Annotated in this window: 55 protein-coding genes, 1 pseudogene and 1 riboswitch (2 of these 57 only partly in view); of the genes and pseudogenes, 26 read left to right on the top strand and 30 right to left on the bottom strand. The window is 34.9% G+C overall.

Annotation, left to right across the window (positions count from 1 at the left end; genetic code table 11):
• On the top strand, window positions 1-2227 hold the 3' portion of the coding sequence (locus tag AAC069_RS13230; RefSeq protein ID WP_339920934.1) for a TonB-dependent receptor plug domain-containing protein. 242 nt of this gene lie to the left of the window's left edge; 2227 of the gene's 2469 nt are visible here — the last part of the coding sequence; its start codon lies off the left edge, out of view; the stop codon is at window positions 2225-2227.
• A 115-nt stretch (window positions 2228-2342) separates the two neighbouring features.
• Window positions 2343-3059 carry a hypothetical protein gene (locus AAC069_RS13225; protein ID WP_339920932.1) on the top strand — a complete coding sequence of 239 codons (717 nt, stop codon included), beginning with the start codon at window positions 2343-2345 and terminating at the stop codon, window positions 3057-3059.
• A 15-nt stretch (window positions 3060-3074) separates the two neighbouring features.
• On the opposite strand, the gene AAC069_RS13220 is transcribed toward AAC069_RS13225, so the two are convergent.
• The 5 genes from AAC069_RS13220 to AAC069_RS13200 form a co-directional block, all read right to left on the bottom strand.
• Complete coding sequence (locus AAC069_RS13220) at window positions 3075-3776, bottom strand: hypothetical protein (RefSeq protein ID WP_339920931.1); 702 nt, start codon at window positions 3774-3776, stop codon at window positions 3075-3077.
• A 79-nt stretch (window positions 3777-3855) separates the two neighbouring features.
• Window positions 3856-5685, bottom strand: coding sequence for an ABC transporter transmembrane domain-containing protein (locus tag AAC069_RS13215; RefSeq protein ID WP_339920930.1), 1830 nt, complete (start codon window positions 5683-5685; stop codon window positions 3856-3858).
• Entirely contained in the window at window positions 5685-7412 is a 1728-nt protein-coding gene (locus AAC069_RS13210) for a phospho-sugar mutase (RefSeq protein ID WP_339920929.1), read from the bottom strand. Before AAC069_RS13210 ends, AAC069_RS13215 begins: the two co-directional genes overlap by 1 nt.
• 117 nt (window positions 7413-7529) lie before the next feature.
• On the bottom strand, window positions 7530-8486 hold the full coding sequence (locus AAC069_RS13205) for a glycosyltransferase family 2 protein (protein WP_339920928.1): 957 nt from the start codon (window positions 8484-8486) through the stop codon (window positions 7530-7532).
• Window positions 8487-8489: 3 nt separating this feature from the next.
• On the bottom strand, window positions 8490-9032 hold the full coding sequence (locus AAC069_RS13200) for a DUF4199 domain-containing protein (RefSeq protein ID WP_339920927.1): 543 nt from the start codon (window positions 9030-9032) through the stop codon (window positions 8490-8492).
• Window positions 9033-9263: 231 nt separating this feature from the next.
• On the opposite strand from AAC069_RS13200, the gene AAC069_RS13195 reads away from it, so the two are divergent.
• From AAC069_RS13195 to AAC069_RS13180, 4 genes are all read left to right on the top strand, one after another.
• Complete coding sequence (locus AAC069_RS13195; RefSeq protein WP_074723506.1) at window positions 9264-9515, top strand: type B 50S ribosomal protein L31; 252 nt, start codon at window positions 9264-9266, stop codon at window positions 9513-9515.
• Between the two features lie 151 nt (window positions 9516-9666).
• Window positions 9667-10842, top strand: coding sequence for a GlmU family protein (locus AAC069_RS13190; protein ID WP_339920926.1), 1176 nt, complete (start codon window positions 9667-9669; stop codon window positions 10840-10842).
• A 308-nt stretch (window positions 10843-11150) separates the two neighbouring features.
• Window positions 11151-12614 carry an alanine/glycine:cation symporter family protein gene (locus tag AAC069_RS13185; RefSeq protein WP_339920925.1) on the top strand — a complete coding sequence of 488 codons (1464 nt, stop codon included), beginning with the start codon at window positions 11151-11153 and terminating at the stop codon, window positions 12612-12614.
• 169 nt (window positions 12615-12783) lie between these two features.
• On the top strand, window positions 12784-14418 hold the full coding sequence (locus tag AAC069_RS13180; protein WP_339920924.1) for an ABC-F family ATP-binding cassette domain-containing protein: 1635 nt from the start codon (window positions 12784-12786) through the stop codon (window positions 14416-14418).
• Window positions 14419-14533: 115 nt separating this feature from the next.
• On the opposite strand, the gene AAC069_RS13175 is transcribed toward AAC069_RS13180, so the two are convergent.
• Window positions 14534-14818, bottom strand: a complete 285-nt coding sequence (locus AAC069_RS13175) for an N-acetyltransferase (protein WP_091092755.1) — start codon at window positions 14816-14818, stop codon at window positions 14534-14536.
• A 767-nt stretch (window positions 14819-15585) separates the two neighbouring features.
• Between AAC069_RS13175 and AAC069_RS13170 the strand changes: the two genes are divergently transcribed.
• Window positions 15586-16260: an alpha/beta hydrolase gene (locus AAC069_RS13170; protein ID WP_339920923.1), complete on the top strand. Its 675-nt coding sequence runs from the start codon at window positions 15586-15588 to the stop codon at window positions 16258-16260.
• Between the two features lie 37 nt (window positions 16261-16297).
• The gene (locus AAC069_RS13165; RefSeq protein WP_339920922.1) at window positions 16298-17197 is read left to right on the top strand and encodes a lytic transglycosylase domain-containing protein; all 900 of its coding nucleotides are present in this window, start codon (window positions 16298-16300) and stop codon (window positions 17195-17197) included.
• Window positions 17198-17388: 191 nt separating this feature from the next.
• Here the strand turns inward: AAC069_RS13165 and AAC069_RS13160 are convergent, their stop codons facing one another.
• Entirely contained in the window at window positions 17389-17904 is a 516-nt protein-coding gene (locus tag AAC069_RS13160) for a DUF2892 domain-containing protein (protein WP_339920921.1), read from the bottom strand.
• A gap of 164 nt (window positions 17905-18068) precedes the next feature.
• Here AAC069_RS13160 and rpmH point away from each other — a divergent pair, with 164 nt between their 5' ends.
• The 4 genes from rpmH to AAC069_RS13140 all read left to right on the top strand — a co-directional run bounded on the left by rpmH (window position 18069) and on the right by AAC069_RS13140 (window position 23425).
• Complete coding sequence (gene rpmH / locus AAC069_RS13155; RefSeq protein ID WP_074723512.1) at window positions 18069-18230, top strand: 50S ribosomal protein L34; 162 nt, start codon at window positions 18069-18071, stop codon at window positions 18228-18230.
• Window positions 18231-18419: 189 nt separating this feature from the next.
• Window positions 18420-21272, top strand: a complete 2853-nt coding sequence (gene carB / locus AAC069_RS13150) for a carbamoyl-phosphate synthase large subunit (RefSeq protein ID WP_339920920.1) — start codon at window positions 18420-18422, stop codon at window positions 21270-21272.
• A 690-nt stretch (window positions 21273-21962) separates the two neighbouring features.
• Window positions 21963-22496 (top strand): hypothetical protein, encoded by a 534-nt coding sequence (locus AAC069_RS13145; RefSeq protein WP_339920919.1) that lies wholly within the window; start codon window positions 21963-21965, stop codon window positions 22494-22496.
• A complete protein-coding gene (locus tag AAC069_RS13140; protein WP_339920918.1) occupies window positions 22496-23425 on the top strand; it encodes a hypothetical protein in 930 nt (309 codons plus the stop codon). The genes AAC069_RS13145 and AAC069_RS13140 overlap by 1 nt, the downstream gene beginning before the upstream one ends.
• 72 nt (window positions 23426-23497) lie before the next feature.
• Here the strand turns inward: AAC069_RS13140 and AAC069_RS13135 are convergent, their stop codons facing one another.
• From AAC069_RS13135 to AAC069_RS13105, 7 genes are all read right to left on the bottom strand, one after another.
• A complete protein-coding gene (locus AAC069_RS13135) occupies window positions 23498-23938 on the bottom strand; it encodes a GNAT family N-acetyltransferase (RefSeq protein WP_339920917.1) in 441 nt (146 codons plus the stop codon).
• A gap of 37 nt (window positions 23939-23975) precedes the next feature.
• Window positions 23976-24830, bottom strand: coding sequence for a hypothetical protein (locus AAC069_RS13130; RefSeq protein ID WP_339920916.1), 855 nt, complete (start codon window positions 24828-24830; stop codon window positions 23976-23978).
• Window positions 24831-24893: 63 nt separating this feature from the next.
• Window positions 24894-25793, bottom strand: a complete 900-nt coding sequence (locus tag AAC069_RS13125; RefSeq protein ID WP_339920915.1) for a DUF808 domain-containing protein — start codon at window positions 25791-25793, stop codon at window positions 24894-24896.
• 6 nt (window positions 25794-25799) lie between these two features.
• Entirely contained in the window at window positions 25800-26690 is an 891-nt protein-coding gene (locus AAC069_RS13120) for a dienelactone hydrolase family protein (RefSeq protein WP_339920913.1), read from the bottom strand.
• Between the two features lie 37 nt (window positions 26691-26727).
• The gene (locus AAC069_RS13115) at window positions 26728-27411 is read right to left on the bottom strand and encodes a nitroreductase family protein (RefSeq protein WP_339920912.1); all 684 of its coding nucleotides are present in this window, start codon (window positions 27409-27411) and stop codon (window positions 26728-26730) included.
• 133 nt (window positions 27412-27544) lie between these two features.
• A complete protein-coding gene (locus tag AAC069_RS13110; RefSeq protein WP_339920911.1) occupies window positions 27545-28060 on the bottom strand; it encodes a dienelactone hydrolase family protein in 516 nt (171 codons plus the stop codon).
• A gap of 176 nt (window positions 28061-28236) precedes the next feature.
• Window positions 28237-28872: a phosphoribosyltransferase family protein gene (locus AAC069_RS13105; protein ID WP_339920910.1), complete on the bottom strand. Its 636-nt coding sequence runs from the start codon at window positions 28870-28872 to the stop codon at window positions 28237-28239.
• 246 nt (window positions 28873-29118) lie between these two features.
• On the opposite strand from AAC069_RS13105, the gene AAC069_RS13100 reads away from it, so the two are divergent.
• From AAC069_RS13100 to AAC069_RS13070, 7 genes are all read left to right on the top strand, one after another.
• Entirely contained in the window at window positions 29119-30084 is a 966-nt protein-coding gene (locus tag AAC069_RS13100) for an ion channel (protein WP_339920909.1), read from the top strand.
• A 67-nt stretch (window positions 30085-30151) separates the two neighbouring features.
• Window positions 30152-31048: a MerR family transcriptional regulator gene (locus AAC069_RS13095; protein ID WP_339920908.1), complete on the top strand. Its 897-nt coding sequence runs from the start codon at window positions 30152-30154 to the stop codon at window positions 31046-31048.
• A 35-nt stretch (window positions 31049-31083) separates the two neighbouring features.
• Window positions 31084-32553: a phytoene desaturase family protein gene (gene crtI / locus AAC069_RS13090; RefSeq protein WP_339920907.1), complete on the top strand. Its 1470-nt coding sequence runs from the start codon at window positions 31084-31086 to the stop codon at window positions 32551-32553.
• Window positions 32554-32555: 2 nt separating this feature from the next.
• Window positions 32556-33395: a phytoene/squalene synthase family protein gene (locus tag AAC069_RS13085; protein ID WP_339920906.1), complete on the top strand. Its 840-nt coding sequence runs from the start codon at window positions 32556-32558 to the stop codon at window positions 33393-33395.
• Between the two features lie 50 nt (window positions 33396-33445).
• Window positions 33446-33886 carry a carotene hydroxylase gene (locus tag AAC069_RS13080; RefSeq protein WP_339920905.1) on the top strand — a complete coding sequence of 147 codons (441 nt, stop codon included), beginning with the start codon at window positions 33446-33448 and terminating at the stop codon, window positions 33884-33886.
• A gap of 175 nt (window positions 33887-34061) precedes the next feature.
• Window positions 34062-34523: an SRPBCC family protein gene (locus AAC069_RS13075; RefSeq protein WP_339920904.1), complete on the top strand. Its 462-nt coding sequence runs from the start codon at window positions 34062-34064 to the stop codon at window positions 34521-34523.
• A complete protein-coding gene (locus AAC069_RS13070; RefSeq protein WP_339920903.1) occupies window positions 34523-35818 on the top strand; it encodes a deoxyribodipyrimidine photo-lyase in 1296 nt (431 codons plus the stop codon). Before AAC069_RS13075 ends, AAC069_RS13070 begins: the two co-directional genes overlap by 1 nt.
• Window positions 35819-35899: 81 nt before the next feature.
• Here AAC069_RS13070 and AAC069_RS13065 read toward each other — a convergent pair whose 3' ends face one another.
• Genes AAC069_RS13065 through AAC069_RS13040 form a run of 6 tightly spaced genes read right to left on the bottom strand, consistent with a single transcriptional unit; the run spans window position 35900 to window position 40929 of the window.
• On the bottom strand, window positions 35900-37318 hold the full coding sequence (locus AAC069_RS13065; RefSeq protein WP_339920902.1) for an SDR family oxidoreductase: 1419 nt from the start codon (window positions 37316-37318) through the stop codon (window positions 35900-35902).
• 23 nt (window positions 37319-37341) lie between these two features.
• On the bottom strand, window positions 37342-37956 hold the full coding sequence (gene folE / locus AAC069_RS13060) for a GTP cyclohydrolase I FolE (RefSeq protein WP_339920901.1): 615 nt from the start codon (window positions 37954-37956) through the stop codon (window positions 37342-37344).
• Between the two features lie 29 nt (window positions 37957-37985).
• Entirely contained in the window at window positions 37986-38669 is a 684-nt protein-coding gene (locus AAC069_RS13055; protein WP_339920900.1) for an SDR family oxidoreductase, read from the bottom strand.
• Between the two features lie 18 nt (window positions 38670-38687).
• Window positions 38688-38969 carry a TIGR03643 family protein gene (locus AAC069_RS13050; RefSeq protein WP_339920899.1) on the bottom strand — a complete coding sequence of 94 codons (282 nt, stop codon included), beginning with the start codon at window positions 38967-38969 and terminating at the stop codon, window positions 38688-38690.
• A gap of 2 nt (window positions 38970-38971) precedes the next feature.
• Window positions 38972-40270, bottom strand: coding sequence for an AarF/UbiB family protein (locus AAC069_RS13045; protein WP_339920898.1), 1299 nt, complete (start codon window positions 40268-40270; stop codon window positions 38972-38974).
• Window positions 40270-40929 (bottom strand): TetR family transcriptional regulator C-terminal domain-containing protein, encoded by a 660-nt coding sequence (locus AAC069_RS13040; protein WP_339920897.1) that lies wholly within the window; start codon window positions 40927-40929, stop codon window positions 40270-40272. The genes AAC069_RS13045 and AAC069_RS13040 overlap by 1 nt, the downstream gene beginning before the upstream one ends.
• Window positions 40930-41050: 121 nt before the next feature.
• On the opposite strand from AAC069_RS13040, the gene AAC069_RS13035 reads away from it, so the two are divergent.
• Entirely contained in the window at window positions 41051-41965 is a 915-nt protein-coding gene (locus tag AAC069_RS13035) for a TIGR01777 family oxidoreductase (RefSeq protein WP_339920896.1), read from the top strand.
• A 243-nt stretch (window positions 41966-42208) separates the two neighbouring features.
• Here AAC069_RS13035 and AAC069_RS13030 read toward each other — a convergent pair whose 3' ends face one another.
• From AAC069_RS13030 to AAC069_RS13010, 5 genes and pseudogenes are all read right to left on the bottom strand, one after another.
• Window positions 42209-42745 (bottom strand): YceI family protein, encoded by a 537-nt coding sequence (locus AAC069_RS13030; RefSeq protein ID WP_339920895.1) that lies wholly within the window; start codon window positions 42743-42745, stop codon window positions 42209-42211.
• Window positions 42746-42907: 162 nt separating this feature from the next.
• Window positions 42908-43456, bottom strand: a complete 549-nt coding sequence (locus AAC069_RS13025) for an acyl-CoA thioesterase (protein WP_339920894.1) — start codon at window positions 43454-43456, stop codon at window positions 42908-42910.
• 2 nt (window positions 43457-43458) lie between these two features.
• Window positions 43459-43824, bottom strand: a pseudogene (locus AAC069_RS13020) (6-phosphogluconate dehydrogenase).
• A 1-nt stretch (window position 43825) separates the two neighbouring features.
• Window positions 43826-45196 carry a DNA recombination protein RmuC gene (rmuC, locus tag AAC069_RS13015; protein WP_339920893.1) on the bottom strand — a complete coding sequence of 457 codons (1371 nt, stop codon included), beginning with the start codon at window positions 45194-45196 and terminating at the stop codon, window positions 43826-43828.
• Window positions 45197-45327: 131 nt separating this feature from the next.
• Window positions 45328-45705, bottom strand: a complete 378-nt coding sequence (locus AAC069_RS13010) for a hypothetical protein (RefSeq protein WP_339920892.1) — start codon at window positions 45703-45705, stop codon at window positions 45328-45330.
• Window positions 45706-45873: 168 nt separating this feature from the next.
• Between AAC069_RS13010 and AAC069_RS13005 the strand changes: the two genes are divergently transcribed.
• The 3 genes from AAC069_RS13005 to AAC069_RS12995 all read left to right on the top strand — a co-directional run bounded on the left by AAC069_RS13005 (window position 45874) and on the right by AAC069_RS12995 (window position 48675).
• Window positions 45874-46440: a pseudouridine synthase gene (locus AAC069_RS13005; protein WP_339920891.1), complete on the top strand. Its 567-nt coding sequence runs from the start codon at window positions 45874-45876 to the stop codon at window positions 46438-46440.
• 61 nt (window positions 46441-46501) lie between these two features.
• Complete coding sequence (locus AAC069_RS13000; RefSeq protein WP_339920890.1) at window positions 46502-46954, top strand: tRNA (cytidine(34)-2'-O)-methyltransferase; 453 nt, start codon at window positions 46502-46504, stop codon at window positions 46952-46954.
• Between the two features lie 113 nt (window positions 46955-47067).
• On the top strand, window positions 47068-48675 hold the full coding sequence (locus AAC069_RS12995; RefSeq protein ID WP_339920889.1) for a class I SAM-dependent methyltransferase: 1608 nt from the start codon (window positions 47068-47070) through the stop codon (window positions 48673-48675).
• 40 nt (window positions 48676-48715) lie between these two features.
• Here AAC069_RS12995 and AAC069_RS12990 read toward each other — a convergent pair whose 3' ends face one another.
• The 4 genes from AAC069_RS12990 to AAC069_RS12975 form a co-directional block, all read right to left on the bottom strand.
• Entirely contained in the window at window positions 48716-49567 is an 852-nt protein-coding gene (locus AAC069_RS12990; RefSeq protein WP_339920888.1) for a hypothetical protein, read from the bottom strand.
• A 184-nt stretch (window positions 49568-49751) separates the two neighbouring features.
• Window positions 49752-50537 (bottom strand): ABC transporter ATP-binding protein, encoded by a 786-nt coding sequence (locus tag AAC069_RS12985; RefSeq protein WP_339920887.1) that lies wholly within the window; start codon window positions 50535-50537, stop codon window positions 49752-49754.
• Between the two features lie 28 nt (window positions 50538-50565).
• On the bottom strand, window positions 50566-51546 hold the full coding sequence (locus tag AAC069_RS12980; protein WP_339920964.1) for an iron ABC transporter permease: 981 nt from the start codon (window positions 51544-51546) through the stop codon (window positions 50566-50568).
• A gap of 52 nt (window positions 51547-51598) precedes the next feature.
• Window positions 51599-52735, bottom strand: coding sequence for an ABC transporter substrate-binding protein (locus tag AAC069_RS12975; RefSeq protein WP_339920886.1), 1137 nt, complete (start codon window positions 52733-52735; stop codon window positions 51599-51601).
• 111 nt (window positions 52736-52846) lie between these two features.
• Here AAC069_RS12975 and AAC069_RS12970 point away from each other — a divergent pair, with 111 nt between their 5' ends.
• The 3 genes from AAC069_RS12970 to AAC069_RS12960 all read left to right on the top strand — a co-directional run bounded on the left by AAC069_RS12970 (window position 52847) and on the right by AAC069_RS12960 (window position 56204).
• On the top strand, window positions 52847-52972 hold the full coding sequence (locus AAC069_RS12970; RefSeq protein ID WP_339920885.1) for a hypothetical protein: 126 nt from the start codon (window positions 52847-52849) through the stop codon (window positions 52970-52972).
• A gap of 92 nt (window positions 52973-53064) precedes the next feature.
• Window positions 53065-53269, top strand: a riboswitch (cobalamin riboswitch).
• A gap of 30 nt (window positions 53270-53299) precedes the next feature.
• Window positions 53300-55126: a TonB-dependent receptor gene (locus AAC069_RS12965; protein WP_339920884.1), complete on the top strand. Its 1827-nt coding sequence runs from the start codon at window positions 53300-53302 to the stop codon at window positions 55124-55126.
• A gap of 4 nt (window positions 55127-55130) precedes the next feature.
• Entirely contained in the window at window positions 55131-56204 is a 1074-nt protein-coding gene (locus AAC069_RS12960; protein ID WP_339920883.1) for a DUF5074 domain-containing protein, read from the top strand.
• A 79-nt stretch (window positions 56205-56283) separates the two neighbouring features.
• Here AAC069_RS12960 and AAC069_RS12955 read toward each other — a convergent pair whose 3' ends face one another.
• Window positions 56284-57671: the 3' portion of a S41 family peptidase gene (locus AAC069_RS12955; RefSeq protein WP_339920882.1), read on the bottom strand. It continues 58 nt past the right edge of the window; 1388 of the gene's 1446 nt are visible here — the last part of the coding sequence; its start codon lies beyond the right edge, outside the window; its stop codon occupies window positions 56284-56286.

Here is a 57671-nt window from a genome sequence, read left to right as displayed (position 1 = left end):
GGTTTATCTTACCTTAAAAACAGTTGAGGACTACGAGTTCAACTTGGTTATGAATGATCGGGAAGAACAAATGGGTGAAATTATAGTCACTACAAACAATAAAAAGCAAGTTCAGGGAATTACCACTATCGAACCTGAGGTTATTCGAAAAATTCCCGGAGCCAATGCCGGTATCGAAAATATTTTAAAAACACTTCCTGGAGTTAATTCGAATAATGAATTAAGTACGCAATATGCTGTTCGAGGCGGAAATTACGATGAGAACTTGGTTTATGTAAATGAAATCGAAATTTATCGTCCTTTTCTAATCCGCTCGGGACAACAGGAAGGGCTCAGTTTTACTAATACGGATTTGGTTCAAAACGTAGAGTTTTCGGCAGGTGGTTTTCAAGCAAAATTTGGAGATAAATTGTCTTCGGTTTTAGATATTACGTATCGAAAGCCTACAAAATTTGGTGCTACACTTGAAGCGAGTTTTCTTGGCGGAAGCCTGTCAGTAGATGCAATTTCAAAAAATAAAAAGTGGACAGCAATTACTGGATTTCGCTATAGAAACAACAGTCTTTTAGTCAATAGCCAGGATACGCAAACTAATTTTACTCCTGCCTTTGTCGACGTACAAACGAATGTCAATTATCAGGCTTCAGCAAAATGGCAATGGAGTTTTCTAGGGAACATCTCTCAAAATAAATACCAATACCAGCCATTAACAAGAGAAACCAAATTTGGAACTTTAGATAACCCGATGGCGCTTACTGTGTATTATGAAGGTTTAGAAAAGGACAAATACGATACTTATTTTGGTGCTTTTAAAACAACATTCAAAGCAACGGATACTTCTACATTAAAATTCATTGGTTCTGTTTTTCATACTTTAGAACAAGAGCATTTTGATATTTTTGCCCAATATCGTTTAGGCGAAGTGGATGCGAATATTGGATCAGAAACCTATGGCGACGTAGCTTTTACCCGAGGCATTGGTAGCCAACTTAATCATGCGCGAAATGATTTGGATGCGTTAATCGTAAATGCCGAAATAAAGGGGTTTCATGACTGGAGGAAAAACCAATTAGAATGGGGAGTTAAATATACCCGTGAATCAATTCGGGATAGAGTAGTGGAGTGGGAAGTAATTGATTCTGCTGGTTTTTCTATAAACCCACCAATTTTTGATTTACCTAGAAATGACCAGCCTTACTCTCCATACACTGGGCCATTAGTTCCGTACCAAAATGTACGAGCCACCAATTTTAATGCGATCAATAGGTTTTCGGGTTACGGGCAATGGAGTAGAAAAGATAAGATAGGCAGTAGTGAAGTTTGGTACAATGCTGGAGTCCGAATCCATAATTGGGAAGTTACAGGCGGGAATGTGAATGGGTCTGCTCAAACTACCTTTAGTCCTAGAGCACAATTTGCTATAAAACCAGATTGGGAAAAGGATATGGTTTTCAGAGTTTCAGGAGGCGTGTACCATCAGCCGCCGTTCTATAGAGAACTTAGAGATGCTGAAGGCGTGGTTCAGCCTAACGTAAGAGCACAACAATCCATTCATTTTGTACTAAGCAACGATTATAGTTTTAAAATGTGGGAACGCCCTTTTAAACTGGTTTCAGAGTTGTATTATAAGTCACTGACGGATGTAAATACCTATACAATTGATAATGTTAGGATTCGTTATGCGGCTTCTAATGTGGCCAAAGGTTATGCACAGGGACTTGATTTTAGGTTGAATGGAGAATTTGTTCCCGGAACAGAATCTTGGTTTAGTTTTGGCTATCTAAAAACAGAAGAAAACAGCGAGAATAGGGGTTATATCGCTAGGCCTACTGATCAGAGATTGAAATTTGGACTTTTGTTCCAGGATTACATGCCTAATATTCCAAGTGTGAAAATATATTTGAATTTGGTTTACAATACTGGATTGCCGGGAGGTTCCCCTTCTTATGCTGATCCTTATTTGTATCAAAATAGATTAAATGATTATCGTAGGGTAGATGTTGGGTTTTCAAAAGTGCTCTTGGATAATACTGTAGGAAAACCAAAAACAAATTGGTTAGGAAATTTTAAAGAGCTTGCCATAGGATTAGAAATCTTTAATCTATTTAATAATCAAAATGCGATTACGAATACCTGGGTGCGTGATGTTTATTCTAAAAGCGAATATGCAATTCCCAATTATATGACGACGCGTGTTTTTAATGTTAAGTTAAGTGCTAGATTATAGAGTAGGATGAATAGTCATTAGGATAACCATTCGCTTTATCATATAAAATAGTTATAAATATCAGAACCGTTTTTAAAATTCATTACATTTGGATTTATTTTAATATTACATCATTATGAAAAAATTACATATAGCATTATTGAGTATCACCATTTTGCTTTTAGCAAGTTGTAAGCAAGAAAAGGAAAAACCTAAAGTAATTTATGATGCTACCAATAAAGGAATCTCTAAAGTGGATTCTACTCAGGTAGCCATTTCTGATTTACCTATTCAAATGGAAGGGACTGATTATTTGATTCATCCTGTAGGAGACCTGAGAGTTTATGAAAGAGGAACGAAAGCAAGGTATGGCTCTTCGAGTGTAATTGATTTGAGTTTTACGATTTCTAATTATGGAGAAAATGAGATTACGGGTTATTTGCAAAACTTAAAATTTCAAAAGACCGATTCTGATTCGATACGACCATTAACTAATAAACCGGCTTTAATACAAACGGCCACTTATTTGAAGTCTGTTTCTGATAGAGCCAAAAAACAAATTATGGTGTACACTATGTTTGATACAGATACCAACAGGGATGGGAAATTAGATAGCAGTGATATTAAATGTCTATACTTAAGTGATATTAGCGGCAAACGATTTACAAAAGTGTCAGAGGATTTTCAGGAATTGATTGATTGGAATTTAATAGATTCTAAAAGTCGTTTGTATTTTAGAACGGTTGAAGACACTAATAAAAATGGACAGTTTGACAAGAATGATGTGGTGCAGTACAATTACATTGATCTGTCAAGTAATGAATGGAAAGTAATTAATTACGAGCCAATTTAAAATAGGGGTAAAACACTAAATCAGTATATCGCTCTCTAAATCTGATTTTTCAATAGTAAAATCAAAGCCAAGTTGTTTTACTAAATTGATGACAAGGTCTTTATACCAGTTTTCTGATTTTGGATGGATGTAAATTTTTTCAATCAATTGATCTATGTTCACATTAATTTTAAGTCCATCATTAAGTGAAATGTTGTTGTCGGATACATCAGATAGGATTCGGACTTCACGCTCGTACTGAAAGCTTTTTCGTTTGAATAAAAAAGGGAAAAACATATCGTCAAAAGGGATGTATTCTTTCTTATAATCAATATAATTCACCTCGCCAATATACTGTTTGTAATTGTTTTCAGGAGCTAGTGCGTTTTGCAGTCGACCAATTGTGGATTGTATGGCTAGTCCTTCACTGTTTTGGGTGAATATTTGCCACATAGCAAAGGATTCATATTCATTGATATGCCAACTGCTAATGGCTACCTTTTCACGGTGTATTTTGTAAAATTTTAAAAAATCAGGATTGTCAATCGATAATTTTCTGATTTCTTCAAAAGTAGGTTCGCTAAAAGTACCTTCGTATTGATCCTCAAATTTATCTGAACGTGACATGAAAAGTTTCTGAGACATTAACAGATCCAAAAATTTAGACAAATCCAAATACTTCCAGACGATAGTATCAGGGTCTTCGGGGAGTTTTATATTTTGGTTGTTGAGATACATTCTTTTTGTTTTAAGATTTTAAAACGGAATAATTCATTTTTTTTTCGATGGATAAACCTTTATCAAAAATTTGCAGTCATTATTCAAATGACTGCAAATTTACTAATTTATTATACATTCCGTTTAATGCGATTAATTCGTCATGATTTCCTTGCTCTACAATTTTTCCTTTTTGCATCACGATGATAGTGTCTGCTTTTTGAATGGTTGAAAGACGGTGTGCTATCACAATTGATGTTCTGTTTTGCATCATGTTTTCCAAAGCTACTTGTACAAATTTTTCACTCTCTGTATCCAATGCTGATGTAGCCTCATCCAAAATCATAATTGGAGGGTTTTTCAATACGGCACGAGCGATAGAAAGTCTTTGTTTTTGACCGCCAGAAAGTTTATTACCACTGTCTCCAATGTTAGTGTGAATACCTTTTGGCAACTCATTTACAAATTCATAAGCATTCGCTATTTTCAGCGCCTCAATAATTTCATCGTCAGTAGCATCCAGTTTTCCTATTGAAATGTTCGCTTTTATAGTGTCATTAAATAAGATGCTATCTTGCGTAACCAGTCCCATTAATCCACGAAGCGACTGCAAGTTCATGTCTTGTATGTTAGTTCCGTCAATAGTTATAGTTCCTTCGTTGACGTCATAAAAACGAGTCAATAGATTAGCAATGGTACTTTTTCCGCTTCCGGATTGCCCTACCAGTGCTACGGTTTGTCCTTTTTTAACTTGAAGGGAAAAGTCTTTCAATACGTTCTCATCTTCGTATTTGAAATTGATATTTGAAATTGTGATATCAGACTCAAAAGTATTTTTTACAATAGCATTTTCTTTAGATGTAATTTCGTTTTCCACTTCTAGAACTTCAAAGACACGCTCTGCAGCCGCTAATCCATTTTTCACGGAATACGATGCTTTAGAAATCGCTTTTGCCGGGGTAAGAATGTTAAAAGCCAATGTCAGATAAACAATAAAAGCAGATCCATCTAAGGTTTTTTCGATAAGAACTAAATTACCACCATAGAAAAGTAAAACGGCTATGGTTGTTACTCCCAGAAATTCACTCAATGGAGTTGCTAAATTATTCTTACTTCCTATGCTATTCGTTAAATTTAATAAGCGCGTTACTGAATCATCGAATCTATTTTTGAAATTAGGTTCGGCATTATAGCTTTTGATTACTTTTAATCCCCCTAAAGTTTCGTCGACAATAGAAATCAGGAACCCACTTTCTTTTTGCGCTTCTAGTGATTGTGCTCTAAGATTTTTGGCTAGTTTTGAAATAATCCATCCCGAAATAGGCATAAAAATTAAAACAAATAAAGTCAGTTTTGTACTTATGATAAACATCGTTGCTAATGCAAAAATAATAGTAAGCGGTTCTTTTACAACAAGTTCTAAAATTGAAAAAAATGAATTCTGTACTTCGTTGACATCGCCAAGCATACGCGCCATAATATCTCCTTTTCTTTTTTCAGAATAGTAAGAGATAGGCAATTCTATGATTTTATTATACATTGACTTTCTTAAATCTCTTAAAACACCGTTCTTGAGGTGCATAATATGATGTGATGCCAAATAGTTGAATAAGTTTTTAAGTAAAAATGTAGTAATTACCATCAAAACTACAAATAACAAGGCAACTTGAATGCTGTTGTCTTTTGTTAGTGACGATATTTGAAAATACATATAATCTGTACCAAACTGTTTTATGTCTCCTATTCCCGTGTATACAGGCTTAGTAAGTACTGCTTTTGTTTTACCAAAAAGTACTTCAAGCACAGGAAGAAGGGTAAGCATAGAAATAGTACTAAACAATGCGTATAAAACATTGTAGACTACATTCCAGATGATATGTGACTTATATGGTTTTGTATAAGGAAGTAATTTTAATAAACTTTTATCCATTATTTCAATTGCATTGCAGTAATAATATTTTTAATTTTTTGATCTAAAACAGCTTCTACTTCCTTAAAGTCTGCAACATCATCTAATATCGTATTGACACTGATGTAGAATTTTATTTTTGGTTCCGTTCCACTTGGTCTTGCACAAATTTTAGATCCGTCTTCTGTATAATAGATTAGTACATTCGATTTTGGAATGTCCATTGCGCTTTCTGAACCGTCTAATAAGTTCTTAGCTACAGATGATTGATAATCTTCGACTATAATTACTCTTTGTCCGTTGATTTCTTTTAATGGATTTTCGCGCAAGTCAATCATCATTTGATTTATTTCTTGCAATCCTTCCATTCCTTTTTTAGTAATAGAGACTAAGAATTCTTTGTAAAATCCATTTTCTACATACAGTTGTAGTAACTCTTTGTAAACGGTGCTTCCTTTCGCTTTTGCTTGCGCGGCTACTTCACATATTAATAGGGTAGCGGCAACGGCATCTTTATCGCGCACTGCATCACCTACCATATATCCAAAACTTTCTTCACCACCACCAATGAATTCCTGCTCTGGGAAATCTTTGATCATTTTGGCGATCCATTTGAATCCGGTTAAACCAACTTTACATTCTACATCGTAGTTTGTAGCTAGTTCCATCATCATCGGAGTGGAAACAATCGTTGATCCAACAAATTGGTTTCCATTTATTTTACCTACGTTTTTCCATTTTTCTAATAAAAAAGCAGTCATTAAAATCATGGTTTGATTTCCGTTTAATAAAGTCATTTGACCTTCATTATTTCGAACAGCAATACCTAAACGGTCACAATCAGGATCAGTACCAATAACGATATCAGCATTAGTTTTATCAGCTAAAGCTAACGCCATTGTCAAAGCTTCTGGCTCTTCTGGATTTGGAGATTTTACAGTTGGAAAATCACCGTTTGGAACAGCTTGTTCGGGAACAATATGAACGTTAGTATATCCTGCTTGCGATAAAGTGTCTGGCACTAAAGTTATTGAAGTTCCATGTAATGAAGTAAAAACGACATTTAAGTTCTCTTTCGCTGCAGCGGGAGTGTTAAAACTTGCATTTTCAATAGATGATTTTATGAAAGCAGCATCGACTTCTGCACCTATATAATGAATCAAATTTTCATTAGCTTCAAACTTAATTTGATTGAAGTTCAACTTTTCGATACCATCTATAATAGCTTCGTCTTCTGGAGGAACGATTTGTCCGCCATCTTCCCAGTATACTTTGTATCCGTTATATTCAGGAGGATTATGTGATGCTGTAAGTACAATTCCACATTGACATCCTAAATGTTTAACGGCAAATGATAATTCTGGTGTAGGTCTTAATTCTGAAAATAAAAATACCTCTATACCATTAGCAGAGAAAACATCGGCAACCACTTTTGCTAAAGTATCACTATTGTGACGACAGTCATAAGCGATAGCAGCTTTCAAAGGCTGATTAGGAAAAGCTTTGTGTAGGTAATCAGAAAGTCCTTGCGTACTTTTTCCAAGGGTATATTTATTGATTCTATTGTTTCCTACGCCCATTACGCCACGCATTCCACCAGTTCCAAACTCAAGGTCTTTGTAGAAACTTTCTTCTAGTTCTTTTGGAGAACTAGCTATTAATTCTTTTACTGCTAGCTGTGTTGCTGCGTCAAATGTTGGTGTTAACCATTCGTTCACCGCATTTAAAATGTTTTGTTTAATTTCCATTTCTATATATTTTTAAGTTTTAGTTCAAATTTAGGAGCTAATCCTGCTATCCGTTACAATCTTTTATGCTGAACCCCAGCATAAAAGGATTTCCACTTCTATCAGGGCTAGGGCAAATTATAAATTAACCTCGCTCGAAATTTTATAACGTTCTTCGTTGCTTTTTGTACGTAAAATTATTTCGCCAAGAAATCCTGCCAAAAATAATTGAGTACCTAATACCATTGTGGTTAAGGCAATGAAAAACCAAGGGTTGTCAGTTACTAAGTTATAGCGCATATTAGTGTACATATGATATAATTTTGAAACTCCAATGTACCCCGCCAGTAAAAACCCAATGATGAACATTAGCGATCCCATGGCTCCAAATAAATGCATTGGTCTTTTTCCAAATCGTGAAAGAAACCAAATCGTAATTAGATCTAGGAATCCATTGATGAAACGTTCCATTCCAAATTTGGTTTCCCCATATTTTCTAGCTTGGTGTTGCACTACTTTTTCTCCGATTTTTCCAAAACCAGCATTTTTTGCCAAAACAGGAATGTATCGGTGCATTTCACCCGAAACTTCAATGTTTTTTACCACTATGTTTTTATAGGCTTTTAGCCCACAATTGAAATCATTCAGTTCTACACCAGACGTTTTTCTGGCTGCCCAATTGAATAATTTTGAAGGTAGGTTTTTAGCAACCACAGAATCGTAGCGCTTCTTTTTCCAACCGGAAACTAAATCAAAATTTTGGGAGGTAATCATATTGTATAGACCCGGAATTTCTTCAGGACTATCTTGTAAATCGGCATCCATTGTTATGATGACATCGCCTTTGGCTTTAGCAAAACCAGCATGTAAAGCTTGAGATTTACCAAAGTTTTTCATGAAACGAATTCCTTTTACATTTGGGTTTTCGGCCGCAAATTCTTCGATAATCGACCAGGATCTGTCGGTGCTTCCATCATCTAGAAAGATGATTTCATAGGAATAATTGTTCGACTGCATCACTTTAATAATCCAAGTATAAAGCTCTTTAAGTGATTCTTCCTCGTTAAGAAGGGGTATAAGTATGGATAAATTCATTAATTACAGGCTTTGAGGATTTTCGTTTTTTACAATTGCGCCAACAATTAGCGAATAGATTAATCCCATAAAAGAATACATAGCAATTGTAGCAGGCAAAGCGATTAAGGGGTTCATGAATTTTTTCATCATTTCAATTCCCATTTCCATATCTTTACTTGTGATGTTAGGATTTTGTTTCAGCATATCATCTTTAGAAATGGAAATCATCTCATTTATAAATTCTGGAAATATAAAGTTAAAGACAATATTAAAGACACCATATACTAAAGCCGCTATAAAGGTGATAGAAACTCCTGTTTTTAGACATTCACCAAAAGAGACAAAGCCATTATTTAGATTTTTCTTGTAGTTAGTGCATCCTAAATAGATGAATAGAATAGGTAATACTAAGTAGTTACCGATGTTGACAACTAGTCCAGCACTGGTTCCAACCAAGGATCGCATTCCTATTATGTACATAATAACGAATTCCAGAACCATTATAACACCAAACAATACACCATATACTAGTCCAGACTTAGCTGGGGATACACTTTTTTCCATAGAGACTTTATTTATTAATCCACAAATATAACAATTCCCAATATATTGGGCTACAAAAAACAGTTTTTACGATTTAATAAAAAAAATGAAACAAAGATTTGTTTATTGAAAAATAATTGTAAATTTGCACACTCAAAATAATAGTGTAAAACAAAAAGTTATAATGAGTTTACACCTTTTCTGTCGAAAGAAAAGCTTCAAAACAAGTTATAACCAAACAAATAAAAAAAGATGAAAAAAGGTACGCACCCAGAAAATTACAGATTAGTTGCATTTAAAGACATGTCGAATGAAGACGTTTTTATCACTAAATCTGCTGCGGATACAAGAGAAACAATTACAGTTGATGGTGTTGAATACCCAGTTGTAAAATTAGAGATCTCTAGAACGTCTCACCCTTTTTACACAGGAAAAAACAAACTTATCGATACTGCAGGACGTATTGACAAGTTCAAAACTAAATACGCTAAACACGTTAAATAATTTTAACTTGTTTTTAAATACACTAAAGCCTTCCTTATCGGAAGGCTTTTTTATTTTTATCTATTTGAAAACTTTGTAACTTTGCGCTTTATTTAAAAACAAATTAATGTACGGTCAAGTCGAGACTTGATTCTTCACAAATAAACATTTTATGAATTACATACTTTTTGACGGACCCGCCCGAAATGCCTTATTGCCTTTTACTTTTACGCGGCCAGTAGCTGATATTCTTATTGGGATTATGACGATTCGTCAAAAATGGGAGATGCATTTGGGTTCTACGACCACTACATTAACGGAGGAATATTTATCAGATAAATATCCTATGGTTGAGTTAGAAGAGAATGTGATGATTAATGCTTCTTTTCTTCCTAATGCTGTTCTAGCTGAAATGATTAGTAATCTTGAGGCTAATCAGGTTATTTTTAGAGGAGAAGATGTTGTTGCGTTTTATACTGATGAAAATCAGGAGGAAGTGAATTTTGATTCCTATGAAATTATTGAGTACAATGAGGACTGCATTACGGTGATGCATACTTGGGATATTTTCTCAAAAAATGATGCTGCTATACGGGAAGATTTTGAATTTTTAACTGCGGATAGAAAATCAAAGCCAATTCCGAAAAGTGTCAATGTACTTGGACATGAAAATATCTTCATCGAAGAAGGTGCTAAGTTAGAGTTTGTGACTTTAAACGCTACTTCAGGGCCTATTTATATAGGGAAAGATACTGAAATTATGGAGGGTTCTGTAATTCGTGGGCCGTTTGCATTGTGTGAAGGCGCTGTGGTTAAAATGGCAGCTAAAATATATGGCGCAACTACTGTAGGTCCTCATTCCAGAATAGGTGGAGAGGTAAATAATTCGGTCATTTCAGCTTATTCTAATAAAGGACATGATGGGTTTTTAGGAAATTCGGTACTTGGCGAATGGTGTAACATTGGCGCAGACAGTAATAACTCTAACCTGAAAAACAATTACGAAGAAGTGAAATTGTGGAGTTATGAAACTGAAGGTTTTGCTAAAACAGGACTGCAGTTTTGTGGTTTGATGATGGGAGATCACAGTAAGTGTGGAATTAATACCATGTTCAATACAGGAACTGTAATAGGGGTTAGTGCGAATATTTTTGGCAGTGGCTTTCCACGTAATTTTGTTCCGAGTTTTTCTTGGGGTGGTGCTTCTGGTTTTTCTACATACATTACTAAAAAAGCATTTGAAACGGCAAGAATCGTAATGAGTCGCAGGAATGTAGATTTTGATGAGAAAGAAGCTGCTATTTTAGAGCATGTTTTTGAGGAAAGTAAAAAATGGAGAAAAGAGTAATTACTTTGATAGATTGAAAAATATTGTAAATGCTTCATTATCTTGTAATGAAGCATTTTTTTGTTGTGGTTACGGTTGGTTTTTGATAATTGTTTTAATATTGTAAATAATTACTGTTAAAAAACAGGTTTTTGTTTAAAAACGACTCTTTTTATTAGCTCTTGATTTTTAGTTAAATAATCAGTTTTTGTGATTTTATATAGCTGTTCGTTAGTTTTTTTTACTGATATGTTATAGTTTTATAAAAAAAAAGTCGCAAAACGTTGGTTTTGCTATTTTTTTGATAATTATTAATGTAAAATATATTTATGGAAGAGATTATTGGAGTATTAAATGATATTGTTTGGAGTAATGCTTTAATCGTTTTGTGTTTAGGAACGGGGCTTTATTTTTCTATACGAACACGTTTTTTGCAAGTGCGTCATATCAAAGAGATGTTCCGATTGTTATTTGATGGTAAAAGTTCTGAGTCTGGAGTTTCTTCTTTTCAGGCATTATCAATGTCTCTAGCAGGTAGAGTGGGTACAGGTAATATTGCAGGGGTCGCTACGGCGATTGCTTTTGGAGGACCTGGAGCTTTATTCTGGATGTGGATGGTTGCTTTTTTAGGGGCAAGCACCGCTTTCGTAGAAGCAACTTTGGCACAAATATATAAAGAGAAACATTTAGGTGAATTCCGTGGTGGACCTGCTTTTTATATTGAAAGAGGATTAGGTGTAAAATGGTTTGGTATCTTGTTTGCGATAGTTTCTATTATATCAGCAGGTGTATTGCTACCAGGAGTTCAAGCTAATTCTGTTGCAGACGGAATACAGAATGCATTCGAAATTGAGACTTGGAAATCAGGAGTAGTGGTAGCGTTAATATTTGGTGCTATTGTATTTGGAGGTGTAAAAAGAATCGCCAAATTTACTGAATTCGTTGTTCCTATAATGGCTATAGGTTACATTTTGATAGTATTAGTGATTATTGCGATTGATATCGATCAACTTCCAGGGGTTATTGCCTTAGTTTTTAAAAGTGCTTTTAATATGGAAGCTGGTTTTGGAGCTGTTTTTGGATTAGCGATTCAGTGGGGTGTAAAAAGAGGGATTTATTCGAATGAAGCAGGTCAGGGTACAGCACCACATATTGCAGCTGCAGCGAATGTTTCGCATCCTACCAAACAAGGTTTAGTACAATCATTCTCGGTTTATATCGATACTTTATTAGTTTGCTCGGCTACTGGATTTATGTTGCTGATTACTGGTAAATACAATGTTCAAAATCCTGTGTTAGGAGCCGATGGTGCTACGCAGTTTTTATATCAGGGAGCAGAAAATGTTTCTGCTGGTCCTGGCTTTACACAAAGTGCGATGGATAGTGTTTTTCCTGGTTTTGGTTCTTACTTTGTTGCGATTGCATTATTTTTCTTCGCATTTACAACGATTTTGGCTTATTACTATATTGCAGAAACAAACATCGCTTATTTGACAAGGAATTTGAATTCTCCTATTTACAGTCATTTGCTTAAAGTATTGATGATGGTAGTTATTATGTATGGTTCTATTAATCAGGCAAAATTAGCTTGGAATATCGGAGATTTAGGAGTAGGATTAATGGCTTGGTTTAATATTATAGCTATTATTCTGCTGCAAAAGCCGGCATTGTTGGCCTTGAAGGATTACGAAAAACAACGAAAGGCGGGCAAAGACCCTGTATTTAATCCAGAGGATATTGGTGTTTCAAATGCCCATATATGGAATACGATAAATAAAAATAAAGAAGAGTAGTTTATATTTTGCTACTGCCTTTAAAAGCTTCTAGAGATCAGATTTTATTCTGTTTCTAGAAGCTTTTATTTTATTGCAAACAAACTACTTAATTAATCTATCTTTGCACTTTTTAAAACAAATCGGTTTTCAATTTAACGAATAACCGAATCTACAAATTTACAATTCAATGATTACAGTTAACGATATTTCAGTACAGTTTGGTGGAACCACCCTTTTTAGCGACGTCTCTTTTGCTATTAATGAAAATGATAAGATTGCCTTAATGGGTAAAAATGGAGCGGGTAAATCAACGCTTCTTAAGATTATTGCTGGGCAAAGCAAACCGTCAACAGGGAATATTTCTGCGCCAAAAGAGGCTGTAGTGGCTTATTTGCCTCAGCATTTGTTGACTACTGACGGAGCTACTGTTATGGAGGAAACTTCTAAAGCATTTGGTGAAATTTTCGGTATGAAAGCGGAGATAGATGAGATTAATGAGCAATTGACGATTCGTACGGATTATGAAAGTGATGCTTATATGAAGTTGATTGAGCGCGTTTCTGATTTAAGCGAGAAGTTTTATGCCATTGAAGAAGTAAATTATGAAGCTGAAGTAGAGAAAATACTAATTGGTTTGGGTTTTGTTCGTGAGGACTTTACAAGACAAACTTCTGAATTTTCAGGAGGTTGGAGAATGCGAATTGAGTTGGCTAAAATTCTTTTGCAAAAACCAGATTTGATTTTATTGGATGAGCCGACGAATCACATGGATATTGAAAGTATTCAATGGTTAGAAGACTTCTTGATTAATTCGGCGAAAGCAGTTGTTGTAATTTCGCATGATAGAGCCTTTGTTGATAATATTACAAATCGTACTATAGAAGTTACTATGGGACGTATTTATGATTATAAAGCCAAATACTCTCATTATTTAGAATTGCGTAAAGACAGACGTATTCATCAGCAAAAAGCATATGATGAACAACAACGTATGATTTCAGATAATAGAACTTTTATTGATCGTTTTAAAGGAACGTTTTCTAAAACTGATGCTGTTCAGTCACGTGTTAAGATGTTAGAAAAGTTGGTTATAGTACAGGTGGATGAAGTAGATACGTCTGCATTGAAATTAAAGTTTCCTGCAGCCGTTCGTTCGGGACAATATCCTGTAATTGTAAAAGACTTGTCAAAAGCATATGGAGATCATGTGGTTTTCAAGGATGCTAATATTGTTATTGAAAGAGGTGAGAAAGTAGCTTTTGTTGGAAAAAATGGTGAAGGTAAATCGACTATGATTAAAGCCATCATGAAAGAAATTGGTATTGATGCAGGAAGTCTTGAGATTGGTCATAATGCGCAAATTGGTTATTTTGCTCAAAATCAAGCCTCTTTATTAAATGAGAACGCTACTATTTTTGAAACTATTGATGATATTGCAGTAGGAGATGTTAGAACTAAAATAAAGGATATTTTAGGAGCTTTCATGTTTCACGGAGATGATGTGACTAAAAAAGTAAAAGTCCTTTCAGGAGGAGAGAAAACACGTTTAGCAATGATTAAATTATTGTTGGAACCGGTTAACTTGTTGATTCTGGATGAACCTTCAAATCACTTGGATATGAAGACTAAAGACATCATTAAAGATGCGCTACGTGATTTTGATGGGACTTTGATCTTGGTTTCTCACGACAGGGATTTCCTTGACGGACTAGCGACAAAGGTTTTTGAATTTGGAAATAAAAGAGTAGTAGAGCATTTTGAAGATATTACGGGATTCTTGGCAAATAAGAAAATGGAGAGCATGAGAGAAATAGAAAAATAATTTTTTATATAATTATAAAAAAGGCATAAGTTAATTCTTGTGCCTTTTTGTGTTATACTAGACATTAGTAAAAAAAAAAGCGGCTGAACATACTAAATGTTACAGCCGCTTTTTTTTAAAGTCTAATTCCTGGGGGAAGTAGTTCTTTGTAAATAGGGTTTTTTTTAAAAAAAACCACGATTTTTGGAAGTATGGGAACTACTTTTAATTTTCGTTCAATGGCAATGGCCATTATTTCAGATAGTAACTGAGAAACAAACTCTTCGTTGTCAAATTCGTCTGGAGTATTTATTTTTGTCAAAAATATCTTTTTTTCTTGAAAAGAATATTCAACTGAAACTAACCCTTCCTCTACTGTAGTTTCAAATTGTCTTGCGAAAGTATTGTCTTTGATTTCCATGATAATAGATTGTTCCATATTGTTTTTTTTAATTATTTGTGACCGGACTAATATTCGCCCAATTTTATTATTGAAGATTCATTGGTGTTTTTGCCAATAGTAGTATTTTAATTTTAGTGTTGGTTTTATTTCAAATTAAATATATCCATGATTATCTATTGCTATTATAATACGCTTGTACCATTTGTTCACTACAACTAAGAAAACAGATAATCGCCCTTCTTCAGGAAGTCAACATTGTGTGTTAGGGTTGTGTTATTTTCGAAAATTTGCAGATAAATAAAAGGGTTTTGTTAGTGAACCTATATTATGTTTCTAGTATTTTTTTTAGTGAGGCAACCTTTACAAAGGTATTGAATTGATTATCAGTATCAAATCATTTTAACGTCTATGTTGGAGGCGCTCTTCTCTTTGTCAGTAAACAATAGTCGTTGCAAGGTTGTTGCACGTTATTTTTTTTTATACAGCTACAGTTTCGTTTAGGTATTCATGGAATGGATGGTCTATCTCTGTTCAATTTCATCTTCGGTTGTGAAGTGTCGGTGTTTTAATCCATACTCGAGCCAAAGGACAATAATTTTCGACGGGAAAGTAGAAAATGACTCTATAGCTGCTGCGACCACAGTTTTAGATTTGTAAAGTGGAACAGTCATAATTTAATGCTAATATAAAGGTAGATTCGAAGTTGGTTTCAATAAAAAAATTAATTTTATAAGAAATTTGTAATAATTAGATGGCAATCTGTTGTAAAATATCGAAGCACAATTATGAGTAAAATACCAGTTTATTTTATGCCTGGATTAGCGGCCAGTGCTGCTATTTTTGAGAGAATACAACTTCCGGAAGCTGATTTTGAAATACATCTTCTAGAGTGGGAGATTCCGTTGGTTAAGGAATCTTTGGACGATTATGCCAAGAGAATTGCTCTGAAAATCAAAAAGGAAAATCCTGTTTTGATTGGCGTTTCATTTGGAGGTATTTTGGTTCAAGAAATGGCAAAACATATCGATGCGAGAAAGGTAATTATCATCTCGAGTGTAAAAAGTAATTTGGAATTCCCCCGAAGAATGAAAATTGCTAAGACTACCAAAGCTTACAAACTCATTCCGATGAGTTTGATATTGAATTTGGAGAATTTAGCCAAGTTTTCCTTTGGTGCAAAGATTAATCATCGATTGAAATTATATGAAAAATTTCTGTCGGTCCGTGATATCGGTTATTTAGAATGGGCTGTAGAGAAAGTGATTCTTTGGGATCGAACAGTCGTTGACGAAAGTGTAATCCATATTCATGGCGATATGGATGATGTTTTTCCAATAAAGTATATCAAAGAATGTACTGTGGTAGAGGGAGGAACTCACATTATGATTTTGAATAAATACAGGTGGTTTAACGCTAATTTGGGCGCTATTATTTTGGGAACAAATACAACTGTGGACTGATTGTTGCTGCCTGATATACATGCTAAAAATGAGAAAAATGAAAAGAATAGAAAGAATAAGTATCCTCCTTACGGTAGTTTTTGCAAGCGGTCTATTGATTTTTGCAACTACATATGAGTCGAAGGACAAGCTGGGTAAAGAAAAAGAATATGTATCACCCTATTTTCCGGTTACGGCTAATTTTGCTGGGGAAACTACACCATTGAAAATTTCGGATGTCAAAGAACGCTTGGATCGGGAATTGATCGTAAACATAAATCTTTATGCCTCTACTATTTTAGCGATAAAAAGAGCAAACCGTGCTTTTCCTGTTATTGAACCCATTCTTAAGAAAAATGGTATTCCCGATGATTTTAAGTATCTAGCAGTGATAGAAAGTGGTTTAGTCAATGCAGTATCTGGTGCTGGTGCTAGAGGGGTATGGCAGTTTATGCCGGAAACAGCTAAGGAAAGAGGAATGGAAGTGAACGAGATTGTTGATGAACGCTATGATTTAGAAAAATCAACACAGGCAGCTTGTAGTTATTTTTTGATTGCTAAAGCAAAATTTGGTACTTGGACTTTAGCTGCTGCTTCTTATAATGGCGGAATGGGAGGAGTTAACAAGCAAATGGAGATCCAAAAAGAATCTAATTACTATGATTTGTTGCTTACCGAAGAAACATCTCGTTACGTATTCCGAATTTTGGCACTGAAAGAAATTATGAAAAATCCTGATAAATTTGGTTTCTCTTTAAAAGATGAAGAATTGTATGCGATATTGCCAACCAAAAAAATCGCTGTAGACACTACGATTAATGACTTAGCTGATTTTGCGAAAGCGCAGGGGATAAACTATAAGATTTTGAAAATTCATAATCCATGGCTCAGAGATAAAAAATTAGAGAATCCAACGAATAAAAAATATACAATTGAAATTCCATTGAGTGGATATTAAGTCAAAACGGTCTGAATATTACCAAAGGACAAGATCTTTTAGAATCTTTTGCTTTTAGATTGTATAAAAAAACGCAGCTTCGCAATTACTATTTTTCAATAGACCTGCGAAGCTGCGTTTTTTAATGCTTTTTATTTGCTGATGAAAGTATAATAAAAAAGGGCAAATAATTTTATTTGCCCTTTTTTGAATTATATTTTTTTCATCTGACCTTTCATCATGGTGATCTGTTCTTTCAGCATACCTTGTTTGTCTAGTCTTTTTGCTTCGTTTAGAAGGTTAGTCGCTTCTAGCTTTCTTCTTCTTGACATCGCAACTCCCGCTAGATTTAATTTGGCAACAGCCAAATCCATATCCATAGACAATCCTAATTCGATTGCTTTCTTGAAATATTTCTCTGCTTGATTGATGTTAGTTTGCGAAAGCATGATTCCATGTAGGTAATTGAAGTACCCTTGTTGTTTTCTTACTAAGGCTGTTTCTGGATTCTTAATGAAAGACAGCCATTTTTTTGCTCCTTCAAAATCCTGTTTTCTTAGTTTTAAAAATGCTAAAAGGATGAATTCGTTTTTGAAATAAAGGAAAATTGGAATAGCAGTCAATAATATAAGGAAAATTCCATTGCCGATATTGTTTTCAGTAAATTGCCAAATGCCAGTAATTACGAGAAGTCCGGCGATAATAAGTTTAATATTCTTGTGAAACATAGTAAGTTTGTTTTATGAACGCAAATATAGTAAAATGAATTGAAAATATTTTTACAAAACTACTTGTGAGAAAAAAAAGTCTTTGTATATTTGCACTCGGTTTTAGGGTAACAGATACTCAAAAACGAGAAGACATATAAATAAGATTTTAAAGATACAAAGCAATGAGCAAAAGAACGTTTCAACCATCGAAAAGAAAAAGAAGAAATAAGCACGGATTCATGGACAGAATGGAGACTCCGAATGGAAGAAAAGTTCTTGCTAGAAGAAGAGCTAAAGGAAGACATAAATTGACTGTTTCTTGCGAACCAAGACACAAAAAATAATGTTTGTATAAACATAAATAAGGCGTTACTTTTTTTAGTATCGCCTTTTTTTATACCTTGTCGTTAAATTATTATTTTTTTTAGAAGCATATCCTGATTTTTGTAACAATTAAAAGCGCTATTTAGCTGATTTACAGTAAAAAGGATTAGAGAAGAACTACAACAATAACTACACATAATTTTAGTAAAATGCCGAAAGATACTTCCATAAAATCAGTCTTAATTATAGGTTCAGGACCTATTGTTATTGGTCAAGCATGTGAATTTGATTATGCAGGATCACAATCAGCTCGTTCTATCCGTGAGGAAGGAATTGAGGTTATCTTGATAAATTCGAATCCAGCAACGATTATGACCGACCCATCCATGGCCGATCATATTTATTTGAAACCCCTAACGACTAAGTCGATCATTGAAATTCTAAAAGCGCATCCTCAAATCGATGCCGTTTTACCTACTATGGGTGGACAAACGGCTTTGAACTTGTGTTTAGAAGCCGATGAAAAGGGAATTTGGCAGGATTTCGGAGTAAGAATGATAGGTGTTGATGTAAACGCCATTAATATTACTGAGGACAGAGAGCAGTTTAAACAATTACTTAAGAAAATTGGAGTACCATCTGCACCTGCAGAAATATGTACTTCTTACCTTAGAGGTAAAGAGATTGCACAGGAATTTGGTTTCCCATTAGTAATTCGCCCTTCTTTTACTTTAGGTGGAACTGGAGCGGCTATCGTGTATAAAAAAGAAGATTTTGATGAACTTTTAACCAGAGGTTTAGAAGCGTCACCTATTCATGAGGTGTTGATTGATAAAGCTTTAATGGGGTGGAAAGAATATGAGTTGGAGCTTTTGAGAGATAAAAATGACAATGTTGTGATTATCTGTTCGATCGAAAATATGGATCCTATGGGAATTCATACAGGAGACTCTATTACGGTGGCGCCAGCGATGACGTTATCTGATCCAACTTTCCAAAGAATGCGTGATTATGCAATTTTGATGATGCGTAGTATCGGAAATTTTGCTGGAGGTTGTAACGTGCAGTTTGCCGTTTCTCCTGACGAAAAAGAAGATATCGTAGCAATTGAAATTAACCCTCGTGTGTCTCGTTCTTCGGCATTAGCGTCTAAAGCAACTGGATACCCTATTGCAAAGATTGCTTCAAAATTAGCTTTGGGATACAACTTAGATGAATTGCAAAACCAAATTACCAAATCTACTTCGGCTTTGTTCGAACCGACTTTAGATTATGTAATTGTAAAAATTCCACGTTGGAACTTTGATAAATTCGAAGGAGCTGACAGGACTTTAGGACTTCAAATGAAATCGGTTGGTGAAGTAATGGGAATTGGACGTTCGTTCCAAGAAGCCTTGCATAAAGCTACTCAATCATTAGAAATAAAAAGAAATGGTCTAGGTGCTGACGGAAAAGGCTATACAAACTACGAACAAATTATCGAGAAACTGACTTTTGCAAGTTGGGATCGTGTTTTCGTGATCTACGATGCAATAGCCATGGGAATTCCTTTGAGCCGTATCCATGAAATCACTAAAATCGATATGTGGTTCTTGAAACAATACGAAGAGCTTTATACCTTAGAGAAAGAGATTTCCACTTATAAAGTAGATACTTTGCCAAAAGAATTATTGCTAGAAGCGAAACAAAAAGGTTTTGCTGACAGACAAATTGCACACATGGTAGGTTGTCTTGAAAGTCAAGTGCACACTTTGAGAATGACAATGAATGTCAATCGTGTGTTCAAATTAGTAGATACTTGTGCAGCAGAGTTTAAAGCAAAGACACCTTATTACTACTCAACTTTTGAAGCCGAAATAGAAAAGGCGGACGGAACACGTTATGTAGATAACGAAAGTGTTGTTACTGATAAAAAGAAAATAATTGTTCTTGGGTCAGGCCCAAATAGAATTGGACAAGGAATCGAATTTGATTATTCTTGTGTACACGGAGTATTGGCTGCTCAAGAATGTGGTTATGAAACTATCATGATCAACTGTAATCCAGAAACAGTTTCAACTGATTTTGATACAGCTGATAAATTGTACTTCGAACCAGTTTTCTGGGAACATATCTACGATATTATCCAACATGAGAAACCAGAAGGTGTAATTGTACAGCTAGGTGGACAAACAGCTTTGAAATTAGCAGAGAAATTATCTAAATACGGCATAAAAATTATAGGAACTAGCTTTGATGCTTTGGATTTAGCCGAAGACAGAGGTCGTTTCTCTGAATTATTGACGGAATTGGAAATTCCTTTCCCTCAATTTGGAATTGCAGAGACTGCTGATGAAGCTTCTGCTCTTGCAGATGTATTAGACTTTCCATTATTGATTCGTCCTTCTTATGTATTGGGTGGTCAAGGAATGAAAATTGTAATCAACAAGCAGGAACTAGAAGAGCATGTTGTTAATTTATTGAAAACAATTCCAGGGAACAAATTGCTTTTAGACCACTATCTTGATGGTGCGATTGAAGCAGAAGCAGATGCAATTTGCGACGGAGAAAATGTGTATATCATAGGAATTATGGAGCACATTGAACCTTGCGGAGTACACTCTGGAGATAGTAATGCAACTTTACCTCCTTTTAATTTAGGTGAATTTGTGATGCAACAAATAAAAGACCATACTAAGAAAATAGCACTAGGTTTAAGAACCGTAGGTTTAATCAACATACAGTTTGCAATAAAAGACGATATTGTTTATATTATTGAAGCTAATCCTAGAGCGTCACGTACAGTTCCGTTTATTGCAAAAGCATACGGAGAACCTTATGTAAACTACGCTACGAAAGTAATGTTAGGACATAATAAAGTGACTGACTTTACTTTCAACCCACAGTTGAAAGGATTTGCCATCAAACAACCAGTTTTCTCTTTCAGCAAGTTCCACAATGTAAACAAAGCATTAGGACCAGAGATGAAGTCAACAGGAGAAAGCATCTTGTTTATTGACGACTTAAAAGACGACCAATTCTACGAATTGTACTCTAGAAGAAAAATGTACTTGAGCAAATAAGCTTGAATTTGTTAAATGTAAAAAGCCCCGTTTGGGGCTTTTTTTGTAGGGTTAAAGTCAATTTGCAGGTATACTCGAGCGAGTTACTGTCATAACAACTGCGATTTTATAGGTAATTTAAGTTATTCTATTTTAAATTCTAGGTGCGTTTTAATTTTTATTTTCTTCAGTTTATCGATTAATCCCTTTATAGTTTTAGCTGAATAAATAAGGATAAAACATTCTGCCGCATTCTTTGTGTCTACTATTAAATAGTTTCCGCCACCAATTCTAGATGTAGATCGTCTAGATGTAATCTGTACAATTTCTTTTTCAGAGTGTTTTTTATTTTGCTTAAAAAGCAACATTGGTCGTTTAACAATTAAAGAATCAGAATAGAGATGAAATGATTTGAGAGTGTAAGAGATATTTTGTATTAATTAAATTTGTGCTATTTTAACTAAAGATAATGAAAAGAGTTTTTGTTTATTGCGAACTTATTTACTTATGCATGAGGTGTATATCTCTGTTGTTTAATGGTTTTTTGTTCTTGGATTTCCTATAGTCTTACATTTGTAAACCTAGTTAAATTAGGTAGATCCAGAATATAAGTCTTACTTAGTAGCAGATTTTAAGTCAATGAAGATTATTTCGTAAGCTTCACAGGCAATAAACAAAGTGCAGACAAACATTCTAACAAAACGACTTCTAGTGAAAACAACAATCCTTGCCTTATTTCTTTTCTGTAGCGTTATGGTTCAATCTCAAACTTTAAAAGGAGGTATTCGAATCCAGAAAACTCAGGAAATGTATTGGGAAAATGGTGTATCTGCACAATATTCCTTTGCTAATTTCAAACCCAATCAATTTTTTATTGGCTTTGATTATGTTACTTCCAGATTTGGTTCTGCCTATAATTCGAATGCAATAAAGCAAGATAATTATCTGATTTCAGGAAGTTGGTTATTCAATAAAAACAAACCGTATCATTTTGTGACCCGACTAAATGTGGGTTATTTTTATTCTGACTTGGAGAGTGATATCTTTAAAGATGTTCCTAATACTTCTTTTCTTTTTTCGCCAGAAGTTGGTTTCACCTATGACTTTAAGAAACTGCCTATATCATTAAACATGGGATCAGGCTTTTACATCATTACGGCAAAAGAGGGTTATTCACCTGGAACTTTGCAACCGCTTTATTTTCATTTTGATATGTATTACACTTTTTTTAAAAATAAAAAATAATGAAGAAGTTAAATTTAACGTTAATAATTGCACTTGCAGCCATAATTAATTCTTGCAGTGGTCCTGTAATAACGGATGATTTATTAGATGGTAATGTTGTTTTTGATCCATCATTATATAATCCTGAGCAATATTTGGTATCAGCAAAATACCCTAATCCAACTCCTGCGGATTTAAGTAAGCCCATTATACTTGCAATTCATGGCTACTCGGCGACCACTTTTGAATGGGATGAATTTAGAGATTATTCTGTTAATGCAAACTACAGAATTTCGCAAGTTTTATTGGGAGGACACGGAAGAGACTATCAAACATTTAAGGCTTCAAACTGGCAGGATTGGAGATCTTCCATTACTGAAGAATATGAAAAATTAATTGCACTTGGATACACTAATATAAGTATGGCTGGCTCTTCAACAGGGGGAACTTTGCTTTTGGAATTAGTGAGTTCGGGTTATTTTAATACGCATCTGCATCCTAAGAATCTTTTTTTGGTTGATCCAATTGTGGTTGCTTCCAGTAAACTGCAATCCATTGTAGGTATCATTGGTCCTATGATAGTATATGTTGAGTCAGATCAAACTGCAGTAGAGAATAAATATTGGTATCGATTTAGACCTCAGGAAACAATTAATCAGTTGAATGATGTGATGCAAGTAGTACGCAATGATTTAGAAAGAGGAGTGAAGCTGCCGTCAGGAACTTATTTAAAAGAATTTAATTCCTTGCATGATCCAGTGGCTAGCGCAACAAGTTCAGTGTTAATATATAAAGGATTAAAAACTAGTTTAGGAGCAAATATTGATGTACAAATAATGGATTCTGATATTCATGTATTTACAAGATTGAGCTTACGTGCTGATGTTACGTCATTGCAACAGGCAAATCAATTAGACGCTTTTACGCAAATTGCAAATAAATTAAATTAGTCTAAAAAACCCATCTGACTGTAATAAAGAAAATAGGATCAAAGTTCTTGTAGTCGTATATTATAATAACCTTTATTCTGCCACTCGAATTCTCATGTGTTCATGAGGAATGCCTACTTCCACAAACGGTTCATCATAGATTTCGAACCCTAAATTCAAATAAAAGGGAACGGCATTGTCTCGCGCATGGCAAACCACTTCTTTAATTCCGTTAGCATTACAAAAAGACAGTAATTCCTTTACTAATAATTTCCCGATGCCTTTCCCTTGCTGATCGGTTTCAACGGCCATTTGCATGAGTTGCGTTTTGGTTTTTTCAGGGTTTAATGGATTCAATACCACACATCCAATGACAGCGTCACTTTCAACTGCCACAAAATGCCAGGCTTTTTGATCGTGCATTTCCCAAGCATGATCTGGAATACCAATGGGGCGAAGTAATATACGGTTTCTTAGATCTTGTTCTAGTGGGTAGAGTGAATTTGTGGTATTTATTAAGTGTATGGAAATCATGATTTATTCGTTATTCATCCTTTGACTGTAACTAAAATTAAGATTTATTTAGTTCCGCCTCCATTTGAGTTATGTTTTTGATATATTGGTTTTCTGTTTTTGACCATTTCTTAGTTTCAATTTTCCAAATATTAAATTGAGTTTTGTCTTTATTTTTGAAATATTCGAATGCTAAATTATAGGCTGTTTCTTGTATGAAATTGGTCTCCTTACAGTATTTGACCATGACATCATAGGTGGCGATTACTTTATCAATTTGTTCTAATTTGGTATAGGTATAAGCTAATTCTTTATAGGTGTAACAATCCATAGGATTGTTAGCAATTGCTTTTTTCAGACTTTTTTCAGCTTTATCATAAAAACCGATCGCATTATACGAAAAAGCCAATTCAGTTTGTAAGCCTTTAAAATTTGGATCTATTTTTTCTGCTTTTTCTAAGAAAGTCAATGCTTTTTCAATTTCATTCCAGCCATTGTACATAAAACCCCAGCGATACAATCTGTAGACAGAACCTTCATCAGCTTTGTAAACTGCAAGCCATTCCGGAAATTTTTGAATATTAAGGTCACTAAATTTTTCTTCAGGTAGTACTGCAATTGCAATTTTATTGGGTTGCAATCGAATTTTTACAAATGCAACATCCTTCTTTTTATCTGTGTCAACTTTGTAAAAACTACCTTTTTCATCAATTTTGAACCCTCCTTCGTAGTGAAGTGTTAAACCTGCTTGAGCGTCGATGTAAATAAAGCCATAATGATAAATACTGTCTTTATCCATTTGATACGCTATCCATTTGTCTTCACATTGAAGATTAGTTTTGTCAAATGATAGACTTTTCTGTGCGTTTAAATGAGTTGATAGTAATACTAGTAGGAGTAAAAAGTATTTCATGTTGTATTGATTTTGAGTACTGCTTAGGCTATTTTTTTTGGTTTGTTTTCAATGTGTTGCAAACTAGCCATTATTTACAGTATCCGGATTTATAACAGCATCGTTTTTCTTGCCAAATATTTTCTTGAATCCTTTTACGACCACCAATGCTGTGATTCCGCCAACTAGTCCCGCAATGATTTCTCCTACTATCGAAGGGAGGTTTTGTAGTAAATGATGCAACGGTTCAATATTGTGCATGAATATTCCGCCTGCTACCAGAATCAATGCGATTGTTCCTATAAAGGCAAGGCTTTTTATCACTATGGGTAGTAATTGTATCAATCCGTTACCGATTAATTTTGAGGTTTTGCTTTTGTGAGCTGTTAGTCGGATTCCTAAGTCGTCCATTCTAACAATTGCAGCTACAATTCCGTAGACTCCTACGGTGGCTAAAACCGCCACAAAAGTAACTACCATAATTTGAGTCGAAATAGGTTTTCCTAAAACACTACCCAAGGCAATAATCACGATTTCTACTGATAATATAAAGTCAGTTATTATGGCTGCTTTTATTTTTCCTTTTTCGAGCGTTAGTACTTCTTCTTCGCTAAGGGTCGTGGTTTCAATTGTAGTAACTGCATGTTCATGAGGAACTATGTATTCGTATATTTTTTCAGCACCTTCATATGCAAGATAAATAGCACCTAATATAAGTACGACTGTAATTAACCAAGGTACAAAATAGCTTAATAGAAAAGCCAGCGGTAGGATGATTAATTTGTTCAAAAATGAGCCTTTTGTTATGGCCCACAACACGGGGATTTCTCTAGAGGAAACAAATCCTGATGCCTTTTCAGCATTAACAGCCAAATCATCACCTAATATTCCTGCTGTTTTTTTAGTTGCTATTTTACTCATCACCACAACGTCATCCATAAGTGCTGCAATATCGTCCAGCAGTGCAAAAATTCCTGATGCCATAATCTACTATTTGTTTAGTTTTTCTTTAAAAAAATCAATTGTTCGTGTCCATGATAATGTAGCTGCAGCTTCATCATATCTGGGCGTTGTGTTGTTGTGAAAGCCATGATTGACTCCAGGATATGTATATGCGGTATTTTCTACTTTATTCTTTTTGAGAATGGTTTCATAGGCAGGCCAACCTTCATTTACTCGGCTGTCTAAACCTGCATAGTGCAGTAATAGCGAAGCTTTTATTTGCGCGGCTTCTTCGGCGGTGGGCTGCCCACCGTAATAGGGCACTGCTGCCGCTAAAGTTGGAATTTTAACCGCCATCATATTGGCAATCCAACCTCCAAAACAAAACCCTACAACACCTACTTGACCATTACAATCTTTATGGGATTTGAGATAGTTATAAGCTGCAATGAAGTCTTCAAGCATCTCTTCACGTGTGCGTTTTTTTTGTAATTCTCTTCCGTCGTCGTCATTTCCAGGATAACCGCCTAACGGGGATAAAGCATCGGGTGCCAAAGTGATGAACCCTTCTATGGCAGCTCTTCGGCCTACATCTTCGATATAAGGATTGAGTCCGCGGTTCTCGTGTACTACGATTATTCCGGGCAGTTTTTTTTTCGTTTGGATTGACTGAGATAAAAGTGCCTTGATTTTCCCTCCACCTTTCGGGGATTCGTATGTGATGTATTCCGATTTTAACCTTGGATCACCAGGTTTAATCAAAATGGAATCCAAATAATTAGGCGTCATAAAGCTAAGTAGGGAAGGTACAGTAAGAGCTCCTACCGCAAACAAGGATAATTTTTCAACGAACCTTCTTCTGTCAATTTTGTTATGGGCGTAGTCATCGTATAGGTCAAATACTTCCTGACTAATATCTTCTTTGGTTAGTTTTTGCATGGTCATAGCTTTTGTTAAAGGTACACTTTTGTTTCAATCAATAGAATACACAAATGTCTTCAAGTCCTTTTCTTTGTAAATCAGGAACCCAACATTTTTCGGCAGGATAACCCACGGGAATCAATAAAAAAGGTTTTTCATTTTCTGATCGGCCCAGGGTTTTGGTCAAGAAATTCATTGGACTAGGAGTATGGGTTAAAGAAACCAAGCCAGCATTATGTATTGCTGCCAATAAAAATCCAGCGGCTATGCCTACACTTTCTTGAACATAATAGTTATTTTTCTTCTTGCCGTCAACACCAAATTCATAAATACGTCTAAAAACGATGATAAGGTAAGGAGCGGTTTCTAGAAAAGGCTTTCGCCAATCTGTTCCTAATGGTTTTAAATCTTCCAGCCAATCACTAGACATGCGGGATTCATAACTTTGTAGTTCTTCCTCTTCGGCAGCGATACGGATTTGTTTTTTAATTTCGGGATTTTCGATCACACAAAAAGTCCAAGGCTGCTTGTGCGCGCCAGAAGGAGCGGTAGAAGCTGTCTTTATAATGTTTTCAATTACTTCGCGAGGAACTGGTCTATCTGAAAATTCTCGTGCCGAACGTCTGCTGTCCATAGCTTCATAAAAAGAACGAGAACGTTCAAGCATTTCTTCGGCAGAAAGAATGGGTTTGCTGTAGCGGATATATGGATGGTCTTCAATTAATTTTTTATCGGGCATTTTGAATGTTTTTTTTCCTAATGTCAAATATAAAAAAAATTATGAGTCTATCGCCCAGATGTACTATTCAAGTGGCTGTTTCTGTTATTACCAAAAAAAAATCCCTCAATGGGGATTTTGGTAGCGTTGTGGCTTAATGATATTCCTTTTTATGGACCAAATGTTTTTTATACCACGTAATTGCTAAATCAGCCACTTCTGAGAGTTTTCCTGGCTCTTCGAATAGATGGGTTGCTCCGGTAACAACTTTCATTTCTTTTGTGCAATGCAATTCGTCATATGCCGTTTTGTTGATTTCGATTACAGGCATATCATCGCCGCCGACAATTAGTAATGTTGGAGCTGTCACTTGGTGAAGGGCGCTTAAAGCTAAATCAGGTCTGCCGCCGCGAGTGACTACCGCTTTGATAGTGTCACCAAAATAGGCCGCTGCCCGCAATGCCGAAGCCGCTCCCGTACTAGCTCCAAAATAACCTATGGGTAGGCTCTTCGCTTCATTATAATTCATAAGCCATTCCGTAGTTTCAATCAATCGGCTAACCAATAGGTCAATGTTAAATCGATTTTCGTAAACGCTGTCTTCCTCCACTGTCAGCAAATCAAATAGTAAGGTGCCTATTTTTTGTTTTTGAATGAGTTCAGCCACCATCCTGTTTCTGGTGCTAAACCGACTGCTGCCACTTCCATGGGAGAACACAATAATTGCCGCTGCCTCTTCGGGTATTATTAAATTTCCTTTTAGTGTGACATGAGTTAGAGGGATGTCTAGTTCTAGTTTTTTCATGATGTCCATTCTTTGAATAAGTGAATTGTATTGTATGGCATTTATGCAAGGGGGTAGGTGGCTTCCAGTATTTGGATTACTTCGTCGTCTTCTACTTGCTGAAAATTTTCGAAAAAACTACCTACACCGCTGAAATGTTTTGAGGCTATCAAATAGATAAGTTCGTCGGTATGTTTTTCAAATAGGGGGACAGTATCGTAGGGTAAGACTGGAACGGCAACGATAATTTTCGCAGGATGCCGTTTTCGCAGCATTTCTATACTTGCTAATAGCGTATTCCCTGTCGCTATTCCATCATCTATGAGAATAACATTTTTAGCTTTAATATCTAAGGGTTCTCGATCACCTCTATAGAGTTTGTATTTATTGCGAAGTACAGTTCGGAGTCTAGTAATTTCATTTTTTATGTATTCCTTGGGTACTTCAGGATGTTTATCTAGAACGGAAGAATCCAGTGAAACGGCACCGATCGCAAATTCTTTATTGGATGGATGTCCAATTTTTTTGGAAAGGACAATATCTAAAGGTAGTCGTAAGTTTTTGGCGATTTCATAACCAAGGGGTACACCTCCTCTGGGTACTGCGAAAACAACCGAATTGCTGTTTTTGTACTTTTTTAATTTTTCTGAAAGTAAAATGGCCGCTTCTATTCGGTCTTTTAAGATCTCGTTATACATGTCTCACTATTTTAAACGATAAAATACTACAACTTACATAAAGATACTGATTTTCAGTTGTTTGCGAAATATAAAGTGAAAATTTATTTGCTATAGGAGATAGAAAACTTCTTCAGCGGGCAATTGTGATAGGCCTGTGGAACCGGTATTCGATTTCCTGAGCCAATAGGGTGGTTTTCTGAGGGAAGATAATATTTGGATGCTAATTAATTTTATCTACTTTTGGTTATATATAAGACACAGGAAATGGCATTGTTAGAAAGAATAAACCTAAGGGCAAAAGCAGATAAAAATACAGGATTTGGTACTAATGCTAGCAGTTATGGCGGCCGTTTTGTGAATAAAAACGGAAGCGCTAATGTAGAGAAGCAAGGGATGCCTATTTTACAGCGCATTAGTTGGTATCACACGATGATTGATATGGCAGTGTGGAGATTTATGCTTATTGTCCTCTCATTTTATGTGAGTATCAATTTTATATTTGCCACTATTTATTATGTAATTGGGATCGAACATTTAGACGGAATTACAAGTACAGACAGTGAATGGGTAAAATTTGGACAGGCTTATTTTTTTAGCGCACAAACATTTACCACTGTTGGTTATGGACACATCAGTCCCACTGGTTTTTTAACCAGTGCACTTTCAGCTGCCGAGGCTTTAATAGGTTTGTTAAGTTTTGCTATTGCCACAGGACTGTTCTTTGGAAGATTCAGTAAACCCACCGCTTTTCTAAAATTCTCGCACAATGCCGTTATTGCTCCTTACGGAGATATTTCAGGACTGATGATACGCTTAACGCCTTATAAAAACACCAATTTTACCGATGCAGAAGCTAAAATAACTTTGGGGATGAGTGTTGAGGAAAACGGAAAGAAGGTTAATAAGTTCTACGCGTTGGATTTAGAATTAGAAAAGGTAAATGCACTGCCATTGAGCTGGACTTTAGTACATCCCATTACTGAGGAAAGTCCTCTATACCAATTTACAAAAGATGATTTTGCCAACACCCAAGGTGAGATTCTTGTTTTTGTAAAAACGTTTGATGATATGTTCAGTAATACCGTGGCTACCCGTACTTCCTATATTTTTGAGGAAGTAATTTATGGTGCTAAATTTGAGCCGATGTACACCCGAAGTACTGACAATTCTAAAACTATTTTGTATTTAGATAAACTGAATTCCTTCGAGGATGCTCCTTTAAAAGGATAGTTTTAATTTGTTTTCAGATTTATAACAAATAAATAAACTACATTTGTTTAATAAATATGAATAAATAATGAACAATATAAAAAATGTTTTTAGCATAAAGGATCTCGAAAATCTTTCCGGTATAAAAGCACACACCATACGTATTTGGGAAAAAAGGTATAATGTGCTGCAACCGATGCGCACAGATACTAATATCAGATTGTATGATTTAGCGAGTTTGCAAAAACTGTTGAACATTACTTTATTGCACGATTATGGATATAAAATATCTAAAATCTCTGCTTATCCAGAGGATCAGATCCCTGTGATGGTAAGAGAAATTGTATCTTCAAAGAGTGCAAAAAATCATGCTATCACCGCTTTCAAAATGGCTATGATGAATTTTGATCAGGAGCTGTTTTTTAATACGTACAATTGGCTTTCTGAGGAAAAATCATTCAAAGAGATATTTAATCAGGTATTTATTCCATTGCTGGAAGAGCTAGGTTTGTTGTGGCAAACAGATACAATTACTCCTGCTCACGAGCATTTTATTAGTTATTTAATTAAACAAAAAGTATTAGTCAATACGGAAAAACTTCAGACGGTCAAGCCTACTAAATTAGATCGGGTTTTCGTGCTTTCACTCCCTATGAATGAAATTCATGAGTTGGGGTTGATGTATTTGAATTACGAAATTTTGTTAAGTGGTTATAAGACCGTTTATTTAGGGGAAAGTATGCCCATTGATAACTTAAAAGATCTCAAAAAACATTTTGAATCCATTGTTTTTGTGTCTTATCTAACGGTTCAGCCGGAGCGAAGTGGCATTGATGAGTATATAGGACAAATGACAGATGAACTATTAGATGATACGACTGAACTCTGGTATACAGGATGGTTAACTCAGTTTATTGATAAAGAAAATCTTTCCGATAGGGTAGTTGTTTTTAACTCTATTGCTGAATTAGTAGAAAAAATTTAGGTTTTGTTTAATCATTTCGTATATTTGCTAAACAAATGAAAAAGAAAATTACAATTATAGGTTCTGGGTTTTCAGCATTATCTGCTGCTTGTTATTTAGCAAAAGCCGGTCATGAGGTAGTGGTTTTTGAAAAAAATGCTACTATCGGTGGAAGAGCAAGGCAATTAAAAAAGGATGGTTTTACATTTGATATGGGGCCAAGTTGGTACTGGATGCCAGATGTTTTCGATCGTTTCTTTGCTGATTTTGGAAAAAAAACAACAGATTATTACGAGCTCATAAAGTTATCTCCTGCTTATCGGGTGTACTTCGGTGTAGATGAATTTATTGCAATCGCAGATAATTTAGCAGAAATCGAAGCTACTTTCGAAGCGATTGAAGAAGGAAGCGGAGATGTTTTGCACAAATTCATAACAGAAGCAAAAAGTAATTATGATATTGCTATAAAAGACTTAGTATACCGTCCAGGAGTTTCACCATTAGAACTAGTAACGGTAGAAACAACAAAGAAGATAGGGCAGTTTTTCAGCAACATCAGTCGAGATGTACGCAAGAAATTCAAAAACGAACGACTAATTCAAATCCTTGAGTTCCCTGTTTTGTTCCTTGGAGCAAAGCCGTCAGACACACCGTCCTTTTATAGTTTTATGAATTACGCTGATTTTGGAATGGGAACTTGGCATCCAAAAACTGGAATGTTCGATGTGGTAAGAGCCATGGAAAGTCTTGCCAGAGAACTGGGAGTAACGTTTCATACCAACTCCAATATTGAAAAAATCATAGTCGAAAATAAAACGGCAACAGGGATTATAGTTAACGGCGAAAAAATCATCTCAGATCTGGTTTTAAGTGGAGCTGATTATCATCATACTGAAACATTATTAGACAAGGAATATCGTGCCTATTCAGAAAAATACTGGGAAAGCCGTGTTTTTGCCCCTTCATCTTTATTGTTTTACGTTGGTTTTAATAAAAAAATTGAAAACATATCGCATCATGCTTTGTTTTTTGATGTAGACTTTTATCAGCATGCAAAAGATATCTATGATGAGCCGCAATGGCCAAAAGAGCCATTGTTTTATGCTAACTTCCCTTCTTTGACAGATAAAACTGCGGCACCAGAAGGAATGGAATCTGGTTTTTTTCTTATTCCATTAGCTCCTGGCATTAATGACTCGGAAGAGTTGAGAGAGGAGTACTTTAATAAAATAATGGATCGATTTGAGCAGTTAACACAGCAAAGTTTAAAAAATAATATTATCTTTAAGATAGCATTTTGTAAAAATGATTTTGTTAAAGAGTATAACTCGTATAAAGGGAATGCCTATGGAATGGCTAATACTTTATTACAAACGGCTTTTTTAAGGCCAAAACTAAAAAGTAAAAAAGTACGTAATTTATATTTCACAGGACAATTGACCGTTCCTGGGCCGGGTGTGCCACCAGCATTAATTTCTGGAAAACTAGTGTCAGATTTAATTAACAAACAATTTTTAGACCAATAAATATGAAGCAATTATTTGACGACGTATCATTCAAATGCAGTAAGCTGGTGACAAAAAACTATAGCACTTCATTTTCCTTAGCGGTATATATGCTTGCGCCAAGTATTAGGGATGCTATATACAGCATCTACGGTTTCGTGAGATTTGCGGACGAAATAGTGGATTCTTTTCATGGTTTTGACAAAGAAGATTTGATTAATGATTTCGAAAAAGAATATTATAAAGCCTACAATTCAGGGATAAGTTTGAACCCAATATTAAATTCCTTTCAAAGTACTGTGAAAGAATATAATATTACAGATGATCTTATTCAGGCTTTCTTAAAAAGCATGAAACTGGACTTAATCAAATCAGATTATAACAGTCTTGAAGAGTATAATGAGTACATTTATGGATCTGCTGATGTGGTAGGTTTAATGTGTCTTAAGGTTTTTGTAGCCGGTCAAGACCAGAAGTATGAACAACTAAAAGGAGAGGCAATGCGCTTGGGGTCTGCTTTTCAAAAAGTAAATTTCTTAAGGGATTTAAAAGAAGACAACCTTCTTCTAAATAGAAATTATTTTCCTGGAATCGATTTGAATTCTTTCGATGAAAAGGCTAAAAATGCCATTATAAAAGAAATTGAAGAGGATTTTAAGATTGCCTATGAGGGAATTGTTAAGTTGCCTATTGAAGCTAAATTCGGGGTTTATACTGCCTATGTATATTATAAAAAATTATTAAAGAAATTAGAGAATACTCCTTATCACCAAATTGGAAATGAAAGAGTACGGGTTTCTAATTATACCAAAGCGGCATTATTGGCACAATCTTTCGTGTCATATAAGTTGAAGCTAGTATAAGGCTACAAAACCTATTTCCAGCACTTAAAATTAATTAAATACAAACAACAATGATTTCTTTTTCTATTTTCCTTGGCGTTTTTCTGTTTATGGAATGTGTGACTTGGTTAACCCACAAATACGTGATGCACGGATTAATGTGGTATTTTCATGAAGATCATCATCAGCCTAAGTACGCTAATGTTTTTGAACGTAATGATATCTTTTTTGTGATTTTTGCCGTGCCTAGTATCGTACTTTTCTACTATGGTGTTGAAGGAGGAATTAACTATTTGTTCTTCATCGGACTCGGAATTACAGCCTATGGATTTTCTTATTTCATGATTCATGATGTGTTAATCCACCAGAGATTCAAATGGTTCAAGAATACAAAAAACAAGTACCTTATTGGCTTACGAAAAGCGCACAAAGTACACCACAAACATCTAGGTAAAGAACATGGCGAATGTTTCGGTATGTTGTTTGTACCTTTTAAGTACTATAAAATATAATAGTTTTATTTGGGCGTGACCTCGTTGAAAAAATATTTTTTTTGTTTTTTCAACGAGGTCGGGCTTTACACTCCCGCTTTTATGGTCTCGTTTTAAGAACGACACCATAAAGAGCTCCGCTGCAATCCCTCACGCACAACAGTTGTCAAGACTACAATTTAATCCAAAAATAATCATGAAAGTATATAAAAAAGAAACTGTACAACACGTAAATGCAACAGTAGAGGAATGTTGGGAATTTTTTTCCAAACCAGGTAATTTGCAAAAAATAACACCAGAAACAATGGGATTCCAAATCACGGATTTCGATAATAAACCTATGTATGCTGGACAAATAATTCAGTATAAAGTTTCCCCACTTTTAGGTATAACAATTCCTTGGATGACAGAAATTAGTTTTGTTAAAGAAAATAGTTACTTTGTAGACGAACAACGTTTTGGACCCTATGCTTTATGGCATCATAAACACTTTTTTGAAGCTACTGAAAACGGTACTAAGATGACGGATATCGTACATTACGCTTTGCCGTTAGGCTTTTTAGGTAGAATAATGAATACCTTGATGGTTAAAAATAAATTAAATGAAATTTTTGAACATAGAGTATTAAAGGTAAACGAAATATTTAATTCAAAATAATGGCAAAAGAGACAGTATCTTTTTTTTGGTTTAGACGCGATTTGCGTTTGGAAGATAATATCGGTTTATTTCACGCTCTGGAATCTAAATATCCTGTCATTCCGTTATTTATTTTTGACGATTCTATCTTAGATAGTTTGCCAAGAAACGATGCAAGAGTTGGATTCATTCATGAATCATTATCCACTATTAATGAACAACTAAAACAAATAGGAAGTTCGCTGTTGGTTAAAAAAGGAGAAACTATTGCCGTATGGAAATCGCTTATTCAGGAATTTGACATTAAAGAAGTATTCTTTAATAAAGATTATGAGCAGTATGCCATCAAAAGGGATAATGCTATCTGTGAACTTTTGCAAATCAAGAATATCGTTCCTTTTTCTTTTAAAGACCAAGTCGTTTTTGAAGAAAAGGAAATTACAAAAGCGGATGGATTGCCGTACACGATTTATACACCATTTAAAAATAAATGGTTGGATAAATATAATGCTATGGCACCTGTACGCGAGTATACAGGCTCATCAACTTCTTCTAATTTTCATAAATCAAAGTATGCTTTTCCATCTTTGGGAGAAATAGGGTTTGAGGAAAGTAATATTAAAGTGCTTCCTTATAATTTGAAACAGATTTCTGAGTATCAGGAAATACGTGATTTTCCTGCTATAGATGGTACGTCCTATTTATCACCTCATCTTCGTTTTGGTACGGTAAGTGTTCGAAAGATGGTAAATTGGGCTGCTAAAACAAATGCTGTTTTTTTGAGTGAATTGATATGGAGAGAGTTTTTTATGCAAATTCTGTTTAATTTCCCTAGAGAAGTGACACATAATTTTAAACTGGCCTACGATGGAATTCAATGGCGTAACAATGAAGCCGACTTCAAGCGCTGGTGTTCCGGCACTACAGGTTATCCCATGGTTGATGCGGGAATGCGCCAACTCAATGAAACGGGTTATATGCACAATAGAGTGCGTATGGTTGTAGCGAGTTTTCTATGCAAACATTTATTGATTAATTGGCAGTGGGGTGAAGCCTATTTTGCCGAAAAATTACTGGATTATGAAATGGCGTCTAATGTGGGTAATTGGCAATGGGCAGCAGGAACCGGATGTGATGCAGCTCCTTACTTTAGGGTTTTCAATCCAGAAATCCAACTGAAAAAATTTGACGAAAAAGGAATTTACATCAGGAAATGGATTCCTGAATTTGAACTGGGGTACGGCGAACCTATGGTAGAACATGCAATGGCGAGAGATAGAGCGATTGCGACATATAAAGCAGGGATATTGAAATAATGGGATTTATCATATAAGTCATATACGTTTTTAATAAAATAGTCAAAAAACTTAAATGACTTATATGTTTAAAAAAGAGATTTACTTAATCAATTTATTTAGCATCCCATTAAAAATGAAGCCGTGAAAGGGCAATACAGAATACCAGTATAACTTTCCCCAAATACCCTTAGGTTTAAACGTGGCAGCTTGGTACAATGTATTATTTATTATTTTGAATTCGAGCCATGCCTGACCAGGTAGTTTCATCTCGGCATACAAGACTAGTTTTCCTTCTTCTTTATTGGCATACAAAACCCTCCAAAAATCCAAAACGTCTCCAGAGTGAATCTCATGTCTGTTTGTTCTTCCTCTTCGAGAGCCTACGCCTCCAAAAAGTTTGTCGATAAACCCCCGAATTCCCCAGAGCCAATCGCCATAATACCAACCAGATTCACCACCTATGGACCAGATTTTATCAATTGTATATTCTTTATTTATAATTTCTTTTTTTCTTCTGTCAATAAAACAATCTTTTTTTGGAATTTTTAAATATTCAGAAATATTAGTGCTAAACCTACCGCTTGCTAAGGAATCTTTCCAACTAGAAACTACTTTATCTTCACCTACTTTGATTAACGCAAGAGAAAGTGCTTCTTTGTATGACATCGGATGTATACCAAGCAGTTCGTTTATTCTGGTGTCCCTGCAAACTACTTCAACCTTCATACTGCTTACTAATGCTGAAGCTAATTTATAAGAGGTAGAAGTAACAAAATAAAGCCAATAAGACGACAATTTAGGAGTCATTAAAGGCACTGTATAAATCCATCTTTTTAAGTTTTTAGCTTTGGCAAAACCTAATAGCATTTCTTTATAGGTAAGTATATTAGGACCACCAATGTCAAAATTTTGATTATAGGTTAATGGATTTAATAAGGATTGTGATAAGAATTCGAGGACATTACGAATGGCAATAGGTTGACACCTTGTGTTGAGCCATTTTGGGGTAATCATGATAGGAAGCTTAAGTACCAGATCTCTAATGATTTCAAAGGATGCGCTTCCTGAACCAACAATGATTCCAGCTCTTAAGGCTGTTAGTGCAAAAGTACCAGTGTTTAATATGTCTTCTACATTTTTTCTGGATGCAAGGTGTTTCGAAAGAGAATCATCATTTACAATTCCTGTTAGGTAAATGACTTGTTGTGCATTAGTAGTGTTTACCCTATTGACAAAATTAGTGGCTGAGGTGCTTTCTAATTCATCATAATTATCTTTTGAACTTGCCATCGAGTGGATGAGGTAATAACCAGCATCAATATCATCGGGAATGTTTTTTAAAGTTTCTTCTTTTAGGAAATCAACTTCAATTACAGTGATACTTTTTTCGAATTCTTTTGGTGTATAAAACCTGTTTTTATCTCTCACGCAACAAATTACATCATGGCCTTGCCCGATTAAAATGGGTAAAAGCCGTTTTCCAATGTATCCTGTTGCGCCGGTTAAGAGAATTTTCATAGATTTTATTTTGAGTATTAAATTTAACTAAATTTATTGGAAATCAGACTAATAAACTCTTTTCTTGTTTTATCTTTTTCAAATGCACCTGTAAATGAGGATGTAGTAGTTACTGAATTCTGTTTTTGAATTCCCCTCATCTGCATACACATGTGTTGTGCTTCAATTACTACTGCAACACCTAATGGGTTTAAAGCCTCTTGAATACAATCTTTTATTTGATCTGTTAATCTTTCTTGTACTTGCATTCTTCTGGCAAAAGCATCCACAATTCTTGGAATTTTACTAAGCCCCACAATCTTTCCATTCGGAATATAGGCGACATGTGCTTTTCCGAAAAAAGGCAACATATGATGTTCACACATGGAATAAACTTCAATATCTTTTACGACGATCATCTGCCTGTGATCCTCTGTGAATAATGCCGATTTTAAAATTTGTAGCGGGTCAAGGCCATATCCATGCGTTAAATATTGCATTGCTTTGGCTGCTCTAACCGGCGTACTCACAATTCCTTCTCGATTTACATCTTCGCCTAAATTGTTTATTATTTCTTTATAATTTTCAGCGATTGCGTCTGTGATTTCAGTATCATAACGCTCTACTTTTTCGTAACTTTTCATTTCTTTAGCTATCATATTCTTATCGTATTAACTCTTGATTTTATTTACATTTTAAAGGTTACGATACCGTAATCCATTTCAAAAACTTGACCTGACATCGATTTTGCCTTTTCCGAAATAATGAAATTAGCCATTTCGGCTACTTCTTCTGGTTTTAAATAACTTTTCATCGGGTGACGTTCTACCATATTTTCTTTCATTCGATCGTTTCTCAGAATATTTGCTGACAGCGTCGTTTCAGTAATAGTAGGGGCAATGGCATTTATTCGTACAGTGGATGCTAATTCTGCTCCCAGAGATTTTACGAGACCTTCCACTCCCGCTTTTGCAGTAGCTATACTGGCATGAAAAGGCATTCCCAGTTTTACCGCTACAGTGCTAAACAATAAGATAGATGGGTTTGCTCCTTTTTTTAGAACGGGTAAATATTTCTGAATCACTTTTACCGCTCCGATGACGTTTATCTCAAAATCATTTCTAAAATCATCAATGCTTAGACTTCCTATTGGTTTTAAGTTAATAGAGCCAGGGCAGTAAATTAAGGTGTCAATGTTTTCTATAGAAGGAAGTTCATCCTTCAGCACGTCTAAAGGATAGTGAGTTAAGTTTGCGTGTGATACGTCCGGCGCATTTCTACTGATGTTGTATACGAGGTTAGTTTCTAATTGTTGCATTAAAATGGCATTCCCAATACCTTTACTTCCGCCTATAATTACTATGTTTTTCATTTGAAAAGTATTTTTGGTTTATCTTTTTGATATTTTATTATTATTTATTTGTCTTTGTCTGCTGCATTTAAAGCGACCTTCTTTAAAATCGCGAAGTTTCTCATGTTTTGTTTTGCGTCCTTGAACCCTTTTGCGCCACATTATAAAACTTGTTGGTTTCATTTCGATGCGCATCAAATCAATGACTTCCTGCTCTTTTAATCCAAATTGAAGTAAAATAGCATCAAATGTGGTTCTGTCTTCCCAAGCCATTTCAATCACGCGACCTTTTTCTAGATCAGATAGATGATGTTCTGTCATTGTTAGTATTTTAGATATTCGGTTACTGTAATTTTGGCTTTTAAATCAAACATTAAATTATAGAGGCCAAAAAACGTTCTGTTCATATAGATAAAATGTTTAGAACCACGGTTTCCATTCATTTTTCTAAGGTTGGTGTCACTGGCAAATCGTTCCCCTAATTTAGCTATACTTTCAAAAAACACTGCGTCTGAGAAATCGAAAGTTTCTTCTTGGAACGGTTTCGTGAATAATGATAATAGATCATAAAATATAGATGTGAAATAAGCTATTTCTTCTTTAGAATCATCAGCCCTTAGGATTTCTAGTTCGAACAACTTTTCGCTAAAGAGCTTTTTGTTGTCGATTACTTTTGGATCTATCAATTCAAAATAAGGAACGTAAAACTCATTTGGTATAATTTTCATGCATCCAAAATCAATCGCAATTAATTCCTTTTTATCATTGACCATAAAGTTACCTGGATGAGGATCAGCATGTACTTTTTTTAGAACATGGATTTGGTACATGTAAAAATCCCACAAGGCTTGCCCAATTTTATTTGCTACAATAGGATCTGAATTTTTAAACTCAGAAAGATGAACTCCTGTCATCCAGTCCATAGTGATAATCTTCTCAGAAGAATACTCTGGATAATATTCAGGGAAAACAAGGTTGTCTATTTTCTTGCAGGCATCAACGACTTCTTGGCTTTGTTTCAGTTCCAATAAATAGTTGGTTTCTTCAATTAGTTTGTCTTCGACTTCTTTAAAGTACTTGTCAGAGTCTTTTCCTTGAAGATTGAACATTCTGATTGCAATTGGTTTCACCAAAGCTAAATCCGAAGAGATACTGTTAGCAACTCCAGGATATTGTATTTTTACCGCTAGTTTTTTATTGTTTTTTACCGCCATATGTACCTGACCGATACTGGCTGCATTTACAGAATTAGCATTAAACTCATCAAAAATTTCATAAGGCGTTTTTCCTAAATTAGTTTTGAATGTTTTTAAAACTAAAGGGGCTGAAAGTGGTGGTACAGAAAATTGAGACAAAGAGAATTTTTCTACATAAGCCTGTGGTAAGAAACTTTTATCCATGCTTAGCATTTGAGCTACTTTTAAGGCGCTCCCTTTTAAGCTTTTTAAGCCGTCGTAAATGTCCTCAGCATTGTCCTCATTTAGTTTATCACGTGTCAAGTCTGAACTCACGATTTTTTCTCCGTAATATTTAAGGTAATTCACGCCCACTTTTGCACCTGTTTGTACAAGTTTTGTGGCTCTTTCAATTTTTGACGTAGGTATATAATCTATCGTTTTCATTATTTGTTTTGTATTTTTTCTTTGAAAATAAATTTCCCAAAGTCAATTAAACTATCTATTGGTGCAATATTCATCAGTTCAAAACTCAGTTTCACCGATTTTTCGATGTAGATATCTGTTTTCTCAAATGATGGGGAGTCGTCATCCAACCAGAATTTTAGAGTTAGTAGTAATTGAATCCAAGAGCTTTCTTGAATTGCTTTTTTCTGAAAGTCTTGAAACTTTTCCTGCTTAATGCGATATTCATCGGTTATAATTTCACCAACATATTTCTTAAAGGCAGTTCTCAGACTTGAAAGCTGCATTAGATTTTTAAGTTGGTTATCGTGCTCCTTTAAAATCATGCTGACATAACTTCTATTGGCAGAAAGTAATTCGAAGAATGTAAAGTAGAAACTTAACATCTTTGTTTTCATGTCATAGTCAGTATAGTCTTTATCTTTATGGAGTAATTCGATTGTCATATCCAGAAAGGTTTTAAAGATTTCTTTTTCGACACTTTCTATAGTTCCAAAAAAGGCATAAAAATCAGTTTCTGTAAAGCCATTCGATTTTGCGAAAAGATATACTGATTTGGGTTTTTCGCCATTCTCTAATATATAGTTCATATACATAGAAACTATTTTCTCTTTTGTAATTGCAGTTTTCTTAGTAGCCATTTTCAATTAATTAATAAATTAGAGTATAAAGGTAAGGAATGTTTAACGAAATAATCATAAAGTTAAACAAAAATTAGTTGTATCTTTGATTTAGATGAATTGAACGATTAAACACACTGTTATGAAAAAGAATGTATTACTTACAGGAGGTACTGGTTTTGTTGGGAAGGAACTAACAAAGCTTTTGATAAATAGCGGATATACCGTTTCTATACTCAGTAGAAGTAAGAGAGAAAATACAGCAACTATTTTTTACTATACTTGGGATATACAAAAACAAACTATAGAAAAAGAGGCGGTACTCAATGCAGATTATATAATCCATTTAGCTGGGGCTAATATTGCTGAGAAGCCATGGACTAGTAAGCGAAAAGAAGAAATTATTAATAGTCGGCAACAGTCAGCTCAACTGATTTATTCTATTTTAAAAAAGAATGATAAAAAATTAGACGCCTTTGTTTCTGCGTCGGCTGTTGGTATTTATGGAGCGGTGAATGGGGAAGAAATTTGCACGGAAAGCACTGCTGTAGGTGAAGATTTCTTAGGACTTACATGTCAAAAATGGGAAGCCGCTGCAGATCAGTTTGAAAAATTGGGAATACGTACAGTAAAGGTACGTACCGGTTTAGTCTTAGGTAAAGACGATGGTTTTTTAAATAAATTAACGCCTATTTTTAAATGGAGATTGGGTTCGGCATTGGGTTCTGGAAAACAATACATGCCTTGGATTCATGTGGAGGACTTGTGTGCAATCTATCTTGAAGCGCTTAAGAACCCCAATATGGATGGAGCTTACAATGCCGCAATAAGTGATTCTACTTCGAATGCAGGTTTTTCTAAAACATTGGCAAAGGTGTTTGGGTACAAAATCTGGCTTCCCAATGTCCCAAGTTTTTTGATTAAAATGGTATTGGGTGAAATGTCTAAAATAGTGTTGACAGGAAGAAGAATTTCATCCAACAAAGTAGAAGAGTTAGGCTTTCAGTTTAAGCATAATAATTTAGAAGATACACTCAGGAAATGTTTGTCTAAGTAGATTTTAGATTAAGTAGATTTACTGGTCGTAAAAGCTGTCGAAAGGTAGTGATTTCGTATGCTTAGTTTTTGTTTGCAAAACCTTTAGACAATAGAGTAGAATGAATTACGGAATTTATTCTTTGAGAATAAGTGTAAAGTATTAATTAGGCAATAGTGAAACATTGGACTTTAAGTTTATACTAGTTTGCTTTTTTCTAAACTTTGATCTTAAAAAGGATATTTTATTCGCTACGATAACAGATTATAAAACAGCTTTAACCTTTACATTTACGTTTTTGGATATTTTACTTCTAACGATATATGGAATTTCGATATCATAATCGTCAGAGTTTAGGGTGAAATTGGAGATTAATTCTATCCCTGCGGCTACTTTTTTAATTTTGGCAAGGACTCGAATATTTTTTGATTTGCCATGCATGGTTATTTTTCCTTCGATATAATACTCTGTTGCATTAGGGGCAATATTTTTTAAATCGAACTTTTCAATTAATCCCTTAAAGGTAGCTTTAGGGTATTTTTTACTTTCCATATAATTTGCGTTGAAATGCTCCTGCATTAAACTTCTTTCAAACGAAAAACGGTCGATATATACTACAAATGAGATGATTCCTCTCTTTGTATTTAATATAAGATTTACTTCATCGTTTTTGGCTTTTACTGGCTCAAAAAAAGGCACCGATGCTTCGAAAACAATCACCCCCTTCGTTGAGGTTCTTTTTTCTTGAGCACCAATGGTGAATGCAGTTAACAGCAAAAAAAGAAGTAGTTTTTTTTTCATTTTAGAGTCTGTATGATACTACTTAAAGTTACGATTTTTATTTCAAATAACTAGTAAAAGACAGCTGCTAAAACAGCAAATATGACCTAGAAAATGGATTTATAGGTCTCGTTTTAGATTCTAGACGATTTTATCTAAAATCAGGGGTTTAAAACAGAAGAATTAGCCTAATTCGACAAGAACATTATACTTTTCTAAGCTGGCTAATGTTTCAATGGAACTGTAATTAAAAACTTCTTCATGACGGTCTTTTTCTTTTTTTAGGGAAATTTGTTTTAAGCAATTACAGAAACGACGTACTTCTTCTAAGTTAGAAAGAATCAGACCTGGAACTTTTTCATTTTTTCCGTCCTTGTCTTTGGAAACCATGGTGAAATAGGAGGAGTTACAGTGTTTTACCACTCCTGTTTGGATATTTTCAGATTCTACACGGATACCGACAATCATCGAACTGTTACCCACATAATTGACACTGGCTTTCATGGTGACTAGTTCTCCCACTTCGATTGGTTTCAAAAAATCTACTGTGTCCACGGAGGCTGTGACACAATAATTTCCGGAAAATTTTGAAGCACAGGCAAAAGCAATTTGATCGAGTAGCGAAAGAATGTAACCTCCATGTATTTTGCCGCTAAAATTAGTATGCGACGGCAACATTAATTCCGAAATGGTAATATTTGACGCGGCAACTGTTTTATAGGTGCTATTCATGTTTATTTTGATTTAAAGGGAGATTCTTCTTCTTTTACTGCGATTACGAAATATTTAGTGTCGCCCCACCATGCGAATGTTTTGTATCGTTCTATATAAGACAGTTTCACATACTGTCCTTCCATATCTTTTAGATCACTAATAACTTGTTTGTCTTTATCCAATACAGAAAAAGCAAATATTTATGAACCTGATATGCCTTGGCTTATTTCTCCTTCCCAGGTTTTGAAAGCGACTCCTTTATGACTAAACTTGATTAGTTGGCCAGATCGAACACCTTCACTATAGGTGGCATAATAGACAAACGTAAAATAGCTAACTACGGACAGTATTAACACTGCTGCAAGAACTCCTAAAAATTTCTTCATTTTAGTTTAATTGTTGGTTTTCATCTTTTTCGGCTCTTGCCAAAACACTCTCAGGAAGCGATTTTTTAGCTTTAGCTCCCATCTTTTTTAATTTTTCTACGCTGGTAATTAGGTTTCCTTTTCCTTCTACTAGTTTATTCATAGCACCGCTATATTCTGTTTTAGATTCGTCAATTTTCTTGCCAATTTTTATTAAATCAGCTACAAACCCTTCAAACTTATCATATAAGGCGCCGGCTTGTCGCGCTATTTCAAAGGCGTTTTCTTGTTGTTTTTGGTTTGCCCACATACTGTCAATCGTTCTTAATGTAGCTAGCAGGGTAGCGGGAGTAACGATGACAATGTTCTTTTCGAATGCCTTGTTATACAAAGCGGTGTCCTCATTGAGTGCCATGGCAAATGCGGGTTCTATAGGGATAAAAAGTAATACGAAATCAGGACTTTCTATTTGATATAAATCCTGATAGTTTTTATTTCCTAATTGTTCTACGTGACGCTTGATCGAATTGACATGCTCTTTTAAATACCCACTTTTTAAATCGTCGTCTTCTTCATTTATGTATTTTTCATAGGCGGTTAATGAAACTTTAGAATCGACTATCATTTTCTTCCCATCAGGCAAATTAATTACCACATCAGGAAAAACACGATTTCCTTCATCGGTAGTAAAAGCTTGCTGCACTTCGTATTCGCGTCCTTTTTCTAGACCTGATTTTTCCAATACTCGTTCCAGCACCAGTTCGCCCCAATTTCCTTGCATCTTACTGTCTCCTTTTAATGCTTTGGTCAGGTTGATGGTTTCCTTGCTCATTTGGATATTCATTTCGCGCAAGCCTAAAATTTGTTGGCGCAAAGCCGCATGGTAATCAATGCTTTCTTTATGGGTGTCTTCTACTTTTTTCTCGAATAATTGAATCTTGTCTTGCAAAGGAGACAGGATGTTTTTCATGTTTTCCTTATTCTGCTCAGTGAATTTATTGGATTTTTCTTCTAATATTTTATTGGCAAGATTCTCAAATTCCTTAGTAAACTTCTGCTGTAGTTTTTCTACTTCGTTTTTTTGCTCTTTGTTGCGTTCCCATAGATTTTCAAAATCAACTTCTTTTTTAGAAAGTTGGATTGCCAAGCTGTCTTTTTCGTTACGGATAACTTCCTTCTCGTAAGTACTGCTTTCTATTTGTTTTTCAAAAGCAGTTTTGTCATTTGAAAATTGTTCCTTCAATTGATTGAATTGCGAGTTTGACGCAATTAATTTTTCCTCTAAACTGATCTTCTCAGATTGGAAACGGGCAGAGAAAATGAGTTTTCCAATGAAAGCACCAATAGCAAGGGCAATAATAAACAAGGATAAAAAAGGAAGCATGTTTAGCATAGAAAGACTGATTGTTGTAAAAAGTAAAAGTAAACAATATTACATCTCAGTACTAAATTTATTAATCAGAAAATAAAAAAAGCCAATAAAAACGATTGTTTTTATTGGCTTTTTAAATGATTTAATAGGCCTTATTCATCATCTAATTTCATATTCCCTCGGTCTTTGTGATTATCAGGATGTGAGGTTGGATAGCGATTGGCGGTTATGTCTGAGTTTAGGTCTTCATTTTCCACTGTTTTCATAGCTTCCTCCTCAGTAGCAACTCCTCGGCTTAAGCTTTCATTCTCATTCCATGTACGTTCTTCATCGGGAATATGAGCAACTGACCCATCAACATTGCGGGCTCTTTGTACAATTACTTTATTTCCTTCGGCATCAATTTCTACTTCGTCAGTAAGAATAGAATCTTGTATTTTTTCTTTATCAGCCATGTGTTTTCCGCTAAAAGCTTCATTTGTGTTTTGCTTATCGTGGTCTTTTTTTGAATTTATATCTTTATTTTCCATGATGTAAAATTTAAGTGATTATTATTTTAGAAGTATAATATTACAGCTTTTTGACGATAAAAGTAAATCATTTAACATAGCCTTTAGATTGTTAAAATGTAGGTCATTGAAATTTATATGCTAATAAAACAATGTTATCTTTGCGTTTTATAAAATCAAACAAAGTCAATGTCCCATCAGCATTTCATCCTTCACAAACCCTACGGCTATTTAAGTCAGTTTATCTATGAATTGAAACGAAAAAAGAAACTTTTAGGCGAGTTGTACAATTTTCCAAAAGGAACAATGGCGATAGGGCGTCTAGACGAAGATTCGGAAGGATTGTTGTTGTTGACCACGGATGGGATGATGAGTGAAATCATTCGATCTAAAAAAGTAGACAAAGAATATTATGTACAAGTAGATGGGGTTATTCATCAGGAAGCGATTGATAAACTGAAGGCTGGTGTCGAAATAGGTTTCAATGGAACCAAGTACATCACTAAAAAATGTGATGCTTTTTTGATAACTGATATTCCTGCTTTTGGAGCCAGAGGTAAAAAAATAAGAGACGAACGTCATGGACCCACTTCCTGGGCTTCGATAACGGTAAATGAAGGCAAGTTTCGTCAAGTACGTAAAATGACAGCTGCTGTCGGATTTCCCACTCTTAGGCTAGTTCGTGTGCGAATAGGAAATGTTTACTTAGACGATTTACAATCTGGAGAAGTTATTGAAGTTGAAAATTTACAATAGCAAAAATCAAAGTCAATGTCAATCGCAAAAATCGTTAATCATCAATCTTAAATCTTTTTAAATGTTAAATATAGTTTTAGTTGAGCCCGAAATACCCAATAACACAGGAAATATTGGTCGATTGTGCGTAGGTACTGAAAGTCGCTTGCATTTGGTTCATCCATTTGGTTTCGTAATTAATGATAAAAACTTGAAACGTTCCGGATTGGATTACTGGGTGCATCTTGATGTTACCGAATATCAAAATGTAGCCGAGTGGATTGCTCAAATTCCAGATGCTTCACGTGTTTTCTTAATGAGTTCTCATGCTGAAAAATCTTATTTGGAGATAGAGTTTCAAGACGGAGATTGGTTGGTTTTTGGAAAAGAAAGCAAAGGACTAAGTGAGGAAGTTTTGGGACAATTCGAAAATCATCTAAAAATCCCAATGTCAAATTTGATTCGGAGTTTCAATATTGCTAATTCGGTTGCTTTTGTTATCGGTGAGGCCAAAAGACAGATTATGCTCAAGTAAGACCTTATCGCTAGGAGTTGTAAAGGAATCGTATTGTTACCAAGGAATTTTATATATTTGAGTACCGCATTTGTATCTTTAGCAAATAGCACTCATTTAAAAATTTCCTTTTTATGATCGATAAAGTCTCTCTACGAAGTACAATTTTCAGACATTTAGATGGTTTAGTGACTGCTCCGGTGGCTTATTCCCTGCATAAAAAAGGAGTTTTATCTTTTTTACTTGATAAAAAGGAAGCCACACTCGATGAACTTACTTCTCATTTTAAGGCAAACGAAGGCTATCTAAATGTAGGCTTACGAGTCTTATGTTCCCAAGGATTTCTCCATTATCATATCAATAATGCTACAGACGAAATTAAATTTACAATTACGGAAAAAAGTGAAATAGCTTTTTCCTTGTTTCATTTGTATGAAGACGTGGTGGATTTATTACAGTTCTCGATGCAGTTCCATCCTCGGTTATTTGATGAGGCTCCTTTTGAGCGGTTGCGGGTGATTTTTGAAAAATATAAAAAAAAGTATGCGGTTGAATTCTCCAATGACCCATTAGAGCGAGAGATACAAGATCAGGTTTTAACGCATATTGAGGGCGCATTGGTTGGTCCCACTTTGGTGCGATTAGGCATGAACGGGATGTTCCATAAATATTTTATGGAGATATCTTTTCGCCCCGAAGAATTTCATAAGTCCCCCGAAAACTTCAAAATCATATTGGATTTCTTTGCCCATTTAGGCTGGTTTACTCAAAAGAACGGAAATTATCAATTCACGGAAACGGGATTGTTTTTTGCAAAAAGAGCTGCGGCTTATGGTGTGACGGTCTCTTATTTGCCAACTTTTAGTAAAATGGACGATTTGCTTTTTGGTAATGCTGCTATTTTAAGGGCGATTGCCGAAGGCCAAGATGAGGCTCATGTAGACCGTGAAATGAACGTTTGGGGAAGTGGTGGCGCTCATGAAACCTATTTCAAAGTAGTAGATGAAATCATAATAAAATTATTTAATTTACCTATAGAAGACCAGCCAAAAGGAATTTTGGATATGGGTTGCGGAAACGGAGCATTTTTAGAACATGTCTTCACCGTAATCGAAAGACAAACGTTAAGAGGAAGAATGCTTGATGATTATCCGTTATTTCTTGTGGGTGCCGATTATAATCAAGCAGCTCTAAAAGTGACTCGGGCTAATTTGATTAAAGCTGATATTTGGGCCAAAGTTATTTGGGGAGACATTGGTCGTCCCGACTTGTTGGCGGAAGATTTAATGGAAAACTATGAGATTGATTTAAAAGATCTATTAAATGTGCGAACTTTTCTAGACCACAACAGGATTTGGGAAGAACCAAAAAATAGGACTAAGGATAGAGTAAGTCAGTCCACTGGGGCTTTTGCCCACAGAGGGAAGCGAGTAAGTACTAATTTAGTAGAAGATAATTTAGTAGAACATTTTAATAAATGGTCACCTTACGTTAGGAATTTTGGTTTACTGATGATAGAATTACATACCATTCCACCCAGTGTAACAGCTGTCAATCTTGGAAAGACCGCCGCAACAGCGTACGATGCCACTCATGGTTTTTCAGATCAATATATCGTGGAAATCCCCGTTTTGCATAAAGTAGCTGCCGAAGCAGGATTGTATCCCGATACTCAGTATTTTAAACGATTCCCGGATTCGAATAGTGCTACTGTAAGCATTAATTTATTGAAAGGAAGGTGATGATAGAAGCAAATGAGGAAGATATTCTTCCTCATTTGTTTTAATTTCTGGCCACAAAATCACTTAGGGTAATATAAAATTTCCCGGTAGACTGATCATGATATATGTTATACTTCGTTGGATAGTTCCCTGCTTTTTCAAAATATTCGGGCTGAGAATAATTTAGGCTTACTTCTTCATTTGAGAGTAAATATTCTGTAGTTATCATCGGTTCGATAAAATTTACTTTTCCATTATAGGAACCATAAATCATAATTTTTGAAAAGGGTAAATAATCAACTAAGTTTACAGGAAGCCAGTGTTTTCCCATTTGACCTTCGGCTGTACCTGCGCCGGGAGGGGTAAAATAATCTGCCGGTAAATAACCAAGAGGAGGATAAAGATTAAATGCAGCATCTGTACTTAGAGACCATTCGGGTATTGCTAATTGTTCTGCAATTGAAATCATGTAAAAATGAATGTCAAAGTGAGGGACATTAAAAACGCCTTCAGGTTCATGACCATGAGGATTCCAATTGAGTCCAATGTGATCAAAAGGAGTAGCTTGTGTTGCTTTTAAATGCAAAGGGATATTTATTGTGGCGCCTGCAGCAGGAGATTTCTTTTTATCTCTTTCAGGATTAAGTAAGGCGTCTTTCGTCATTTCGATTCCTATCTCATGAGGAAAACCATTAGAATACATACTAATCCAAGAACGTACTTTTCCATATCCTACGGTAACCTCTGGACCTTTAAATACGTTAAGCTTATCGCTAGTTTTTTTAGATGTTACGAACTGAGGGGAATTTTGTGGTAAATCACTATTAACCATTTCGTCCGAACTACAGGAATAGAGGAGAAGAAATGCCCCCAATAGAATCATTTTTTTTGATAAAGTAAACAGATTTTCCATAACTAAAATTGTTAAAATATTGTTTTAATAATGTAGATAAGTTGATCTGGAGGGAACTGAATTTAACACAAGTAAAAGTACAAAATCAATATTTAACATATTGATATACAGTAGTTTTTGTGTTTTTTTTAGCTTTTGATTGCTGTTTGTGATTTAATTCTGAATGTTGTAGGTAAAATAATGATTATACAATCACGAACTTCCCTTTATTTGAATCAAAAACAATATGTTCGTCTTTGAATAGGGTATTGAAAGTTCCTTTGGAAATAAAATTGCAAGGCTCATCTTGGACAACAGTTTCTGGAGTCATAATGATCATTTCATCACTCAGCTGTATGGCCATATCGATATCATGAGTTGAAAACAGAATGCATTTATTCGTTTCCTGAGTGAGTTTTTTCAAGAGTTTGAAAAGCGCTACTTTATGTAATAAATCCAAATGGGTAGTGGGTTCGTCTAAAATTATTAGCGGTGTGTCTTGTGCTAATGCACGTGCAACTAATACTTTTTGCAATTGACCATCACTAATTTCGTAATGTTTTTTGGTTGCCAAATGACTGATTTGAGTCAGTTCCATGGCTTCGTTAACCTTTGCAATATCAGTTTCAGTAAGCTTTCCAATCCAATTAGTATACGGCTGTCTTCCTAAAGCAATCAACTCGAAAACAGTCAAATTGCTAGGAGGTAATTTTTCGGTTAGTACGACACTTAGGTTTTGAGCTACCGTTAGAGCATCTATTTCATGTATGTTTTTCCCATTAAGTAAAATAGTTCCCGAAAGCGGTTTCTGAATCCCTGTAATTGTTCGCAATAAAGTTGATTTCCCAATTCCATTGGCACCAATTAAAGCAACTAGTTTTCCGGCCTGTAAGTTCAAGCTGAGGTTTTCGGCAATGGATATCGCAGAGTGTTTGGTTTTGTAACCAATACTCAGATTTGATGTAGTAAGTATGTCTTTCGTGCTAATCATTTATAGGAATAAAAGTTTTTTTAGAAAATTATCCAATCATTTTTCGTTTTCTAACCAATAACCAAATCACAATCGGCGCTCCAAAAACAGAAGTAACCGCATTAATCGGCAGTGTGATATCTCCGCCGGGAACTTGTGAAATACTATCACAAATAAGCATGATGCTAGCGCCAAAAAGTAAAGTACTCCAAAACAAAATCGTGTGATTACTGGTCTGGAAGACTAATTTTGCAATATGTGGAACCGCAAGTCCTATAAAAGCAATCGGGCCAGCAAAAGCAGTGATACTACCTGCTAAAACGCTAGTGGCAAAAATGATAATAAGTCTTGTTCTTTTGTAATTTAATCCTAAACTACGGGCATAATTTTCTCCTAACAATAGCGCGTTTAACGGTTTAATACTGAAAAGACTTAGAAAGAGTCCAATTAGTACACAAACGAATAAAATGCCAATAGATGTCCAGGATAGATTCCCTAAATTTCCTAAAGACCAAAAGGTAAATTTTTGTAGCTGTTCAGCGGTACTGAAATAAGTCAGTGTTCCCACAATAGCGCTTGTCAAACTTCCGAACATCAGCCCTACAATTAAAATCGCCATCGTGTCCCGCAACCGATAGGACACAGCCAAAACGGCCATTAAAACCAAAAAACTTCCTAGGCTTGAAGCCAATACGACTCCGTAGGAGGACAGCATTATAGTGGCAAGGGATTCCGGTAAAAATGCTGCTCCAAGAATTACTGCTGCAACACCTAAACTGGCTCCTGAACTCAGTCCTAAAACGTACGGCCCAGCCAACGGATTCCTAAATAAGGTTTGCATCAATAAGCCACTAATTGAAAGTCCCATACCCACTAATATGGCGGCAATGGCTTTTGGTAATCTATAATTAACGATGATATAGTGCCAGGTTTGTTTGCTTGTAGTTCCGCCAATAAGACTGTTAAAGACTTCTTTTAAGGGTATAGAAACAGATCCTAAACTGAGGTTAATTAAAAACAAGCAAACCATTCCAATGGTTAGGATTGCAAAGAGAACGGTATTTCGATTTGTCTGATTCAATTTATTCTAATTTCTGAAAGAAAAAAAGCGTGTGGTTTGGTACTAATTCGGGATGAAAAATCTTTATCAAATCTTTTAAAACCCAGTCCGGACGGGTAGGAGACCATTCGAAATATAGAATACCTCCTTTTGCCCCCTTGTTCAAGGCATACGAATATACTTTTTTATTTTTAAATGACTCAAATTCGCTATAATGAGGATTGCTGTCGCTCATTTGTTTTAAAGAAGAAAAATCACCGGGAGCAATCCAGAATTCTGCTTGCTGTGCTTTTTCTAAAATGACCTCAAATGGCAAGGAAACGCTTCCCGTGCCTTTTGTGTCTTTCCATAAATAATTGGCTTGTGCGTCTTTTAGAAATAGAGAAGCCCAACTTTCGCCTTGAGGCACATACCATTGATCTTGGAACATAGAACCACTTAGAACCGTTGGTTTTTGTGTTGCTTTTTTTGCTAAAGCCAAAGTAGAATTGTATTCTCTTTCAATTTCGCTAAATACCGAATTCGCTTTAGAATCCAGCCCGTATAAAGCGCCAAAAAACTTAATCCATTCTGCTTTTCCCAGAGGAGATTGTTCCGTCCAGTCTCCATTAAATAAGACTTTTAAACCGCTTTTTTGTAAAAGATCTAAAGAAGGATTGCTGCTGTTTAGTCCGAAGCCAACAATCAATTCTGGCTGCATATCAATTAGCACTTCTGTATTTAGATTTTCATTTTTTCCCACTTCTCTTACCAGTCCCGCATCAATTCGTTTTCGGGTTTTTTCGGAAGAAATATAATCGGTATTGGGGAAGCCAACGAGTGTGTTTTCAACACCTAACATTTCCAATGAAGGGATGTGAGTAGTGGAGGTTACAACAATGGATTTTATAGGGATTTGAATCGTGGTAAACTGTTTTAAGCTGTCTGGAACGATTCCGTTTTTTTCTTGTAAAACGTAAGTGAAATTTTCTTTGGCTCCAGGCCAAGGTTTGGTGATTTTAACTATTGAGTAACCGTTATATTTATAGATTTCGAATCCTTTAGCGTATTGGATTTCATTTTTTAGCGCTGATTTTGTTTCCTGATTGGTCTCTTTTTTACATTGGATAAACAACAAAGAAATTAGAAAGAGGAATAGGGTGTTTTTGACGAATTTCATAAATCTAATTTTTTTACAAAAGTATTGTTTTGTTTTAATAAAAATAATCTTGTGTGATATTTGATACATTTTTTTCAATATTAGACAAGTAATTTTATAAAAAAAGCAATCATGAGAGACAGTTCAAATACCTTTATTTATGTTGTTGCAGGGATTATCATATTGCATTTTGTTGTTGGTTTAGCCTGGTTGGTTTATAAGTTAGCTAAAAAGAATGAGGAGGATAAGGAATCATAATAATTTGCTAATTCAGAGGTTATTATGTTTTTTATTTAATGGGAATACTTTTAATTTTATTAAGTTTCTTATAAAATCATTCAATTAGTCTATCTTTGCGCCCGAATTGAGGTTGTGATTTCATTGTTTTTAAATCACATTAAAAGGGAATTAGGTTCAAAACCTAAGCTGTTCCCGCAACTGTAAGCTATCAAGCTTGTTGTTATCTACAAAACCACTGTCTCGTCATCAAAACGAAATGGGAAGGTAAACAACAAGACGCAAGCCAGGAGACCTGCCTTTTTTCTTAACGAATATCGAACTTTCGGGAAAAAGGGTTCAGAAATTATGACTATAAATAAACTGTTTTTATCTTGTTTTTTGTTTTTGTGCCAATTGATTTCGGCGCAACAGGATACTATTTCATTGCAAGAAGTAAAAATTTCTGACTCACAACTGAAGAAATTCTCCAATACACAATCGGTTCAGCAACTCAATGATTCGATTATTACTAAAAATCAAGCATCGCTAACGTCTCTTTTAAATTATAATACCGTTATTTATTTTAAAGAAAACGGACAAGGAATGGTTTCTTCGCCTTCTTTTAGAGGAACCACAGCCCAGCAAACAGCGGTAATCTGGAACGGAATAAATATCAATTCACAACTTTTAGGGCAAACTGATTTTAATACCATAACCACCCAGGATTTTAATTTGATTGTTGTTCGTGCAGGTGGAGGAAGCGCTATTTACGGCACAAGTGCGATAGGTGGAAGTATCCATTTGAACAATGAACTTGATTTTAAAAACACCTTTTCAAACGAAGTAAAATTGCAATACGGTAGTTTCAATATTTTTGGCGCCCATTACAGATTGGTAGCGTCAAATGATAAATGGAGCAGTCAGCTTAGTCTTTCAAGAAATAGTTCCGATAATGATTATGAGTATTTAGGAACGACCAAGAAAAATGAAAATGGGCAATATGAAAATTCGAGTTATAATTTGAATGTTGGCTATCGTTTCGATACTAAGAACATTATAAAGTTTTACAGTCAGTTGTTTGATGGAGAAAGACATTTTTCGGGAACATTAACAGCGCCTTCAAAAAGTAAGTATTTAGATTTAAACACACGTAATTTAATAGAGTGGGATGGCTTTTATGGTTCCTTTGTCTCAAAAGTTAAAGTGGCTTTTCTAACCGAAAAATATAAATATTTTGAAGATAAGGATGAGACTTTTTTTTCACACGGAAAAGCGGAAACTTTTATTGTCAAGCATGATTTGTCCTATAGATTAAATTCAAAAATAGATCTGAATTCTATTATTGATTTTACACAAACTACAGGCGATGGTTCTGATTTATTGTCAAAAAAGCGTCAGGTAGCTTCGGGTGTTTTATTAATGAAGCATCAGCTATTGGAGAAGTTGGGTTACGAATTGAGTTTGCGAAAAGAAATTACTAATACCTACGATAGTCCGTTCTTGTATTCTTTTGGTGCTAAATATGATGTCACTAAAAACTATAATATAAAAATTAATGCTTCCCGTAATTTTAGAATCCCATCTTTCAATGATTTGTATTGGCAACAGGGAGGTAATCCTGACTTAAGACCTGAAAATGCGTATCAGTATGAACTGGGGCAAGAAATTCGTTTTCAGACCATTCGATTCTCGGCAACTGCTTTTTTGAATAAAATTAACGATTTGATTAGTTGGAAACCCAATTCTTCAGGTATTTGGCAACCTGAAAACACTAAGAAAGTAACTACTTACGGGATTGAATCTAATTTTACTTTCGATAAAAAAATAGGGAATCACGCAATTATTTGGAATAGCAATTATGCTTATACTGTTTCTGAGAATGAGGAAACCAAGTTCCAACTCATTTACGTGCCTTACCATAAATTTACATCCAGTTTATCTTATTCCTATAAAAACGCATCATTTTTCTGTCAGTTTTTGTACAATGGTAAGGTGTTTACTTCTACCGATAATTTTTATGAACTTAAAGATTATAAGGTAACCAATCTAGGTTTTAACTATGAGTTTGGTGAAAATAAAATGTTTAAAGCGGGTTTTCAAGCCTTAAATATTCTAAACGAAAAATATCAAAGTGTTGCCTCAAGGCCTATGCCTGGAAGGAATTATTCCATTAATTTAATTTTTAAACTATAATAAAATGAATTTCAAAAAAGTTGTACTCTTGGCTTTATTAAGCCCATTTTTCTTTGCATCATGTAATAAAGATGATGATAAAATCGAAGCTCCGCTTGGTGCTTATGATAATGGTGTGTTGATTTTAAATCAAGGTGGCTTTGGACATGGAGATGCTTCCCTATCTTATGTTTCAAATGATTATGTTACTTTTCAGAACAATATTTTTTCATTGGTTAATCCGGGAAAGACTTTGGGAGATACGGGTCAGGATATTGGTTTATATAATGATTTAGCCTTTGTAGTTTTAAATTATTCGAATAAAATTGAAGTCATCAACCGTTATACTATGGTACATGTGGCTACTATTGATAGTGGTTTAAGTAATCCTAGATTCATTGCTTTTGCAAATGGAAAAGGGTATGTTACAAACTGGGGTAATGGAGGAAGTGCAACAGATGATTATGTTGCGGTTGTTAATTTGTCTACCTATTTAGTTAGCAGTAAAATTCCTGTAGTTGAAGGTCCTGAAAGAATCTTAGAATACAACAACAAGATATATGTAGCGCATCAAGGAGGTTATGGATACGGTAAAACGATATCAGTGATTAATACAGATAGTAATACCGTTTCTGCAACGATTGAAGTTGGAGATGTTCCTAATTCATTAGAAGTAAATAATGGAAACTTATATGTTGTTTGTGGTGGTAAACCGGTTTATGCTGCTTCAGAAACTGCTGGAAAATTGGTAAAAGTTAACCTAGCTAATAATACGGTAAGTAGTACTGTTAATTTTGCTGCTGCGACACATCCTTCTAATTTAGATATTGAAGGTAATGATGTTTACTATACTGTGGGTGCTGATATTTTTAAAACTAATGTAAGTGCAACAACTTTACCTACTACGGCACTTTTCAGTACAACAGCTCAAGGTGTTTATGGGGTGTATAGTTTTGCGGTAAAGAATAATGCAATCTATGTTGGCGATGCCGTAGATTATAGTTCGAACGGGAAAGTATATGTTTATTCAACAACAGGAACTTTAAATAAAAGTTATACAGTAGGAGTTATTCCTGCAGGATTCTATTTTAATGAATAGATAATTCATTGTTTAATAAAACTAAAAAAGGCTTTCAGTGATGAAAGCCTTTTTTAGTTTTATGTTTACCGTAGATGAATTATTCCAAGGCTTTCAAGATACCTTCAGGTGCTTTTTCTAAATACATTTGGTTTTGTATACCATTCAATGATTTTGTGTCACTAAAATAGTTGAAGTCTTTGTCTGGACTTTGTTTCAGCATTTTACCTGTTCCTGTAATTTTTCCTATAGCAGTGCTTAATAATGGTTCGGTGGAATTTCCGAGGATATCCAAATTCCCGTAATTTTCTTTTAACGAGTAATCAGGTGTTAGTCCGTTGAAGTAATCTCCAAAACCTGCTGCATTTACAATTTTTAAAACAATAGGCTGCATGGCATAACGGTGATTTGGGTTTCTGTTGTCCTTACCAAAAGTAGGGGAGTCATATAAGGTAACCGATCCAACATTTTTTCCTGTCGTGATATCTCCTATTTGAACTACAGTCATATAAGGTTTTAAACCATTGATTACAAGTTCACTTGCTGAAGCCGTGCTTTTTGTGGTAAGGATATAAATTTTGCTTAGATTCAAACTGTTTACTGCAGTGGTTCCTATCTTATCTGTAAAGTTATTTTTTAGCGCTTCTGGATTATTAGATTCAAAGTAGCTGTTGATTTTTGGATTCCATTGCTGTTTTGCAAAAACTTTTCCGGTATATTGTCCTGTAATCATACTGGCTAGACGAGTAGCGGAAAGTACTGATCCACCTCCATTATACCTTAAATCTAGTACTAAATCAGTAATTCCTTGTGATTTTAAGGTGCCGAAAGCATCGTTTAATTGATTGTCATAATCCGCATAAAATCCATTATACAATAGGTAACCAATTTTATGTGTCCCATTAGTGATGACTTTATTGATTAATATTGGGTTTTCAGACACTACCGTTTTCGTTAAAGCAACGGTTTTATTATTAGGTGTAATGGCTCCTGAATTGTAATCAGCAAGGTTCAAAGTAAAAGTATCATTAGCTAATAAAGACTGATAATTACTTATGGTAAGTTGGGTTCCATTAATACCATAAAAAATGGCTCCACGTTTAATGTCTTTAGTTGCTGCATCTGATCCTGGGATGATGTAGCGAACATATCCAAAAATATCTGTAGTGCTTCCTGGTTTGTAAACTAATCCAAACTCAATACCACTATTTTTTGTGATTCCTTGAAGTGCGCCTTCAAGTTCCAAATAATCATCTACGATCCAACTGAATCTATCGATAGACTTATCGACTCTTAGCGCGTCAAATAATTCTTCAGGAACTGGATATCCTCGTAGGAAAACGTTTAGAATATCTTGTGACGCAAAGCGGTCATCGGATAGGTTAGGCACATCTGGTTGCCATAAATAATATTGGTTTAGTCCTTTCCAAATAAAATCCTGTACTTCCAGGTTTATAGGTGCTGCAGTATCATCATTATCTTGACAGC

Source organism: uncultured Flavobacterium sp. (assembly GCF_963974175.1).
Classification (GTDB): domain Bacteria; phylum Bacteroidota; class Bacteroidia; order Flavobacteriales; family Flavobacteriaceae; genus Flavobacterium.
The sequence above is the reverse complement of the archived record's forward strand: the minus strand, read 5'-3'. Positions and strand labels throughout refer to the sequence as shown.

What these genes read in the sequence shown, in the direction of transcription:
- AAC069_RS13225 (WP_339920932.1), top strand. Translation starts at nt 2,343, where the DNA reads ATGAAAAAATTACATATAGCATTATTGAGTATCACCATTTTGCTTTTA.
- AAC069_RS13220 (WP_339920931.1), bottom strand. Translation starts at nt 3,776, where the DNA reads ATGTATCTCAACAACCAAAATATAAAACTCCCCGAAGACCCTGATACT.
- AAC069_RS13215 (WP_339920930.1), bottom strand. Translation starts at nt 5,685, where the DNA reads ATGGATAAAAGTTTATTAAAATTACTTCCTTATACAAAACCATATAAG.
- AAC069_RS13210 (WP_339920929.1), bottom strand. Translation starts at nt 7,412, where the DNA reads ATGGAAATTAAACAAAACATTTTAAATGCGGTGAACGAATGGTTAACA.
- AAC069_RS13205 (WP_339920928.1), bottom strand. Translation starts at nt 8,486, where the DNA reads ATGAATTTATCCATACTTATACCCCTTCTTAACGAGGAAGAATCACTT.
- AAC069_RS13200 (WP_339920927.1), bottom strand. Translation starts at nt 9,032, where the DNA reads ATGGAAAAAAGTGTATCCCCAGCTAAGTCTGGACTAGTATATGGTGTA.
- AAC069_RS13195 (WP_074723506.1), top strand. Translation starts at nt 9,264, where the DNA reads ATGAAAAAAGGTACGCACCCAGAAAATTACAGATTAGTTGCATTTAAA.
- AAC069_RS13190 (WP_339920926.1), top strand. Translation starts at nt 9,667, where the DNA reads ATGAATTACATACTTTTTGACGGACCCGCCCGAAATGCCTTATTGCCT.
- AAC069_RS13185 (WP_339920925.1), top strand. Translation starts at nt 11,151, where the DNA reads ATGGAAGAGATTATTGGAGTATTAAATGATATTGTTTGGAGTAATGCT.
- AAC069_RS13180 (WP_339920924.1), top strand. Translation starts at nt 12,784, where the DNA reads ATGATTACAGTTAACGATATTTCAGTACAGTTTGGTGGAACCACCCTT.
- AAC069_RS13175 (WP_091092755.1), bottom strand. Translation starts at nt 14,818, where the DNA reads ATGGAAATCAAAGACAATACTTTCGCAAGACAATTTGAAACTACAGTA.
- AAC069_RS13170 (WP_339920923.1), top strand. Translation starts at nt 15,586, where the DNA reads ATGAGTAAAATACCAGTTTATTTTATGCCTGGATTAGCGGCCAGTGCT.
- AAC069_RS13165 (WP_339920922.1), top strand. Translation starts at nt 16,298, where the DNA reads ATGAAAAGAATAGAAAGAATAAGTATCCTCCTTACGGTAGTTTTTGCA.
- AAC069_RS13160 (WP_339920921.1), bottom strand. Translation starts at nt 17,904, where the DNA reads ATGTTTCACAAGAATATTAAACTTATTATCGCCGGACTTCTCGTAATT.
- rpmH (WP_074723512.1), top strand. Translation starts at nt 18,069, where the DNA reads ATGAGCAAAAGAACGTTTCAACCATCGAAAAGAAAAAGAAGAAATAAG.
- carB (WP_339920920.1), top strand. Translation starts at nt 18,420, where the DNA reads ATGCCGAAAGATACTTCCATAAAATCAGTCTTAATTATAGGTTCAGGA.
- AAC069_RS13140 (WP_339920918.1), top strand. Translation starts at nt 22,496, where the DNA reads ATGAAGAAGTTAAATTTAACGTTAATAATTGCACTTGCAGCCATAATT.
- AAC069_RS13135 (WP_339920917.1), bottom strand. Translation starts at nt 23,938, where the DNA reads ATGATTTCCATACACTTAATAAATACCACAAATTCACTCTACCCACTA.
- AAC069_RS13130 (WP_339920916.1), bottom strand. Translation starts at nt 24,830, where the DNA reads ATGAAATACTTTTTACTCCTACTAGTATTACTATCAACTCATTTAAAC.
- AAC069_RS13125 (WP_339920915.1), bottom strand. Translation starts at nt 25,793, where the DNA reads ATGGCATCAGGAATTTTTGCACTGCTGGACGATATTGCAGCACTTATG.
- AAC069_RS13120 (WP_339920913.1), bottom strand. Translation starts at nt 26,690, where the DNA reads ATGCAAAAACTAACCAAAGAAGATATTAGTCAGGAAGTATTTGACCTA.
- AAC069_RS13115 (WP_339920912.1), bottom strand. Translation starts at nt 27,411, where the DNA reads ATGCCCGATAAAAAATTAATTGAAGACCATCCATATATCCGCTACAGC.
- AAC069_RS13110 (WP_339920911.1), bottom strand. Translation starts at nt 28,060, where the DNA reads ATGGTGGCTGAACTCATTCAAAAACAAAAAATAGGCACCTTACTATTT.
- AAC069_RS13105 (WP_339920910.1), bottom strand. Translation starts at nt 28,872, where the DNA reads ATGTATAACGAGATCTTAAAAGACCGAATAGAAGCGGCCATTTTACTT.
- AAC069_RS13100 (WP_339920909.1), top strand. Translation starts at nt 29,119, where the DNA reads ATGGCATTGTTAGAAAGAATAAACCTAAGGGCAAAAGCAGATAAAAAT.
- AAC069_RS13095 (WP_339920908.1), top strand. Translation starts at nt 30,152, where the DNA reads ATGAACAATATAAAAAATGTTTTTAGCATAAAGGATCTCGAAAATCTT.
- crtI (WP_339920907.1), top strand. Translation starts at nt 31,084, where the DNA reads ATGAAAAAGAAAATTACAATTATAGGTTCTGGGTTTTCAGCATTATCT.
- AAC069_RS13085 (WP_339920906.1), top strand. Translation starts at nt 32,556, where the DNA reads ATGAAGCAATTATTTGACGACGTATCATTCAAATGCAGTAAGCTGGTG.
- AAC069_RS13080 (WP_339920905.1), top strand. Translation starts at nt 33,446, where the DNA reads ATGATTTCTTTTTCTATTTTCCTTGGCGTTTTTCTGTTTATGGAATGT.
- AAC069_RS13075 (WP_339920904.1), top strand. Translation starts at nt 34,062, where the DNA reads ATGAAAGTATATAAAAAAGAAACTGTACAACACGTAAATGCAACAGTA.
- AAC069_RS13070 (WP_339920903.1), top strand. Translation starts at nt 34,523, where the DNA reads ATGGCAAAAGAGACAGTATCTTTTTTTTGGTTTAGACGCGATTTGCGT.
- AAC069_RS13065 (WP_339920902.1), bottom strand. Translation starts at nt 37,318, where the DNA reads ATGAAAATTCTCTTAACCGGCGCAACAGGATACATTGGAAAACGGCTT.
- folE (WP_339920901.1), bottom strand. Translation starts at nt 37,956, where the DNA reads ATGATAGCTAAAGAAATGAAAAGTTACGAAAAAGTAGAGCGTTATGAT.
- AAC069_RS13055 (WP_339920900.1), bottom strand. Translation starts at nt 38,669, where the DNA reads ATGAAAAACATAGTAATTATAGGCGGAAGTAAAGGTATTGGGAATGCC.
- AAC069_RS13050 (WP_339920899.1), bottom strand. Translation starts at nt 38,969, where the DNA reads ATGACAGAACATCATCTATCTGATCTAGAAAAAGGTCGCGTGATTGAA.
- AAC069_RS13045 (WP_339920898.1), bottom strand. Translation starts at nt 40,270, where the DNA reads ATGAAAACGATAGATTATATACCTACGTCAAAAATTGAAAGAGCCACA.
- AAC069_RS13040 (WP_339920897.1), bottom strand. Translation starts at nt 40,929, where the DNA reads ATGGCTACTAAGAAAACTGCAATTACAAAAGAGAAAATAGTTTCTATG.
- AAC069_RS13035 (WP_339920896.1), top strand. Translation starts at nt 41,051, where the DNA reads ATGAAAAAGAATGTATTACTTACAGGAGGTACTGGTTTTGTTGGGAAG.
- AAC069_RS13030 (WP_339920895.1), bottom strand. Translation starts at nt 42,745, where the DNA reads ATGAAAAAAAAACTACTTCTTTTTTTGCTGTTAACTGCATTCACCATT.
- AAC069_RS13025 (WP_339920894.1), bottom strand. Translation starts at nt 43,456, where the DNA reads ATGAATAGCACCTATAAAACAGTTGCCGCGTCAAATATTACCATTTCG.
- rmuC (WP_339920893.1), bottom strand. Translation starts at nt 45,196, where the DNA reads ATGCTAAACATGCTTCCTTTTTTATCCTTGTTTATTATTGCCCTTGCT.
- AAC069_RS13010 (WP_339920892.1), bottom strand. Translation starts at nt 45,705, where the DNA reads ATGGAAAATAAAGATATAAATTCAAAAAAAGACCACGATAAGCAAAAC.
- AAC069_RS13005 (WP_339920891.1), top strand. Translation starts at nt 45,874, where the DNA reads ATGTCCCATCAGCATTTCATCCTTCACAAACCCTACGGCTATTTAAGT.
- AAC069_RS13000 (WP_339920890.1), top strand. Translation starts at nt 46,502, where the DNA reads ATGTTAAATATAGTTTTAGTTGAGCCCGAAATACCCAATAACACAGGA.
- AAC069_RS12995 (WP_339920889.1), top strand. Translation starts at nt 47,068, where the DNA reads ATGATCGATAAAGTCTCTCTACGAAGTACAATTTTCAGACATTTAGAT.
- AAC069_RS12990 (WP_339920888.1), bottom strand. Translation starts at nt 49,567, where the DNA reads ATGGAAAATCTGTTTACTTTATCAAAAAAAATGATTCTATTGGGGGCA.
- AAC069_RS12985 (WP_339920887.1), bottom strand. Translation starts at nt 50,537, where the DNA reads ATGATTAGCACGAAAGACATACTTACTACATCAAATCTGAGTATTGGT.
- AAC069_RS12980 (WP_339920964.1), bottom strand. Translation starts at nt 51,546, where the DNA reads ATGGTTTGCTTGTTTTTAATTAACCTCAGTTTAGGATCTGTTTCTATA.
- AAC069_RS12975 (WP_339920886.1), bottom strand. Translation starts at nt 52,735, where the DNA reads ATGAAATTCGTCAAAAACACCCTATTCCTCTTTCTAATTTCTTTGTTG.
- AAC069_RS12970 (WP_339920885.1), top strand. Translation starts at nt 52,847, where the DNA reads ATGAGAGACAGTTCAAATACCTTTATTTATGTTGTTGCAGGGATTATC.
- AAC069_RS12965 (WP_339920884.1), top strand. Translation starts at nt 53,300, where the DNA reads ATGACTATAAATAAACTGTTTTTATCTTGTTTTTTGTTTTTGTGCCAA.
- AAC069_RS12960 (WP_339920883.1), top strand. Translation starts at nt 55,131, where the DNA reads ATGAATTTCAAAAAAGTTGTACTCTTGGCTTTATTAAGCCCATTTTTC.